This window comes from Shewanella sp. Koi 1 (genome assembly GCF_052907445.1).
The window spans coordinates 2,476,060-2,533,730 of record NZ_JBREJM010000001.1; the positions used below are offsets into that span (position 1 = coordinate 2,476,060).

Sequence of the window (57,671 nt, forward strand, 5' to 3'; positions counted from 1 at the left end):
AGGCACGGTTGCCGTAGTGACTTTTTCCACCACTACCATTTTAGGGGAGATTTTGATGTCGGGTTCTTGGCAGCCACTCACAGAGAGACAGAGCAAAACACCACTCAGACAAAGGGGAAATGAGCTTAAGCGTGGAACAAAAAAACGAGCAGTAACAGATGGTTGAGGCATATGCGAATCCCGCACTCTAAAGACAGTGGAACCACTCGCATAGGCAAAGTGGTCTGAACAATTTTAGTCGGTTCTAGGTAACGTCCTGTGACCAATGCAAAACCAGTGTAAGACAAACGGGATAAAATTGAAATTTTAAAATCAATAAGTTCAATGATTTGTGACGGGAATGCTAAAGCGAGAATTTAAAGGCGTTTACAAGGAAAGCACTCGCCCCAAGCGAGCGAATACGCTTGGGGCGAATGAATAAAGGTTTACAGCTTGACGGAGTTTGCGGCACTGTACGCCGCTTCGAAGGCATCGGTAAACTCGCTGATAGGCAGAATATCCTCGCGGCAGCGGCGGTTACGCCCGAGCAATGAGGACTCCACAAACAAATCGAACCAAGCCGTTAATGCCTTACCATTGGCCTCCTCGCCCATTGCCGCCAGCGCCAGCGAGGCAACTTCCGCTGTACCTAATTGAAAGTCATGGCTGCCCTTACGTAAGGCATAGGTGGCTAGAGTGTCGGGGTCGAAGGACAGCATAGGCAAGCCCTGCAGATAGGTACTCTTGCGAAACATCTTAATCGCCTCACGCCAGCTACCATCGAGCATGATAAGCAAAGGTCGTTTCCCCTGGCTAAGACTGGCCATGGGCACCTCAGTCAATACGGTTTGCCCTTGGTCGGCATATTGCGCCGGAAAGACTAAAAAGGGTTGATAGTCGTTTGAAGTCAATAGCGTCAACAACTCTGGGGCGGGTTCAGTACGCGACCAGAGAAAGGCATGGGTATCAGGGATAAGATCGGCAATTAAGCGGCCGCTGTTAGTGGGCTTTAACACCTCATCGTTATACATCAGAAGTAGAAAACTTACATGAGTCGTCAACTGTTTACGCAGCGAGCAAGTACAAAATTGCTCGCCCAATAGACACAAATGACAGCGAATGAGTTTTTTACCGCGGGCGCCAAAAGGTTTAGTCGATATGGATTTACGGTATTCATATAAGCGATGTACAGCGTGGGGAGCTAGAGCCATGGCAGCCAATTCTCAATCTATTTCGGTCGAACGGGTTATTAACGGTGGTACTCAGTGCACACCAGCTTTACGTTGCATAAGTGCAATCTGTATAAGTGCATACCTGCACGCGGTGGCGCAGTGTATCCTTTGGCCGAGGAAGGTGCAATTAGCCTTATTGAAAAGCGCTATTTCCTACGCTTATGAAAAATTAAAGCCTTATCGCGCTACCCACATTAGAACAGCCTGCAACATCAACCCACCTCGTCTGTAACGCTTTAGCACCTTAGTCTTCACCGCTTGCTAAACTGTGGCTCAAACTTCAGCGGCTTGGGCTAAATCTAATAGTCAGTAGGGGTTGTCTTATGCTAAACCTTTCATCTCTCTCTGTTTTTAAACGTTACGATTAAACAGAGCCTATTTTTCATTTGCACTCTTTTGAATCCCAGCATTGTAGCCCATTGTCATTGAAGGAATTGTATGCCCTTTTCACCTCCGAGAATCGCAAAAAATATGCGCAGCACATCAGGCTCATTGGGAGTAAACCATTTTGCTCCACTCAGTTTAATACTGCTCACAGCGATGCCATTGATGGTCCATGCAGCACCGACTGAGCAAGACGCGACACAGGTAAAAGCGCAGGCCATTCAATCCCTCGTCGATTCGGCGATCAATCCCTTAATGACAGAGTATGGGATCCCAGGTGCAATTGTTGGGATCAGCCTAAATGGGCAAACGTATTTCTTCCCCTATGGTGTCAGCTCCAAGACCAGCAAGCAGAAAGTCAGTACAAACACATTGTTTGAGATAGGTTCTATCAGTAAAACCTTTACCGCGACACTCGCAACCTATGCTCAAATTGAAGGCAAGCTCACTCTCACGGATAAGGTGAGCGAGTATGTGCCCGAATTAAGGGGCAGTGCCTTTGACCAGATTAATCTTATCAATCTCGCGACCCATACAGCGGGCGATTTGCCCATGCAAGTGCCAGACAATATCACCAACAATGCCGAACTAATGGATTACTTTAAAACTTGGCAACCCGCTTACGGGGCAGGCACCCATCGTAATTATGCCAATCCCAGCATTGGGTTACTGGGCTTGATTACCGCAAAACAGTTAGGCAAAAGCTTTGCCGACGCCATGGAACACAGTCTATTTCCGCAACTTGGGTTAAACCACAGTTATATCGAAGTACCAGCTAACAGCATGGCCGATTACGCCCAAGGTTATAATAAACAAGACCAGCCCGTGCGCCTCAATCCTGGCGTGTTAGCCGATGAGGCCTATGGGATAAAAACAACTGCGGTGGATTTGCTACGTTTTGCTGAAATCAACATGCAGCAGCACGCGATTGCTCCTGCATTGCAACAGGCTATCGATGCCACACATGTCGGCTACTTTGATGTGGGTATGATGACCCAAGCACTGATTTGGGAAGATTATCCCTATCCAATTGCACTCGATAAGCTGCTTGCGGGACATACTCAAGAAGTGGTGTTTGGCAGCGTGCCAGTGCGCGCTATGATGCCACCTCTAGCACCACAAGCTGCTCAATGGGTGAATAAGACAGGCTCAACAGGTGGTTTTGCCGCCTATGTGGCTTATATTCCGGCAAAGAAACTGGCCATGGTGTTACTCAGCAATAAAAATTACCCCGTGCCACCACGCGTGACTGCGGGCTATCAAATACTCACAGGCTTAGAAACCCTGTCGAACTAAAACACTGTCGAACTAAGTCACCATCTAACCGTTTATTCCTGCCTAAATCCGGCAATCATCTTTGTGCTTTGGATGGAGAGCAAGCACGCTCTTCGTCCGTACGCTTTAAGCATCAAATATCTTGTTAATAAAATACGGCCAATCATTAACTTAGCCTCCGCCCGACGATCAATTATTAAACCTGATTAACAGCATAAACACTAAGTGTAAACTCAGTTTTACAGCCATAAAACGATAGAAAAACTTATGGGTAAGATTAAAAAATATTCCTGTAAATCAATATGATTGCCACTTGAACTGAATTGTTTTGGGGGTAAGATGCGCGCCATCGTTCAACTCTGCTTTTTTAATGGAATTATGATGTCAGACGATGCACCGTCTTTAATCTCACAAAAAGCGCCTACACCCGCCGCAGGAAGCGCCACACAGTTACTCTTTATGCTAGTATTTATGGTGGCCTGTGGGCAGATGGCACAAACTATTTTTGTCCCCGCACTCCCCCTTATCGCCCAAGGCTTAGCCGTGGATGCCAGCCAATTGCAGGCGGTCATGGCTTGCTATCTGCTCGCCTACGGCCTATGTCAGTTTATCTATGGCCCATTATCCGACCGCGTTGGGCGTAAAATGCCGCTGCTCATTGGTATTGGTATTTTTATCCTTGGCGCGTTTATGGCGGCAGAGGCCACAAGTTTTAGCCAACTGATTTTCGCAAGCCTACTACAGGGGCTGGGTACCGCGAGTGCGGGCGCGCTGTGCCGCAGTATTCCGAGGGATCAATACTTTGGCGATAACCTAGTTAGATTTAACAGTTATGTATCTATGGCCGTGGTGTTTTTGCCTTTAGTGGCGCCCTTTTTAGGCAGCTTTGCCTCCGCTTACTGGGGCTGGCAGGCCGTGTATTGGGTACTGTTTGGATTTGGCAGTTTGGTTTGGCTACTCCTTTGCTTTGGCTTTAGAGAATCCTTACCCAAGGATAAGCGAGAACAACAACCCATATTGGCATCCTATCGACATGTACTGCGCCACCGCAGTTTTCGGGCCTATTTGCTTTCGCTTATCGCGACCTTTGCAGGCATTGCCGCCTTCGAAGCCATTGCAGGCGTACTCTATGGCCAATATTTGCAGCTCTCGCCGTTTATGGTGAGCTGTTATTTTGTCGCGCCCATCCCTGGATATTTACTCGGCGCCCTTATAGCAGGTAGACAAAAACAGGCGCAACGTACGGTTTTGCAAGGCGTTGCACTCCTAGGCGCCGGCGCACTGTTTATGTTGATCCCCGGTATTTTTCAACTGGTCGTGGGTTGGAGTTTATTGATAGGCTCAATGTTGTTTTTCAGTGGCGCTGGCATGTTATTTCCGACATTAACCTCGGCCGCGCTAGAGCCGTTTCCACGCCAAGCCGGTATTGCGGGCGCCCTACTCGGTGGCTTACAAAATTTCGGCGCGGGACTCGCTGCCTTAACCATGTCGCTCGTACCAATGGGCGGCCAGTTAAGCATTGGTTTGCTGAGTGCGCTGATGGTGCTATTAGTGATTGTCGCCTTGCATTATGAAAGGGATCAAAACGATACCCACCACACCCTGTTACCGCAAAATCCATAATTGGCAAGACCCCCAATAAAAAGCCCACATTCGTGGGCTTTTTATTGGGGCGATTAGAGAATGCGTCTGAGCAGGAAATCTGCTTTTAGCCTTCTAATACGATTCATAATCTTCTTCACTGGGGCGGGATAGCTTTGTAAGGTATCCACTTGACTGTAGTGATACAGTCTTTGCGTGTGTTCGAGGATATGGCTTTGTTCGGCCTCGAATTGGGCCTTCCAGCTACCGCTTTCATCGTGAATGAGTAACCCATTCTCTAAATCCAGCGCCCATGCTCTTGGGTTTAAGTTTGAGCCCGTGATCAAATGCTTACGACCATCGGCGCTGATCCCCTTGAGGTGATAGCTATTGATACCGTGTTTCCACAGGTGAATATTAAGCTGGCCATTATCGATTGCCCATTGCTGACGCTTAGCAAATTTACGCAGCGATTGCTCATACAGATACGGCAAGGCCCCTATGGTAGAGAAATCCTGCTCGGGCGGAATGTAAAAGTCATTCGCCGTTTTATCCCCTACGACTATGTCGATTCGTTTGCCTTTACGCAGGTGCTTAGCCAAGGCACGCACCAGAATATAGGGAGGATTAAAATAAGGCGTGCAGATAAACAGCCTATCTTTCGACTCTTCCACCATGGCAATCACGGCTTTATTCAGCAGGTTATGTTTGCGGCCTAATCCCAGTAAAGGGGTGACACGGTTGCCACTGCGGGTCGCGTTAAACTCGTACTGTGCCTGTGATAATCGCAGTTTGAAGCTGCGCACATCGGTTTTAGGTGGCAAGACTTCTTGCTGCGCATCTTGAGTGAGTGAGGCAACGGCAGGATCGGCAATAATGTAGCGCTGGATCATAGTGCGCATACTGCGCGCTAACTCGGCCGACTCAATTACATGGTAACGGTCAAAACGGTATTTATCGTTTTGCTGCAGATAAATGTTATTCAGGCTGGCACCGCTGTAAATCACAGCATCATCAATCACGAAGCCCTTAAGGTGCAATACGCCCATAAACTCACGGGATTTGACCGGCACGCCCATAATGTCGATAGGATGCTCTGCCTCGGCCATGACCTTGCGGTACATCAGATAGTTACCGCTGTCGCCCTTGTGACCAATCAAGCCGCGTCTAGCACGGTGAAAATCGACCAAAATCTTGATATCTAACGCGGGGTTATTCGCCTTAGCCGTCATCAGGGCCTGTAAAATTTCGCGCCCCGCCTCATCGTCTTCAAGATAGAGTGCGGCGATATAAATGCTGTCCTTGGCATTTTCGATACGGCTAAGCAATTCTGCCTTAAATCGGCATGGCGTAAGCAACCACGTTAAAGCCTCGGGTTGAACGGCTATTCCACCAAGCTTATCTAGCAAGGCATCCTCCTTTAAACATGCTGACCACCCCGATAGGAAGCGCTTGGGGTCAGTGACAAAAACATCACAGCAATTTGGGTTAATTCTGGATAGGCTTCTGTCACTGCCAGCCTGATCGTTTGTTCTACTTTAAGATGGATATCAGGGTCGACTGGAAACCAAAGCAATTCGATTTGGACAAAGCGTTGATCAATTCTGCCATTACGGTAGCTGATGCTTGGGATCCAATCTAATGTAAAACTCTCTGCATTACCTTTACATATAGCCGCCAAAGACTGCAGTAATGTTTGGCTAAGCTCTGCAACAACTGCCTGTGGCAAGCCGCGCATACTAATATGAGGCATGGTTTTAGTGGTTACCTGAGATCCTAAAATCGTAAGGGGTAGAAATTACCGACTTCACTGCAACTCGGCAAGACTTTTCGGCGAAAAGCACGCGGGATAACGCCTATTTTGCTGGTAATTTGACCTGAAACGACGCATTCCACACCAGCAGGACTAAAATGCAGCAATTTAGCCCACAAACGGCAGGCTTCTATGCCTGCATTCACGGCTAACTAAATGCTTTTTCAGTTTTTCCTTTAAACCTTTTGTCCATGATGGCTAATCGACGCTAGGTAGACCATAAGCAAAATGGTGTGTGAGTCACAAAACAGGGCTTCAGCAACAGGCAAGCGTGCCTGTGATCGTTGTTTTAGCGTAAACTAAAACATCTTAAGTCCCTATTGCCTAACACCATGAACAAAAAAATCCTACTGACCCTCGCCCTCACCTTAGCCTTAGCTTGGGGCATATTTCATTTTAAAGCGCAGCTCGGCTTACTCATTTTACCGCTTTTTATCGGATTGGTTTTATTTGTCACCCTAAGGCTGTATCGTCTAATGGAAAAAGACGATGGCAGCAATGACCGCTAATGGTAAAAAGGACATTCAGGACACCTATGACGCACTCGATAAACAAGGATAAGTTGCAGGTATCATTCACTCGCCCCAAACTTAAGGGGTTACTCTTAGGCAGCATGTTAAGTATTCTGCTGCCAACTCAAGCGATTGCAGCAATTCATCCGCTGGATGAGTCGACATTTGCCAAGCAAATCGCCGACATTGCCCCGCGTCATTCGCAAGTCGCTTTGCTGGCCCGAGATTTAAGTACTAATACCCTGTTATACAGCCAGCAAGCCGATACCTTATTTATCCCCGCCAGCACGCAAAAAGTGCTGACCGCCGTGACCGCAATGGCCAGCCTTGGCCCAGATTTTCGCTATGTCACTGAACTGTGGAGTGATGCGCCCATTCGCCAGGGTCATATTGCGGGCAGTGTTTATCTGCGTTTTAGCGGCGATCCAACGTTGACTCAGGACGATCTTAAGGCCTTGTTTGCCCATCTACAAAAGCAAGGCATAACAAGCATTGAGGGACATCTCTATCTTATCGGGGATAAACAAGAGCAATTACAAGCACCTGGTTGGGTGTGGGATGACCTAGGTATTTGCTTTGCCGCGCCGGTGTCGAGTTACATCATCAATCAAAACTGCGTTTATGGACAGTTTGCGCCAAGCTCAGCCAAGCATGCATCTGAGGTCAAATTAAGGGCATCCAGTTTTGGGGTAAAAGTCAGTAGCGACGCCATATTCTCCCCCAAAGCAGGCCATGATTTTTGCCAGCTCGATTTAGTACGCCTTGGCCAGAATCAATATCATCTACGGGGCTGCTATCCCGGCAGTGAAGCGATACCACTGGCGATTGCCATTAGCGATCCCGAAAAATTTGCCATGGACACCCTAGCAGCGACGCTCAAGGGTGAAATGTCACTTTCGGGTAAAGTGAAGATAGGCAACACCATCCCTTCGAAGGCGAAACTGATTGCCAGCCATAGCAGCGCACCTTTGCCTGAGCTGTTAAAAACCATGCTGCTAAAGTCGGATAACCTCATCGCCGACAGTTTGTTTAAGCGCGTGGGGCAAAATTATTACAAAGCCCAAGGCAGCTTTACCCATGGTGCTGCGGCGATGCGCCATATACTGACAGAGCTTGGGATTGATTTAACCAACGCCAATATTGTCGATGGTTCAGGGCTTTCTCGCTATAACCTGTTGAGCGCAAAACAATTAGCCGATGTACTGGCGCTCATTTACCAAGATGCACGCTTTCACAGCCTCATTGACAGTTTGCCCGAGGCCGGTGTCAGCGGCACACTGCAATATCGCTTGGGATATACTAAACCGCCCTTAAAACATCTAGTGTTTGCCAAGACAGGCTCGATGCAAGGCGTTGCCAATTTAGCTGGCTTTATGCGTTTAGCGCAGCAGCGGGATATTCTCTTTGTGGTGCTCGAGAATGGCATTAGTCCTGAAACCAAAAAGCAACGTAAACCCGCCTTTAGCGCCGACTTTTTAACTCGGCTGCTGAGTGCTGTCGAAACTCAGACCAGCCAAGCAACGACCACAGAGCTGAGCACCGTTAAGTTAAGTGATTAATATCCAATAAGGTGCATAGCAATATGAGAAATATTTAAAAGAAAAAGCACTGAATATCAGTGCTTTTTTATTAGGTTAATGCGAACGTTTAACGCGATTAAGCTGGTTAGAACAGCTCTGCAGGCATCGCCATAGTGCTGGTATCTCCCGCGCGCACTTGTGCTAAGTGATAGTCAGCTTTAGGCAGCAATTTGTCGAAATAGAATTTAGCGAGATAGGATTTTTGCTCGGCAAACTGTTTATCTTCAGCCCCCACAGCTTTATCCAACATGGCTAACCAATAAAACCCATAGAGAGTGAAGCCGAAGGCATCCAAAAAGTCGACCGCACTGGCGTTAATGAGCGCTGGTTGAGTCAGCTTTTGTTCATTAATGGATTCGGCAACATTGACTAAGGCATCCAAACGGGCACAAACGGCGGAAACTTTCACCGCATCGACCTGAGTAAACTCACGCATTTGCGCCTTTAACTCGGCCACAAACTCCTTAAGGGTCGCAAGATTATCGCCAGTGACTTTTCGGCCGAGGAAGTCGATCGCCTGAATACCGTTAGTGCCTTCGTAAATCTGCGCAATACGAGTATCACGTACTAACTGCTCAATCCCGGTTTCACGAATATAGCCATGACCACCAAACACTTGCTGCGCCATGATAGTGGCATCTAAACCGCGGTCGGTTAAAAATGCTTTCGCGACTGGTGTTAACAAGCCCACATAACGAGCAGCCTTGGCTTTAACCTCATCCTCGGCATATTTTGCTAAATCGAGTTGTTTACCGGTAAACACTGAGAGTGCGCGCCCCGCTTCTGTCATCGCACGGATAGTCAACAGCATACGACGCACGTCACCATGTACAATGATAGGATCGGAATCGCTGCCCGTAGGTGAGCCGCCAGCGGCAACGCCTTGGTTCCGCTCTTTGGCATAATCGGCGGCCATTTGATAAGCGGCCTGCGCACTGCCAAGCCCTTGAATACCGATGGCTAAACGCTCGTAGTTCATCATAGTGAACATACACACTAAACCGCGATTTGGCTCACCAATCAGGTAACCCTTGGCTTCATCAAAGTTCATCACACAGGTAGCAGAGCCCTTAAGCCCCATTTTATGTTCGATGGAACCCACGCTCACGCCGTTCGCCTGGCCTAAACTGCCATCGGCATTAACAGTGGTTTTAGGCACGAGGAACAGTGAAATACCTTTGCTTTCAGGAAGCTTTGCCAGCACTAAGTGAATGACGTTCTCGGTCAAATCATGATCGCCACCCGTGATAAAGATTTTGCTGCCACTAATGGCATAACTGCCGTCATCCTGTGGGATAGCACGGGTACGGATATTACGTAGATCTGAGCCTGCCTGAGGTTCAGTCATATCCATGGCACCTGCCCATTCACCGCTGTAAAGTTTCGGCAAATAGGTTTCTTTAATCTCTTCACTGCCGTGGGCATTAATACACAGTGCCGCCCCCGCCGTGAGTGAACCATACAGAGTAAATGCATTACAGGCGCTGTAAGCCATTTCATCGACTAACACACCCAGCATTTTCGGCATGCCCATACCACCAAACTCGGGTTCACCACACAGGCCCACCCAGCCGCCTTGGGAATATTGATCGTAAACGGCTTTATAACCATCGGGCGTAATCACTCGATTATCCTGATGGAGAACGCCTTGCTCATCGCCAGCACGGTTAAGCGGATGGATTAATTCAGCACTGATTTTCGCGGCTTCTTCGAGAATCGCGCCGGCCGTATCCATATCGACCATTTCAGCAATATCAGGGAGTTGTGCCCAAGTATTTGGCGCATCAAAAACCTGTTCCAATAAGAAACGCATATCCGCTAACGGAGCTTGGTAAGGATTCATGGGTAGACTCTTAAACGTAGGATTTAAACAGTTGTTTTAATTTATACCAGTTCAATACAGAAAACAATCTCATTACAAATTCACCTTGTAACTCAGAACCAGTAAAACCGTTAATGTGAAATACGGGCAATAAAAAACCCTTAAGTTGCCTTAAGGGTTTTAGTGTAGCCAGAGATAAGCGATGCGTCGTCGGCTTAGCTCACGATTAACGCATTGATTACCACATTAAATCGTCCGGGATCGCATAATCAGCATAGGGGTCATCTTCGACCTCTACCGCCTTCCCTTCATCCTGTTGCCATAGATAACCGCACCATTGTGGCACCAAGAGATTAACGCGCTCAGCCAATTTATGGGGGACTAGGTAGCTCTTATCCTCATATCGAACAATCCCTAACAGTCCTTTAAGCAGTTCCGATTGGATTTTCTCATCGATATAGACTGAATAGATTTTATTATCGAGGGTATAGTTAAACTTGACCTCGGCATGGCTTGGGAACTTAATCGCAAATTGCGTAAATTCACTCACTAAGCCACGCACTTGCCCACGGGCTGTCGCTTCGGCAAAGCGCTGCTCGTTCAATGCTTTATCTTTTTCAGCTTGGAGTCGTTTTTGCTCGGCGATCTCGTGTTTCAATGCACTCGAACCATCATCTACCCGCGCCTTTTTATCGCGACGTTTTTGCGTCTTCACATCACGCACTTTTTGTTTACTGGCAAGGCCAGCCTTAAGCAGCTGCTCTTGTAATGCATTCGCCATGGATTTTCACCCGATTTCTCTATCAAATAAATAAGTTACAACGCTTAACTAATTGTTATCACTGCTGCGCTTTAGTCGCCAACTCGCCTAATGCGGTCATTGCAATGCTCGCACCGCCAAGTGACCAGCCACCATCGACGGGTAACACAACCCCTGTGATGTACGAGGCATACTCTGATCCTAAAAACATCGCGGCATTAGCAATATCCTGCCCTTCGCCATTACGTTTTAACGGTACAGACTGTGCAACTTGCTGTTGCAGCGCTGCGCTCGGCGCTAAACGGTTAAATCCTTCAGTGCCTGCGATTGGGCCTGGAATAATGGAGTTTATTCGTATCCCTTCACAACCCCATTCTATCGCCAATGTCCGAGTGAGCATGTCTACACCCGCTTTAGCCGCGCACACATGGGCTTGCATTGGCATGGCTATCGATGCCTGGGGTGCCGAGATTTGAATAATATTCCCTTGGGGGCGACGCAGTAAAGGATAAGCCGTCTTTAGCACTTGAAAACTGCCTAGCAGATCAATGTCCATCACGGCTTTAAAGCCATTAGCAGAGAGTTTTGCCGCTGTAGCCGGAAAGTTACCTGCCGCGCCACTTACTAACACATCGATAAAGCCAAATTCGGAGGCGATAGTATCAAAGCCCTGCTCGACCGCAGCCAAATCCCTGACATCAAAACTCACTCCAAGATGAATACCATCTGGATTTGATTGCTTTAGCTGCAACACGGCGGCATCAATCTTGTCTTGGCTGCGACTCGCCACCGCCACATTCGCGCCAGCCTGCGCAAACGCATTGGCTATCGCGAGGTTAATTCCACTCGTACCACCGACAACGACAACATTCTTACCTTGATAATTAAACATCGTAGTATTCAGCATGGGCATTCTCCGTGAACGGTCAAATTAACGCGCGAATAAGTACTTAAGCTGCAATAGCTTTCATCATTTCTCTCAAGCGAGAGATTGATGAATCGCCTGAAGTGCAGCCAGAGGATCGGCGGCCTTAGTGATTGGTCGACCAATCACTAAATAATCAGAACCAGCTGCAAGCGCCTGCGGTGGCGTCATCACCCGGTGTTGATCACCCACGTCGCTGCCCACTGGGCGGATCCCCGGGGTGATAAGTTTAAAATCTTGACCTAAGAGTGATTTAAGTACGCTTGCCTCTTGAGCCGAACAGACAACACCATCAAGGCCCGCCTGTTTGGTGAGTTTCGCTAGACGTTGCACATGCTCAAATGCAGGAACATCAATGCCGATGAGTTTTAAATCTTCATCACTCATTGAAGTAAGGACTGTCACTGCGATTAGCATAGGAGCATCATTACCATAGGGCAGCAACGCTTTTTTCGCCGCCTCCATCATGGCCAAGCCACCGCTGGCATGCACGTTTGTCATCCACACGCCCAGTTCTGCCGCGGCCGCGACTGCTTTGGCAACCGTATTAGGAATATCGTGAAACTTTAAGTCGAGGAAAAGATCGAAACCACGGGCGTGAATATCTTTCACCAATTGTGGGCCAAACAGGGTAAACATTTCTTTGCCCACTTTGAGGCGGCACATGTTGGGATCGAGTTGATCTATCAGTTGTAAGGCGTGGTTTTTATTATCGTAATCAAGCGCTACGAGGATAGGTTTGGTCGTCATCATCTCTCCAACTGGGTTACACTAACAAGGTATTTCTAAAGGTTATTCACCGTCTAAACCACGGATCCGTTTAATGGTGCCCCATTTTTTACAGGAGGGGCAATGCCAATACAGGGTGTGGGATGGGAAACCGCATTCTTTACAGCGATAACTTGGACGGAATTTAATTTGCTGTTCAACAAGTTGCTCAAGCATAGTCAAACTTTGTTTGGCTTGCCCTTCTTCTGCTTGACGCAAGTGCATCTGCATTAAGTGCTGAAATCCCTTCATGGTGGGATGGCGATACAGGGCATCTAACACCATGTTTTCAGCCGCTTTTATCTCATCGAGACTAATCATATGTTGAGCAAGCGCTACCACCACCGAGGCGCCCGCCCCTTCGGCCATCGCACCCGCTAATAATTCTTGATAACCCTCTTTATCTTGGGTATCACGATATACTTGTTTCGCCGTGGGTAAGGCATCGGCGAAGAGTTCTATGTCGGCCTTTTTCAGTGCCATCAGCATAGATTTGCACTGGTTGTAATCCTTGGCGTCGAGAAATTTTTTGGCGAGCGTGAGTAAAGCTCGGCCGCACTTAGGATCTTGTTTTAATGCCTGTTGTAATAGCTTGATCTTGTCAGCATCATCACTGGTTTCGTCAGCAAGCTGACAATAAAAATGGGCGATAATCGGTTTAAGCACCTGCTGACGCTTGCGACTTAAACGTTTGGTGATATCGATGGCCTTTTGCCATTCCTTAATGACTTGATAAATGGCAATCAGCTGCGTCTCAGACTCTTCGCTATGGTCATCTTGACTCACTAAGTTCAGGAAAATTTCTTCCGCGCGGTCGTAAAATCCTGCGGCAAGGTAATCTTTACCCAGTTCCATCATTGCGATATCACGCTGCTCATTGGTGAGCGTTGGGCGTGCAATTAAGTTTTGATGGATACGAATGGAGCGGTCAACTTCACCGCGTTTGCGAAATAGCGAACCGAGGGAAAGATGGGTATCGATGGTTTCATCGTCCACATCGAGCATACTGATAAACAAGTCGACCGCTTTGTCTGACTCGTTCGATAACAGGAAATTCAAGCCGGTGAAATAATCACGGCTTAATTGTTTACGCTGGTTACTCTGGTTTTGCCTTATGCTCCGCCGCCCCATATACCAACCGTAACCGGCAGCAATAGGAAGCAACAGGAAGAGGATCTCAAGCATATTAGGCGTCTACACCTTGAGGAGTTTTAGCGGTTTGGACCGTTAATTTCTTTCTGGTCGCCGCTAAAGCCAATTTCAGTTTGACAATATAATAGCTGGCCACGAGCCAACTCAACATAAAGCCTGCAAAGAAAACCACGGCTAATACTACGGGTAAACGGTACTCACCCTGAGCCACAAAGTAGCTGATCGTCACTACTTGTTCATTACGCGCACCAAAAATCAATGCCACGATAAATAACAGTGCCACAAGGACTGTCGCTACAAAAGATTTCACGTCGCACTCCCTTAAACGCCTTTCAATTTTCTGATTATCCAAGAAATTTACTGAGCTGACCAGCTTTGCCTTGCATTAGATATAAAAAAGCCCCCTTACGGAGGCTTTTTGTAATGCGGTCAATTATACATTAACTGCGTCAACGCGTTCGCGCAGTTCTTTGCCTGGCTTAAAGTGCGGGACGTATTTGCCTTCCAATTCAACTGATGAACCAGTCTTTGGATTACGGCCAGTACGCGGTGCACGATAATGAAGCGAGAAACTACCAAAGCCACGGATCTCAATACGATCACCGCTTTCTAATGTTGTTGCCATTTGCTCCAACATCTCTTTGATTGCGCCTTCAACCTCTTTCGCCGACAGCTGCGACTGCCTGGTGGCGAGTTTTTCGATCAGTTCGGATTTTGTCATCCTAGCTATCCCCTATTATCAAGCCAAACACAGTCACCTAATGGGGAGAAAAACTCCCCATACAACAGGCGATTATTTGCGAGCTGCTTTAAACGCTTCAGCCATTGCATTACTAATAACAGCGTCTTCTTGTTTATTCAAGGTCGCCATTACTTCTTTTTCTTCAGCTTCGTCTTTCGCTTTGATTGACAGGCTGATAGAACGGTTCTTACGGTCAACACCCATGAACTTAGCTTCGATAGCGTCACCTACTGAGTAAACAGTAGATGCATCTTCGATGCGCTCACGGCTGATGTCAGCTACACGGATGTAACCTTCAACAGTGTCAGCTAGTTCAACAGTCACACCTTTAGCATCAACAGCAGAAACAGTACCGTTTACGATAGTACCTTTCTTCTTGTCAGCTAAGTAAGCGTTGAATGGATCGTCTTCAGTTTGCTTAACACCTAAGCTGATGCGCTCGCGCTCTGGGTCAACAGACAGAACCACTGCGTGGATTTCGTCGCCTTTCTTGTACTCAGATACTGCGTCTTCGCCAGTGCCGTTCCAAGAAATGTCAGACAGGTGAACTAAACCATCGATACCGCCGTCAAGACCGATAAAGATACCGAAGTCAGTGATTGACTTGATCTTACCAGAAACCTTGTCGCCTTTGTTGTAACGAGTTGCGAAGTCATCCCATGGGTTGGTCTTACATTGCTTCAGACCTAGAGAAATACGACGACGCTCTTCATCGATGTCCAGAACCAGAACTTCAACTTCGTCACCTAAGTTAACTACTTTAGATGGGTGAATGTTCTTGTTAGTCCAATCCATTTCAGAAACGTGAACTAAGCCTTCAACGCCTTCTTCGATTTCAACGAAACAGCCGTAGTCAGTCAGGTTAGTTACGCGACCAGTTAACTTAGTGTTTTCTGGGTAGCGCTTGCTGATTTCTAACCATGGATCTTCGCCAAGTTGTTTCAGACCTAGAGACACACGAGTGCGCTCACGATCGTACTTCAGAACTTTAACGTTGATTTCGTCACCAACGTTTACGATTTCAGATGGGTGTTTAACGCGTTTCCATGCCATATCAGTGATATGTAACAGACCGTCAACGCCACCTAAATCTACGAATGCACCGTAGTCAGTCAGGTTCTTAACGATACCTTTAACTGCTTGACCTTCTTGCAGGTTTTCTAACAGTGCATCACGCTCTGCGCTGCTTTCTGATTCGATAACTGCACGACGAGAAACAACTACGTTGTTACGCTTCTGGTCTAGTTTGATAACTTTGAATTCTAATTCTTTGTACTCTAAGTGAGCGGTGTCGCGAACTGGGCGCACGTCAACTAGAGAACCTGGTAAGAAGGCACGGATACCGTTTAATTCAACAGTGAAACCGCCTTTCACTTTACCATTGATGATACCGATTACAGTTTCAGCATCTTCGTAAGCTTTTTCCAGAACGATCCAAGCTTCGTGACGTTTCGCTTTTTCGCGAGACAGTTGAGTCTCACCGAAGCCGTCTTCAACAGAGTCAAGAGCTACGTCAACTTCATCACCAACAGCGATTTCTAAAACGCCTTGAGCGTTTTTGAATTGTTCAGCTGGGATTGGGCTTTCAGACTTCAGACCTGCATCAACCAGAACCATACCGTTTTCGATAGCAACTACAGTACCACGAACGATAGAGCCTGGACGGAATTCCAGAGTTTGAAGGGATTGTTCAAATAGATCAGCAAAAGATTCAGTCATGTTTAGGTTACTTTAATGTAATAAACCACAGTCAATCCTAGACGTGGAGTCAGTCAAATTATCCGTATCATCCTTAATACGAATACCTATCCAAACAATAACTTAGTTAGTGTTGGATAATTTTTGGTTGATGTAGTTGAGCGCAAGCTCAAGTACTTCATCAATACCTTTATCGCTAGTATCGATAACGAGCGCATCCTCGGCAGGGACCAAAGGGGCCACAGGACGATTCATATCGCGGTCGTCACGCTCGATAATTTCAGCTAAAAGGCGCTCGATATTAACATCGAAGCCCTTGTCCTGCAACTGATTATAGCGTCTTTGAGCCCGCTCCTCTGCAGAAGCAGTTAAATATAATTTAGCCGATGCCGTTGGGAAAACAACCGTGCCCATGTCGCGGCCATCGGCGATTAATCCGGGTGCCGTTCTAAAGGCACGTTGACGACGTAATAAGGCTTCCCGCACACGGGGAAATGCCGCCACTTTAGAAGCCGCATTTGAGCATTCTTGAGTACGTATCGCAGTAGTGACGTCTTCACCTTCTAAGATCACTTGAACTGGATCTTTCTCATTGCCGGTTAAAAACTTCACATCAAGGTGCGCAGCAAGGAGTGTGATGGATTCTTCATTTTCCAGTTCTACATCGTGGTGAATTGCAGCTAACGCAAGCACTCGGTAAATAGCACCACTATCAAGTAGTTGCCATCCGAGATGCTTAGCCAATAATTGGCTAATTGTCCCTTTACCAGCACCACTTGGGCCGTCGATTGTGACTACAGGAGCCCGTTCAGACATACATTCCTCCGCAAAAAATAATCATCATCCGTGAGTTCTTAACTAGAGCCCCGAAAATGAGCGCGCCGCATTGTACAATACTATACAAATAAAATCCGTGGATTTTTTATGAAGTTTAGAAGCCGCTCAAATGCGGCTTCATCATCTTGATATGACCCAAAGTCAGTCTGTTACAGGAAGCGGTTAGGCTTTGAGACTGGCAAATTGGGCAAAATAGTCTGGGAAGGTTTTCGAGGTACAATCGGGATCATTGATGGTGATCCCGCAATCGGCAAAAGCCATCATGGAGAAGCACATCGCCATGCGATGATCGTTATAAGTGTCAATCTCTGCGGTATTGAGAACAGCTGGCGGGGTGATTTGAATATAATCGTGGCCCTCTTCCACTAACGCGCCCACTTTACGTAGCTCTGTTGCCATCGCCGCTAATCGGTCGGTCTCTTTAATGCGCCAGTTATAGATGTTGCGTATAGTGGTCGTGCCCTTAGCAAACAAAGCCGCAGTGGCAATGGTCATCGCCGCATCGGGGATATGATTCATGTCTAAATCAACCGCGGTTAACGGTGCGCCACGGGAAATAATGTAATCATCGCCCCACTCAATATCGGCACCCATTTTTTCCAGCACATCGGCAAATTTCACATCGCCCTGAATGCTTAAACGGCCAACACCCGTGACTTTCACCTCACCGCCTTTAATGGCTCCCGCCGCTAAAAAGTAAGATGCAGAAGAGGCATCCCCTTCCACTAACACTTTACCCGGAGACACATACTGCTGCCCGGCTGGGATTTCAAAGCGGGCATAGTCATGGTTAATCACCTGAACGCCAAACTGCGCCATCAGGGCTAAGGTAATATCGATATAGGGCTTTGAAACCAGTTCACCTTTGACATGAATATTCACACTGCCCTTCGCGAGGGGCGCAACCATTAACAGCGCGGTTAAGAACTGGCTAGACAGATCGCCAGCAATTTCCACATCGCCACCGTTAAGACCGGTTGCATTGATGGTCAGTGGTGGAAATCCTTCATTCTTAAGGTACACAATATTCGCGCCCAATTGTTTTAAGGCATCGACCAAGTCACCAATGGGACGCTCTTCCATGCGCGGCTCGCCGGTTAAGGTAAATTCGCCGCGGCCTAAGGTGAGCGCAGCGCACAATGGACGCATCGCCGTGCCCGCATTGCCTAAAAACAGCGTTTGCGCGGTATCTGATGAAATCACGCCGCCTAAGCCAGTCAGTTCACAGACAGTATTATTTTGCGATAAGCGGTATTCGACGCCCAACTGCTTTAAAGACGCCAACATATGACGAATATCATCGGAGTCGAGCAAATTGGTTAGCGTGGTGGTGCCTTTGGCTAAGGTCGCTAATAATAACGCGCGGTTAGAAATGCTTTTTGAGCCCGGAATATTGATCTCACCGCGGACTTGCACAACAGGTTCAAGACGTAATTGCTTCATGAATAAATCTTCTTTCTCTTAGGGCGTAACCATCAACGGTACGCTGATTGAAAATAGGTAAATGGCAACCTCACGCTACATGGCGTCAAGTTAAGATTACAAATTAAAGGAGATTGGGGACCTTGTTGGTGCTTCGTCGTTATAAAATTACCGATAGTGACGCAGGATTCAACCGTTTTTTACTAAAAAACGGCTTTTTAAACCGGAAAATTACTCAAGTCAGTCTAAAAATAACAAAAATACAAAATATCAGCGGTTAAATTGTGATCTAAAGCGTTTTTTGGCAGGCTTTTTTGCCAGATTAATTGGCCATAGTTCACAGTTTTTGCTTTAAATTTTTCATCTATCCACGCTATTCTAGGTTTCAAACGATAAATCACGCATATTCTTTGCAATTCATGTTGTCGCAATATAACCAAAAAGGTAGATGGAGCCATGTTTAACTCACTCGTCGCAATGCCTGCGGATCCTATCCTCGGCCTATTAACCCAGTACCGCGAAGACTCACATCCTCAAAAAGTCGACTTAGGTGTGGGCGTATATAAGGATCCCGCTGGAAACACTCCCATCCTTAATTGCGTGAAAAAAGCCGAAAAATTCCGTTTAGACACTGAAACCACCAAAGTGTATATCGGCCCAACCGGTTCACCTCAGTTTAATACCCTGATAACAGAATTAGCCTTTGGCAGTGATCACAGCGCGATTATCACCAACCGCATTCGTACTGTTTCTACTCCTGGTGGTACGGGCGCCCTGCGCGTAGCCGGAGATTTTATTAAGCGCTGCAATCCTAATGCGGTGCTCTGGGTAAGCGATCCCACCTGGGCGAACCACACTGGCTTGTTTGAAGCGGCAGGTATCACCGTTAAAACCTACCCTTACTATGATTACGACACTAAATCATTAAAGTTTGATGAGATGCTCAGCGCGCTTGCTCAAGTTGGCCCGAACGATGTGGTGCTGTTCCACGCCTGTTGCCATAACCCGAGCGGGATGGATTTAACCACTGAGCAATGGGATAAAGTGGTTGCCCTCACCAAGGAGCAAGGTTTTACCCCGCTTATCGACATGGCTTACCAAGGTTTTGGTGATGGTGTCGATATCGATGCCTATGGTGTGCGTAAAATGGCCGCAGCTGTCGATAATATGATCCTGTGTAGCTCTTGCTCGAAAAACTTCGGTCTGTACCGTGAGCGTATCGGTTCTTGCTCTGTGGTTGCAAAGGATGCGAACACAGCAAACATCGCGCACTCTGTACTGCTTTACGTGGTTCGCTGTCTGTACTCCATGCCGCCAGCCCACGGCGCGGCGATTGTTGAAACCATTCTCGGTTCAGCAGAGTTAAAGCAAGAGTGGTTAGATGAGCTCAAAGTGATGCGCGACCGCATCAACGGTAACCGCGCGATTTTAGTGGAAAAACTCAAGGCCAATGGCGTTGAGCGCGACTTTAGCTTTATCGCTCGCCAAAAAGGCATGTTCTCTTTCCTAGGTGTTAATCCTGAGCAAGTGGCACGTCTGCAGAAAGAATTCAGCATTTATATGGTGGGTTCTAGCCGCATTAGCATTGCAGGCATTAGCGAAGACAATGTGGATTACTTAGCCAAGTCGATTGCCAAAGTACTGTAACGAGACTGTTGGGATGAAGCGCCTAAGTTGGCCTAAGTTCCCTAGCCTTCTTCTAGTTATTGCTTAGCCCGCTTTGACATAAGTGCCTGCTTTCATATCAACCTAAAGCTTTATGCAACCAATAAAAAAACGAATGCCTAGGCATTCGTTTTTTTGTTCTCGCTTTACGCGGTTAAAACTGACTTTAAATGGCACATATCAGTCAGCTAATTAAGCAAGTAAGGTAAGCGCCATTCACTAAGCTTAACTATGCTTTGCCGCAAATTCGTTCATAAAGCTCACCAGTGCGGCTACGCCTTCTAGTGGCATCGCATTGTAAAGACTTGCACGCATACCACCGACTATTCGGTGCCCTTTTAAGGCTACTAGGCCCGCCGCCTCAGCCTCTTTTAAGAAGGCGCCATCAAGGGACTCATCCGCCAGTTGGAAAGTCACGTTCATTTGTGAGCGGTTTGCCGCGACGACACCATTTTTATAGAAAGGATTGGCATCGATACAGGCATACAGCATTTGCGCTTTTTGCTGATTGATTTTCGCGATACTGGCCACACCACCTAAGGATTTGAGCCAAGCAAACACTTCAGCCGCTAAGTACCATGCAAAGGTCGGTGGCGTATTGAACATGGAGTCATGCTCAACCGCTAAACGGTAATCCATAATGGATGATTGGGTTAAACTCGGCAGTTTCAACATATCATCACGCACGATCACAATAGATAAGCCCGAAGGACCAATATTCTTTTGCGCACCGGCATAGATTAAGCCGTAACGGCTAACATCGATTTCGCGAGACATGATGGTAGATGATAAGTCGGCGACAATCGGCCATGGACTGTCTAACTCATCAAAAATTTCGATACCATCAACTGTCTCATTTGGGCAGTAGTGCACATAACGGTAATCGGCATCAATCTTATGGAGTTCAGGAAGCACTACTGCATTGAGTCCATTATGTTTTTCAACAATGTTAAGACTATCAATTTGCGCGTCGCCCGCCAGCTTTTGTGCTTCGACCAATGCCGCAGAAGACCATTGACCACTGACTAAATACAGGGCTCGGCCTTGGTTACCTAGAAAATTATTCACAACGGCAGAGAACTGACCGCGACCACCGCCGTGCATAAACAGCACATGATAGTTCTGTGGAATGTGCATCAGCTCGCGTAAATCCGCCTCAGCTTGCTTGGTCAGCGCGATAAATTCTTTACCTCTGTGGCTGACTTCCATCACGGAGACACCTAGCCCATTCCAATCGAGTAATTCCTGTTGTGCTTTTTTCATTACCGCTGCGGGTAACATTGCAGGACCTGCACAGAAATTATAAATCGCGCTCACTGCCACTCTCCTTATTTACAAACCATGATATTAGAATTCATAAAATAAAACGTTGCCATGAAAAAAACGAGCGTCCAATTGGACGCTCGTTTTCATACTCTCGAATTAGTCTTCGTCTTGCTCGTCGTCAAGCTCTTCGTCTTCGTCTAATTCTTCATCCAGCCCATCCTCTAAAGGCTCTTCTTGAACAGAGTCACCTTCAGCGACAACTGGGACGATTGGCATACCGTTTTCATCCAGCTCGACTTCATCTTCGTCGCCTTGGATCTCATCGATACGTTGCAGACCAACCACTTTCTCATCACTTGCGGTACGGATAATGGTCACACCTTGGGTGTTCCGGCCGATGATAGACACACCGTTCGCTGGCGTACGCACTAAGGTACCTTTGTCGCTGATCAGCATGATTTCGTCATTACCGCCAACTTGTACCGCGCCAACCACTGCACCGTTACGCTCGCTCACCTTGATCGATACCACACCTTTGGTCGCGCGGCTCTTCGATGGATATTCAGACAGTTCCGTACGTTTACCGTAACCGTTTTCGGTCACGGTTAAGATAGCGCCATCGCCCTTAGGTACGATGAGAGACACCACTTTTTGACCTTCTTCAAGCTTGATACCGCGAACACCCGTCGCGCCGCGACCCATTGGACGCACGCCCTTGAAGTTGATCTGTGGGTTACCCTCTTCGTCCAGCACTGGGTTGCCATTTTCATCGAGAACAGCCACTTCTTCGCCTTCTTTAAAGCGAACCACTTTACCTTCGTTCGAGAACAACATGATCTCATCATCACCATTGGTGATATCGACACCGATCAGTTGGTCACCGTCTTTGAGGTTAACAGCGATAATGCCGTTAGCACGTGGGTTGCTGTAAGCTGTCAGCGCAGTCTTCTTCACGGTACCGTTAGAGGTCGCCATGATAATGTACTTATCTTCGGCGTATTCACGCACCGGCAGAATCGCCGTAATGCGTTCGCCATCGGCCAGCGGCAGCAAGTTAACAATCGGACGACCTCGGGAAGTGCGGCTCGCCAGAGGTAACTGATAGACCTTGAGCCAGTACATTTTACCGAAGTCAGAGAAGCACAGAATCGTATCGTGGGTGTTCGCAACCAGCAGTTTTTCAACGAAATCTTCGTCTTTCACCTTAGTGGCGGCTTTACCCTTACCACCACGGCGCTGGGCTTGGTAATCGCTAAGCGGTTGGTACTTGGCGTAACCTAAGTGTGACAGAGTCACAACTACGTCTTCTTCGTTGATTAAGTCTTCAAGACTCATATCAATTTCATTGGCGTTGATGACAGTGCGGCGCGCATCACCGTATTCAGCAAGAATTTCTTCCAGCTCTTCTTTGATCACTTCCATCAAACGCTCAGGGCTGCGCAGAATAAACAACAGACCCGCGATGAACTCAAGCAGCTCTTCGTATTCGGCGATGATCTTATCGTGCTCAAGACCGGTTAAACGGTGTAAGCGCAGCTCTAGAATCGCCTGAGCCTGTTGCTCAGTCAGATAATATAAGCCGTCACGGATACCATATTCTGGTTCTAACCATTCAGGACGCGCCGCATCATCACCCGCTTTTTCAAGCATGCCCTGTACATGACCGAGCGCCCAGCCCTGCTCAACCAGTTTGACTTTAGCGTCAGCTGGGGTTGGCGAGGCTTTGATCAACGCAATAATCGGGTCGATGTTGGCCAGCGCGACCGCTAATGCCTCAAGAATATGGGCACGTTCGCGCGCTTTACGCAGTTCGAATACGGTACGGCGAGTCACCACTTCACGGCGGTGCAGGATAAAGCATTCGAGCATTTCTTTTAAGTTGAACAACTTAGGCTGACCATTGGTCAAAGCCACCATGTTGATACCAAAAGAACATTGCATTTGTGTCTGGGCATAGAGGTTGTTCAGGACAACTTCGCCCACTTCGCCACGCTTGATTTCGATAACGATGCGCATACCGTCTTTGTCAGACTCATCGCGCAGACCGCTAATGCCTTCAATCTTCTTATCTTTAACTAGCTCAGCGATTTTCTCGATGAGTTTCGCCTTGTTCACCTGATAAGGAATTTCGGTGACGATAATACGTTCACGGCCGTTATCTTCGGTTTCGACGTCAGCCAGTGCGCGCATAACGGCGCGGCCGCGGCCCGTCTTATACGCATCGATAATGCCCTTACGGCCATTGATGATCGCCGCCGTTGGGAAATCAGGGCCAGGAATATATTCCATGAGCTGTTCAATCGACAGCGCAGGATCGGCGATCAGCGCTAAACAGCCTTTAACCACTTCAGTTAAGTTGTGTGGTGGGATGTTCGTCGCCATACCCACCGCAATACCCGATGAACCGTTAATCAACAGGTTAGGTACGCGTGTCGGTAATACCGCAGGAATTTGTTCTGTGCCGTCGTAGTTTGGCACATAGTCAACGGTTTCTTTTTCAAGATCGGCGAGGAGCTGGTGCGCTAACTTATCCATCCGGATTTCGGTATAACGCATTGCCGCGGCAGAGTCACCGTCAACCGAACCGAAGTTTCCTTGACCGTCGACTAAGGTGTAACGCAGTGAGAAAGGCTGAGCCATACGCACGATAGTGTCGTATACCGCCAAGTCACCATGGGGGTGATATTTACCGATCACGTCACCGACCACACGGGCAGACTTTTTGTACGGCTTGTTCCAATCGTTCTTCAATTCACTCATGGCAAACAGCACGCGGCGATGTACAGGCTTAAGGCCATCACGCACGTCTGGTAATGCACGTCCTACGATGACGCTCATGGCGTAATCAAGGTACGAATTCTTTAGTTCGTCTTCGATATTAATTGGCGAAATAGATGATGCCAGATCAGTCATAAACTGCTCGTTCCCCTGAAAATTAGCCGACAACGCATAATCCGTATCATTGAGCGGCTCAAAAACGTGATTTGGCATTCTAACACAGTTATTTAATGTCGCCAGACCTATCCTGCGCGAATTGAGAAGGATGTGGCTTAATAGATGAAAACACTGTCAATTTGCACTTTCTAAACCCGATAAAATCGGTTGTTAATGGCGAAATTGAGTCCAAGACTTGATTAATATCCGAGCAGAAAAACCGCTCCGCTTCACAAAGTGTTTAAGAATTAATGATAATTGCTGAAATTTCACTCAACCACAAAGACTTAGAATCAGCCAATACTGTGTTTATCCACCATTGTCGTTATAATAGCCGCACTATTCAGCCGCTTTAGGTAATCGCATGCAACAGAATACCAACGTAGACCCACAGGAAATCGCAAAGTTTGAACGTATGGCCGAAACCTGGTGGGATCTCAATGGCGAGTTTAAACCGCTGCATCTATTAAATCCCCTTCGCTTAAACTATATCGATCAGACCGCTGGCGGGATTTTTGGTAAAAAAGTGCTCGACGTCGGCTGTGGCGGTGGCATTTTATCCGAAAGCATGGCGCGCATCGGTGCAGTGGTTGATGGTCTTGATATGGGTGAAGAACCGTTAGAAGTTGCACGCTTGCATGCGCTGGAAACCGGTGTGAGCATCAATTACGTGAAAAACACCGCCGAGGCTCATAGGGAAGATCACCGCGAATACTATGATGTGGTGACCTGCATGGAGATGCTCGAACACGTACCCAATCCCCAATCAGTGATCCAAGCCTGCTGCGATATGGTAAAACCCGGTGGTTTTGTGTTTTTTTCCACGATTAATCGCAATGTTAAATCCTTTGTCGAAACCATTATCGGTGCTGAATATCTACTGAAGATGTTACCGATTGGCACTCATGATCATAATAAGTTTATTAAACCTTCTGAATTGATTGAGTTAGTCGATAACACCGACCTCATCTGCAAAGACGCCCTTGGGATCACTTATAACCCGTTAACAGGGATTTTTAAGTACACATCTAAGGTCGATGTAAACTATATGATTGCAACGCAAAAGGCAGATTAAGATGAGTTTAGCTGAGGTTAAAGGGGTCTTATTCGACCTTGATGGTACCCTTGCCGATACCGCGCCGGATCTGGTTCAGGCCCTTAACCTCAGTTTGTCTGATGTCGGTATCCTGGCAAAACCCTTTGCAGACATGCGTAGCGCCGCCTCCCATGGCAGCTTTGCCTTAGTCGATGCGGCCATTCCTGGTGCAGATGAGGTGCTACGCACCCAAGTCCAGCAAGGACTCCTTGCCCACTATCAAAGGATCAATGGCGACCATTGCCAATTGTTTGAAGGTATTTCCCCACTGCTTGACTGGCTCGAGTTATGCCGCGTGCCATTTGGAGTCATCACCAATAAACCTGCCCGTTTTACTCGTCCCCTGTTACATAAGCTTAAGCTCAGCTCGCGTATGCCAGTGATGATCAGCGGCGATTCGACCCGTTACCCTAAGCCCCATACTGCACCTATGCTATTGGGCGCGCAGCAGCTGCAGTGCCAGCCACAGCACATCCTCTACTTAGGTGATGCCGAGCGAGATTTACTCGCGGCCCAAGCGGCGGGCATGCTCGGCGGTGTGGCGTTGTGGGGATATTTAGGTGAGGCCGATACGCCCGATGCATGGCCTGCCTATGCGCAGTTTAACTCACCATCGAGTTTGCATTCGGCCTTAAGCCAAGCATTGGCCAAATAGCGGTAACGGATTGACCAAGGTTAACGGCCCAACCGAATCCCATTAACGGCGAAATTATGCGCCCTTCGCTGGTAATGCAATTTAGGTTAAGGGTCAATCCTTGCGATCGCGATCGCTGCTTATTTTAGCGATCGATCACACAGTGAAATTTGCACAAAAAAACGTCATCAATGTCGCACGCTAATCTCAATTTGAGCTTCAGGGTTAGTCATCACTAACGCTTTTCTTTATCCTCAAGATATCCACAAGATACCCCCTGAATTGAGACTTGCAAATAGCGTCAAACCTCACTATCTTGTATCTCAGATTATTTAAAACACCATATCTTGTGTATAGGTAGCAATCAGACACACTAGAAGTTCCCCGTTAAATCGACTATCTCCTGCATAGTCAGCAGTATTAAGGGTTTTCAGGTTGATTGTTTTACAAGGAAACGTACGGTGACTTAGTTCACCTGAACAGATATCAGAACCAAGGCCTCTCTTCAATGAATAGCAATATGACAGTCACAAAACGCTGTGGTGCACGTGAGACAATCGATCTCGACAAAATACACCGCGTAATTACTTGGGCAGCCAAGGGATTAAAAAACGTTTCTGTTTCTGAAGTTGAACTTCGCACGCATTTACAGTTTTTCGACGGGATCCCAACCGAAGCTATCCACGAAACGATCATCAAATCTGCGGCGGATTTAATTTCCCCAGAATCACCGGATTATCAGTTTCTGGCTGCGCGCTTAGCCGTATTCCATTTACGTAAGAAGGCCTTTGGTCAGTTCGAGCCGCCAAAGTTATACGACCATGTGACTAAACTGGTTGAGCTTGGCAAGTATGATATGCATATTCTGCAGGATTACACCCGCGAAGAACTCGATATCATGGATAGCTATATCGACCATTGGCGCGATATGAACTTCTCCTACGCGGCGGTAAAACAGCTCGAAGGTAAGTATCTGGTACAAAACCGTGTGACCCACGAGATCTATGAGAGCGCCCAGTTCCTCTATATTCTGGTTGCAGCCTGCTTGTTTGCCCGTTATCCAAAAGAAACGCGCCTGCAATACGTGAAAGATTTTTACGACGCGGTATCGACCTTTAAGATTTCTCTGCCCACGCCAATCATGGCGGGTGTACGTACGCCAACACGTCAATTCAGTTCATGCGTTCTGATTGAATGTGGCGACAGCTTAGATTCTATCAACGCGACCGCCTCTTCTATCGTGAAGTATGTCAGCCAACGCGCAGGTATCGGTATCAACGCCGGTCGTATCCGTGCATTAGGTAGCCCAATCCGTGGCGGCGAAGCCTTCCACACCGGTTGCTTACCTTTCTACAAGTATTTCCAAACGGCGGTGAAGTCTTGCTCGCAAGGCGGCGTTCGTGGTGGTGCTGCGACCCTCTTCTACCCTATTTGGCACTTAGAAGTGGAATCCCTGCTGGTACTGAAAAACAACCGCGGTGTTGAAGATAACCGTATTCGCCACTTAGACTACGGCGTGCAGCTCAACAAACTGATGTATCAACGTCTGATCAAAGGCGAAAACATCAGCCTGTTCAGCCCATCAGACGTGCCAGGTCTTTACGATGCCTTCTTCGAAGATCAAGACGAATTCGAACGTCTGTACCTGCAATATGAGCAAGACAGCAGCATTCGTAAAAAGACATTGAAAGCGGTCGAACTGTTCTCATTGATGATGCAAGAACGTGCTTCAACGGGCCGTATCTACATCCAAAACGTTGACCACTGTAATACCCACAGTCCGTTCGACTCGAAAGTCGCTCCGATCAGACAATCTAACCTTTGTCTTGAAATCGCGTTGCCGACCAAGCCATTGAACAACATTGACGATCCAAACGGTGAAATCGCGCTGTGTACACTGTCAGCATTAAACTTAGGTGCGATCAAAAACTTAGCCGAGCTTGAGCCATTGGCCGATTTAGCGGTACGTGCACTGGATAACCTATTGGATTACCAAGATTATCCAATCAAAGCGGCTGAAATTTCATCGATGAACCGTCGTACCTTAGGTATTGGTGTTATCAACTTCGCTAACTACTTAGCGAAGAATGGCATGAAGTACTCCGATGGTAGCGCGAACAACCTGACTCACAAGACCTTTGAAGCGATTCAATTCTATCTGCTCAAGGCGTCAATGAATCTGGCAAAAGAGCAAGGTGCGTGCCCATTATTTAATGAGACCACTTACGCCCAAGGTATTTTACCTATCGATACCTACAAACGTGATTTAGATAAGATTTGCAGCGAGCCATTGCATTTAGACTGGGAAACACTGCGCCAAGATATCAAACAGCACGGTTTACGTAACTCGACCCTGTCTGCGCTGATGCCGTCTGAAACGTCATCACAGATCTCAAACGCGACTAACGGTATCGAACCTCCACGCGGTTTGATCAGTGTGAAAGCCAGTAAGGATGGCCAGTTAAAGCAAGTGGTGCCTGATTTTGATGAACTGAAATACAACTACGAACTGCTATGGCAAATGCCAAGCAACGAAGGTTACTTACAGCTCGTGGGTATCATGCAAAAATTCGTTGACCAAGCAATTTCGGCCAACACTAACTATGACCCAACGCGTTTCGAAGGCCGTAAGGTTCCGATGCAGACTCTGCTGAAAGACTTACTCAATGCCTATAAGTTAGGTGTAAAAACGCTGTACTACCATAACACTCGCGATGGTGCATCGGATCAACACGATGACATTACCAACATAGAGAAAGAAGATGACGGCTGTGCTGGCGGCGCCTGCAAAATCTAATCTTCAATGTTAACGGTTGCGGGATCCCTTTGGGATCCCGACTTATTGGAATACTCGTACCATGACCTACTCTACTTTTTGCCAAACACCCAACGATGCTACCCGTGAACCTATGTTCTTCGGACAATCGGTTAACGTCGCTCGTTATGACCAACAAAAATATGAAGTGTTTGAAAAACTGATTGAAAAGCAGTTGTCTTTCTTCTGGCGCCCAGAAGAAGTTGACGTGAGCCGCGATAAAATCGACTACAACTCACTGCCAGATCATGAAAAGCATATTTTTATTTCGAACCTGAAATACCAAACGCTGCTCGACTCTATCCAAGGCCGCTCACCTAACGTGGCATTTCTGCCCTTAGTGTCGCTGCCCGAATTAGAAACTTGGATTGAGACTTGGTCTTTTTCCGAGACCATCCACTCGCGCTCATACACTCACATTATTCGCAATATCGTGAACGATCCTTCAGTGATTTTTGACGATATCGTGGTGAATCAAGAGATCCTGCGCCGCGCGACTGACATTGCTGAATATTACGATCACTTGATCAAGCTGACCCAGGTTTACCACCTGTTAGGCGAAGGCACCCATGTGATCGATGGCGAGCCGATTGAAGTCAACACTCGCACGCTAAAGAAAGCGTTGTACCTGTGCATGATGTCAGTTAACGCCCTCGAAGCGATTCGCTTCTACGTCAGTTTTGCCTGCTCATTCGCATTTGCTGAGCGTAAGCTCATGGAAGGTAACGCGAAAATTATTCGTCTTATCGCCCGTGACGAAGCCCTGCACTTAAACAGCACCCAGCATATCTTAACCATTATGCAGAGCGGCAAGGATGATCCTGAGATGGCCGAAATTGCTGCGGAATGCCAACAGGAAGCCTATAACCTGTTCCTCAAGGCCGCCGAGCAAGAAAAAGAATGGGCAAAATACCTGTTCAAAGACGGCTCGATGATCGGTCTCAACGAGCAGATCCTCTGTCAATACGTTGAGTACATCACTAACCAACGGATGAAGTCAGTTAACCTGCCACTGCCCTATGCCGAGCAGTCTAACCCACTGCCTTGGATGAAGAACTGGTTAGAGAGTGATGCCGTGCAAGTGGCGCCGCAGGAAGTCGAAGTGTCATCTTATCTTGTCGGTCAAATCGATTCGGCCGTCGACAGTGATGAATTCCTCGATTTCGATCTCTAACGGGATTTGATTGCTTATGGCTAAATCGAACCTGCTGTTAAACAACCCCTTTGCTAAGGCGCCCATTGTGCGCCTTCAAGGGCAACCTGTGCTGCTATTTACCGAGCAGCACAATTCGTTGTTGCAAGCACTCGAAGCAAAAAAAGTGACCATTTTCTCTGAGTGCCGCAGTGGTTTTTGCGGCGCTTGCAAAACCCGTATTATTAGCGGCAGCGTCAGCTATTTAACCGAGCCTTTGGCCGAGCTTAATGCCGACGAATGCCTGCCCTGCTGCTGTATTCCTATCGAAGATTTAGAACTCGATTTATCCCCCGAAGGTGCTGCTGTGGTGACCTATGCTTGCTATTACACGCACACTCAGCCTCACACGTCTATATCACGTCAACCGTCCAACTTAAAATCAGTATCTTTGCCAATAGCACAAACATTAGAAAAATAAAAATTCTGTACGCGTCTCGCCCCGAACAGAACTAATTTCGATATTCCTTACCACCTCCACTGCAATGATTCGCAAGTGAGAGCGAAATTTGGTGAAAAATAAAACTCTTCAGCTCAGTTATCACTCTAACAGTGACAAGCATCACATAAATATCTTGATATAAGATCACCGTTCCGTAAAATGCCGTCCGCAACCATATTGCCCACAAATTTGCAGCTTTTAAAAACTAAAAAGAAACATTTTATGGGCATAATAATTACAACAATCCTAAGGCAAATAATGTTTAAGAAAACATCAATTGCCCTCATCACTATGGCGCTTTTTGGCTGTGGCGATAACGGCGAAAAAAACGACACTGTAACCCCAAATAATACCGCTCCAGTATTCACAGCTGCAGCAATTGAATCAACCAATGGCATTGCCGCAAACTTAGATATTACTACTTTGGTATCTGACGTTGACGGCGACGACTTAACCATCGCCTCACTAGGCTCCCCCACACATGGCTCAGTTGCATTTACTGGCATGGTCATCACCTATACCCCCGATGAAGACTTCGCAGGTACAGACAGCTTCACCGCAACCATCACTGACGGTAAGGCTGAAACAACGGCCACAATTACCGTTTCAGCTTTTAAAGCATTGACGATTAAAGGTAAGGTTGTTGACGAACCTGTACCAAATGCAGCGGTAAGCGTAACATTAAACGGCCAAACATTTACCGCGACTGCCGATGAAAATGGTGACTACACCATTGAGGTTAAAACCACTGACACAACCAAGTTAGTTAAAGTAGAAGCCACTGGTGATGCTAACGACACCACTGGCATCAAACTAATCAGCTTATTGGGCGCAACCAGCAGCCTTATCACCAAGGCTGGTGATGACGGCATTCTGGGCGATAATGTAGAAGATTCAACCAATGTCACTAACGTCACTTCTGCTCGCTACATTCTGGCCACAGAAGCCAACAACGGGGTTGAAATCACTACTGATGCAGAACTGGTTCAAGCAGAAAAATCTATCGATGCCACACAGTTGATTGAAATTGCAGCTGTAATCAAAGTCATCTTAGACAACCCCAATTACGCGCTTCCAGAAGGGTTCGCGAATGTTATCGACTTCGTCAGCAACAGCCAAGCATATAACACATTCGTTGATGAAGTGACCGCTGCCAACCCTGACGACAACGTTTTAACTCAGACTATCACCAGCATCCAGCAAGATCCTGAGTTAACACAAGGATTTACTGTTAACACGCTTTCGAGTAACTACATATTAGCAACTGCTGCAGCCCCTGGTTTCCTGTCTCGTGGCGGCGACTTAATGGAGTTAAATGCTGACGCTACGGGTCGTTTCACTAACGATTATGAACAGCAAAACTTCAAATGGAGCTTGAACAATAACGAATTAGCTATCACCTTTGATAATCCGTTAAGCTCGTTTGGCTATTATTCAGCTTATGAAGTGCTACCTGCAGCACTGGCAGATCAATTCGTAGCTGAGTATGGTACTCAGCAAATTGGTGGAACAACTCAAGTTACGAGCAAAACATACTCGCGCTTAATCCACGGTAAGCAAATTGATACAGTTTCTGTAACGACAACACATCGCATTATTCTTGATACTTTCTACGTCAATGGCGTAAAAATCACGCCGAATGATGTTGTTGAAACATCAACGACACAAGAGCTGATGCGTAACATGGAAGCCATCACTCCACTTGCTATCACTGTGGAAGACTTAACCGAAACATGGGCTGCACCAACCTACTACCAAAGCGCTTATGGCTTTACATACAATGGCGACCTACTTCAGTTTAATCCTGACGGTACAGGCAACGCCGTTCTAAGTGATAGAGCGTTCAATTGGGTGCTAGACAACAACACAGTTACCGTAGCATTTGCAGATAAAACAAACCTAACTGTTCAAAAAATTGACGCCGAAGGTGAATTAAGCGCACTGTCGTTAAAAACCTACGATCCAAATAACAACCTCATCGCATTTAGCTATAACTTCGGCACATGGCATGATGACGTAAATAGCAACCTAACTGCTGAAAAAATCACCAATAAAGACAATCATCTTTGGGCAACATTCGTTAATGGATGGATGAAAAGCTACTGGTCTAACGGAAGTTTCGACTTCATGAAAGGCTCAGCGTTTGGTTTTGATTTCAACGCTGATGGCACTGCTCAAACCTACAACTATTTCTACACCGACAGTGAAGAAACCGTTATAGACAAGACACTCTTAGACGGTAACTGGATAGCTGGTTCAGAAGAAAACGATCACTTATTCACCTTTACTCGTTGCTGGTCAGCAAGTAACTGTCAAACGAGAGAGTGGTTAGGACTTCAAGTCACAGATAACCAATTAATCGTTATGGAACGCGCACTAAACGCTAATGGTACGGTTGCTATTCCTGCACGTTTAAATATCTATCGTGATTGGGAAAAACTGCCAGAAAACGCTTCGGCAACAACTGCCGCTCGTCAATCATTCGTCCGTAAATAACGTAAAACGTACGATATGAAAATATCTTAGGGCAAACCTTAATCACCTAAGTATTTTTCAACAAATGATGTATGAGTGTTGTTATTCAAACGGTCCTAATATCTGGGACCGTTTTTTTGAGAAAATGCCATCTTTCGATAATAAGTAGTTGAGTTCAAATAAGTGCAACTTATTTTTAATACAAAAAACTACAATCGCATGGCAAGCTCAGCACCTTGACGAATGGCACGTTTTGCATCGAGCTCGGCGGCCACATCGACACCGCCAATCAAGTGCACAGGAATGCCCGTTGCTTTCATCTCATCGACTAAGGTGCGGTTAGATTCTTGTCCGGCGCAGAGGATAACATTATCCACGGCCAACACTTCGGTTTGCTCGCCAACGCGGATATGTAGGCCCGCATCGTTAAACTTGTCATAGCTGACGCCGGTTTTCATCTTCACATCATGCTGTTTTAGCACTAAACGGTGGATCCAGCCGGTGGTTTTACCTAAGCCTTGACCCATCTTAGAGGTCTTACGTTGTAACAGATAGACTTGTCTATGATCGCTATTATCGACTTCAGGCTCGGCTAACCCACCCGCATGCTGATATTGCTTGTCTATACCCCACTGCTTTAACCATTTTTCAGGATTGAGGGTGCTCGACTCAGATTCGCAGAGGTAATGCGCCATATCAAAGCCGATACCGCCGGCACCAATGAGGGCCACTTTGTCGCCAATCGAGGCTTGGCCCGTCAGTACCTGTTGATAATCCACCACCTTGGGACTATCAAAACCTGGCAAGCTTAACTCGCGCGGTACCACGCCGGAGGCGATAACGATTTCATCAAACGTTTCAGTTTCCAGTACCTTAGCATCTAAACGGGTATTTAAGCGCAAATCAATTTTATGCAGTTTGATTTGATTGAGGAAATAACGAATTGTCTCGTTAAACTCTTCTTTTCCGGGGATTTTACGTGCCAGATTAAACTGTCCACCCACCTCGGATTTGGCCTCAAAGAGCACCACTTCATGGCCGCGCATCGCCGCATACACAGAGAATGCCATCCCAGCGGGGCCTGCGCCCATCACTGCGATACGCTTCTTGTTATGGGTAGGTAAGAAGTTAATTTCGGTCTCATAACAGGCACGGGGGTTGACCAAGCAGGTGGCACGTTTCAGAGAGAAAGTATGGTCCAAGCAGGCCTGATTACAGCCGATACAGGTATTGATAAGCTCTGGTGTGTTAGCCGCCGCTTTATTCACAAATTCAGGATCGGCCAAAAACGGCCGCGCCATTGACACCATATCCGCTTGACCAGAGGCAATGATTTGCTCGCCAATCTCTGGCGTATTGATACGGTTTGTGGCAATCAGAGGCACTGAAACCGATTTTTTAAGCTTTTCTGTCACCCAAGCAAAGGCGCCGCGGGGCACGCTGGTCGCAATGGTTGGCACACGGGCCTCATGCCAGCCAATCCCAGTATTGATAATCGACACCCCCGCATGCTCGAGCCACTTAGCCAGTTGCACGACTTCATCCCAAGTAGAGCCGTTATCGACTAAGTCGAGCATGGATAAGCGGAAGATGATGATAAAGTCTTTGCCCACTTTGGCGCGAATCGCATTCACAATCTCTATCGGGAATTGCGCGCGTTTTTCAAAACTGCCGCCCCATTCATCGTTACGCGTATTGGTTCGCGAACTGATAAATTGGTTAATCAAATACCCCTCAGAGCCCATCACTTCAACGCCATCGTATCCCGCTCTTTTCGCTAAAGCGGCTGAACTGGCGTAATCCTTAATGGTGGCGCGGACTTGGCGGCTCGACATGGCCGAAGGGGTAAAGGGAGTGATAGGCGACTTGATTTTACTCGGCGCCTGCGAAAAAGGATGGTAACCATAGCGCCCCGCATGCAGGATTTGCATACAGATCTTACCGCCAGCCTCGTGCACCGCTTGAGTCACAATGCGGTGTTTACCTACTTGCCAGGGGAAACTCAGCTGACACGCATGGGGAGTCAAGCGACCACGTAGGTTGGGTGAGATACCGCCGGTGACAATTAAACCGACGCCGCCTAACGCGCGCTCTTTATAAAACGCTGCCAGTTTCTCAAATCCGCCCTTTTCTTCTTCTAAACCCGTGTGCATGGAGCCCATTAACACACGATTTTTGAGCTGGGTGAAACCCAGATCTAAGGGTTCTAATAAATGGGGAAACGACATTCAAACATCCTTTTTAAACAAGTGATTTAAATGAGCATACCTTGAGTCAAATGTAAGCTCAACTGTTGCTAGGGGGTTAAAAGTTAAAATCCTTTACAATTGTGTTTAGCCAGTGAAGGGATTTTCAGTTAGCATTGGCACATTCGATAAGCAAAGGAGTGGCTAATGTCCGCTAACCCATCGTTTTTCAAGAGAATATGTTTATTTATATGGAACACCCTTAACGGGATCCGTAAATTCATACTCAACCTGATTTTTTTTGGCTTCCTCGCCATCATCCTCATTACCATTGGCAGCAGTGAAGATATTCAGGTCGAAGATAACTCAGCATTGGTGCTTAATCTGGCGGGTTCGATTGTCGATCAAAAACAGCAGGTCGATCCGATTGAAGCCGCACTTAAACAAGGCAATAATGGCAGTAGCGATGGCGAAATCCTGCTGGCAGATATTATCTATGTGATTGATAACGCGACGCACGATAACAGGATCAGCACCATAGTCTTAGATTTGGCCGAGCTGAAACGCGCAGGCATCAGCAAATTAGAATCCATTGGCGATGCCCTAAATCGTTTCAAAGAAAGCGGAAAAAAGGTGGTGGCAATTGGAAACAACTACGAGCAAAACCAATACTTTCTTGCCAGCTTTGCCGATACCATTTACCTCAATCCCCAAGGCAGCGTCTCCCTCGATGGCTTAAGTATGTATAACCAATACTTCAAGTCTGCCCTTGAGAAGCTCAAAATAAAGGCACACATTTTCCGCGTCGGCACCTTTAAATCCGCAGTAGAACCATACATGCGTGACGATATGTCGGATGCGGCCAAAGAAGCCAGTAGCGCCCTACTCGCCGATGTATGGCAGAGTTACACTCAAACTGTGGCACAAAATCGCCAAATCGATGCCAATACCTTAGTGCTCGACTCGGCAAATTACCTCGCGCAACTCGATAAGGCCGAAGGTGACTCCGCCACTATGGCCATCAATATGAAATGGGTCGATACCCTAGCGACCGATGAAGAGTTCCGTAAAGTCATGCTCGATACCGTGGGTAAAGAGAAGTCGGGTGACAGCTTTAAACAAGTCAGCTTCTACGACTATTTAACCTTAGTGACACCTCTGCCAAGCTTCGTTGAACAAGACAGTGTCGGCATTATCGTTGCTAGCGGCACTATTTTAAATGGCAGCCAACCCGCCGGCCAAATCGGTGGCGATAGCACGGCAGAATTATTACGTAAGGCGCGATTTGATAAGCATATCAAAGCGCTCGTTCTTCGAGTCGACAGCCCTGGTGGTAGCGCCTTTGCTTCGGAGCAAATCCGCCAAGAAATACTTGCCCTCAAAGCGGCGGGTAAACCTGTGGTGGTGAGTATGGGTAGCCTTGCGGCGTCCGGTGGCTATTGGATTTCGGCCAGCGCCGATTATATCTTCGCAACCCCAACCACGCTGACGGGCTCTATCGGGATCTTTGGGATGATCACTACTTTCGAAGATTCACTCGCCAGCTTAGGTATCCATACCGATGGCGTATCCACCTCAGAATGGGCTGGTTTGTCTGTGACTCGCACCCTCTCGCCACAAATCGAATCGGTTATCCAGCGCCATATCGAGCGTGGCTACTTAGACTTTATCTCACTGGTCGCTAAGGAACGTAAAATGACCTTAGAGCAGGTGGATAGCATCGCCCAAGGCCGTGTATGGAGTGGTAAAAAAGCCCTAGAGTTAGGTTTAGTGGATGAGCTTGGCGATATCGACCAAGCAGTCGCCAAAGCCGCTAAACTTGCGGATTTAAGCCTGTTCGATACCCGTGTGATTGAGCAAGAGCTCACGCCTGAGCAGCGTTTTGTACAGCAAATGTTTGCCTCAGTTTCGGCCTACTTACCCGCGTCTCTCAGCCATTCAACACTGCTTGAGCAAATGCTGGCGCAATGGACGGGCAGCTTAAAGACCATCGCGGCCTTTAACGATCCTAACCATGTGTATGTGTATTGTGACAGCTGTGCTATCAACTAACGCAGACTCAAGATGAAAGACACAAAAGCCCGATACTTCGGGCTTTTTTATTGGGTTTATGCCTGCAAAATCGTATAATTAGCTCACTTGCAGCTAAGATAACGACAAGAATGACTAAACGCTCCATTTACGTCGCCTATACGGGCGGCACCATAGGCATGCAAAAAACCGCGAATGGTTTTGCTCCGGTGGCAGGCTTTTTGACCCAATGCGTCCAATCCATGCCCGAGTTCTACCATGACGAAATGCCTGAGTTTGTGATCCACGAGTACTGCCCGCTCATCGACTCATCAAACATGGCTCCGACCGACTGGCAAATGATCGCCGATGATATCAAGGCCAATTACGATAAGTACGATGGCTTTGTGATCCTCCACGGCACAGATACCATGGCCTACACCGCATCGGCCCTATCCTTTATGCTTCAAGGCCTGTCAAAGCCTGTTATTGTCACTGGCTCACAAATTCCTTTGGCACAGCTGAGATCCGACGGTCAAACCAACCTGCTCAACTCTTTGTATATCGCCGCTAATTATCCAGTGGCGGAAGTGTGTTTATTCTTTAATAACAAACTATTCCGTGGCAATCGCTCCACCAAAGCCCACGCCGATGGCTTTGATGCCTTTGCCTCGCCAAACTTCCCCTTACTGCTTGAAGCGGGGATCAAAATTAATCTGCGTGCAGGTAAAATTGCCACCCCAAGCGATAAACCGTTAGAAGTCGCTAATATCAGCCCGCAGCCCGTCGGTGTGGTGACTCTCTATCCTGGCATTTCGACGCTAATTTTTAAGAACATTCTGCAGCAACCCGTTAAGGCGCTCATTTTACTGACCTTTGGCGTGGGCAATGCACCGCAAGATAAAGCATTACTCGATACTCTAAAGCAAGCGGATGAACGTGGAATTGTGTTGGTAAACCTAACTCAATGTTTCCAAGGCAAAGTGAATATGGGCGGTTACGCTACGGGCAATGCCCTCGCCAAAGCGGGGGTGATCAGTGGTGCAGACATGACCATTGAGGCTGCACTGGCTAAGTTGCATTATCTGCTATCAAAAAACCTAAAGCCGAGCGAAATTAAAACGGCCATGTTGCAAAACTTGGTTGGTGAGCTCAGCCCCGACTAAATATCGCAACGCTGCGCATGAAAAAGCCCACATTCGTGGGCTTTTTGTTGTTTAAGCATCAATGTCTGTTATTACAGTTCGTCAGCTTTAAACTCGGCAATCGACTCGCCACGGAATTGTTTCTTCAACTCCGCCTTCGACAGCTCATTTAATTTTCCACCGGCAGCTATGGTGAAATGCTCCGTTTGATCTAAGCGGCGCGCCTGATAGAGCATCACCACTTGAAGAGTCGATTCACGCTGGGCTTCAGTCAATACAGTGCCATCTTCCCATTTGCCTAATTCAGCGGCGCTACGCAGCCTTTCATAGACTTCTTCGGGCATTTGGTCGATTACTTGATTAATGTCGGTCATACACTCTTTCGCTTATGTAATACGATTCTAACGCGGGTAATTAAATAGCCCACAAAACCAAAGACAAAACAGATGGCGCCAATGGTCGCGCGTAAGCCTTCGGCGGGCTCTCCGCCCCAAAACCAAATCACCACCCCCGCAATAAACAGCGTCATGGCGACAAAGCTTTGGTTCATTAAGCTGCTGGATTTTTGGATATGACTGATCCGAGCGAGCGAGCTATTGTCACCATTGGTTTTTGCCTCACAATGCGGGCAAGCTGGCGCTTTGCTCGACATCCGTTTACGGCAGATTGGACATTCGATTAATGCCATAGTCGCACCTATCTTAACTTATCAACCACGGCGAGCATGGCAATCAATGACGCTTCGCCTAAATAAATACTGCGCTCTGGTGACCAACCCACAAATGGATCCTGCAGATTGTTGTTGTCTTTAAAAGGCATTTCTAAGGTGTTTGATAAGCAATCGAAAGTTTGCGCTACCCAATTAGAGGCCACGGTCAAGTTGGCTTGACCAGGTTCGTCTTTAGCGTAACCAAACTCGGTTTGGAAATCGGCACTGGCTAAGGTTAATGCCTGACTAAAGTCAGCTTGCAGCTGTGCCAATCGCTCATTGTAAGCTGGCACACCCTCACAACCCGCGAGGAATACATAGGGCAGACCTTCATCACCATGGACATCGTAAAATAAATCTACGCCCGTTTGCTGCATCTTATGCACTACATGGTAGACCTCAGGGCTTCTTTCTAAGCTCGGGGTTTGCCATTCACGGTTAAGGTTAACCCCAATCGCATTGGTACGCAGATGACCTCTTACGCTGCCATCCGGGTTCATGTTAGGCACAATGTAAAAATTTGCTTTATCGAGCAACGCTTTTGCCGTTGGACAATCATTATCCAGCAAACGATTCACTAAGCCTTCGACTAACCATTCCGCCATGGTTTCACCGGGATGTTGCCTTGCGGTGATCCAAATATTGCGTTTATCAGGATTGCCATCGCCCACTTTCATCAGGGTGATATCACGGCCATCTAAGGTCAGGCCTAAATGCTCAAGATTAACATCGGGATGCAATTGTGCGTTGCTGAGCAGATCTAAATGACGCTCATAGCTGTAGGGCGCAAAGTATGCGATTTGAATCGCATCACAATCAAGCGCTAACTGAATGCTCAGTTTGCCGTCGATATATTGGGTTGGCACACGGAACCAATGTTGGCGATCGTAACTAGCGACCGCATGATAATCTTGCCAGCCCTTAGGATAGGAAGCAGTGCCCGCATTGATGATATTCAAGGTGTATTGATTACCCACCTCACCTTCGAATCGGAAGTTGAACCATTGATAAAACTCACCGCCCGCATCGGGACGGATTGCCAGTTGAATATCGTCTTTATTATCAAGATTAATGACTTGGATATTTCCGCCATCAAAATTGGCACTGATCCGCATAATGATTCCTACTTGGTTATTCATGTGAGGGTAATGATGTTAAATGCACATCTACTTTAATGCCCGTTAGAATAAACCAAATCCGTGTCAGGGGAAAATGAAAGCGACTAAAATTGCCTAAGAAGCCAGCAGTCGCGCTGTAATTCATCAGTGCCAAGTTTGTTAGCCTTTCACTACACATCAAGCGGAAAAACTGTATCCTTGGCCACGGACCGTGTTGATTAATGTCCGCGGTAAACGGGTATTTGCCAGTTTGCGCCGCGTGTTACTGATATGCATATCTAAATTACGGTCGAATCGGCCTAAGTCCTTCTGCAACACCGATTTTTGCAATTCCTGCTTAGTGATCACTTGCCCTTTACGTTCGAACAGATATTTAAACAGCCTAAACTCGGTTTGCGTCAGTTCCACGGCATTTTTACCTATGGTGATCCTATAGGCGGCTTCATCGAATTTGACTGGCTGAGCAGTCGCCTGCTCAATTGCCATTTGCGCCATGGGACGGGGAGTCAATCGCCGCTCTAGAGCATGCAAACGCACTAGCAACTCTTTAATGCTAAAAGGTTTAGTTAGAAAATCATCCGCACCAAGCTCATAACTTCTGATCCTATCTTCCTCGTTGTCACGGGCAGATAGCATCATTATCGGCGTCATACACTCTCTCGCCTCTAATAGCGAAAAACCATCCATTTGTGGCATCACCAGATCGAGCATAATAATGTCGGGCATAAAGCTGCGGATCCGTTTCAGCCCTTCAATGCCATTTACGGCACATTCAACCTCATGTCCCTGTGTTTTCAGCGCCTCAGTTAACCAAACTCTGAATAATGGATCATCATCGACTAACAGTATTTTACTCATCCCTAAACACCAAACGAGAATCAATATCATTTATGTTACCATAACTAAAAATATGTCTCTAGCATTAGAAGATGATTAAAAATCAGTTTTAGCTTAATTGTGATCAAGTTGGCAGCAATAGATAACCACTTGTAACCTTTTGCACCAAAACAAAAAAGCGCCCGAAGGCGCTTTTTTAGGGTGAGTTCTAGTTAATATTAGAACTTAACAGTTACACCACCGTAAATAGTACGGCCGATAGTATCGTAAACTTCTGGAACAGTACCGCCATCACTACCGTTAGATACGGTCAATGGTTTTTCATCGGTAAAGTTCTTCACGCCTAAGCTTACAGTTGCCATATCATTGATATGGTAAGTACCAGAAATGTTGTGATACAGGATATCACCCACTTTGTTACCTTCGCTCAGGTCACGCATGTCGCCGATATAACGGTTGAAGTACATTACGCTCCAATCGTCTTGACCAGCAGAGATGCTGAAGTTGTTACGTACGCGAGCATATGCACCGAAGTTACCATCGATGGTGCCAGTATAGTTTTCACCATCCTGCTCAAACTTCACTAAGTAAGTGGTATCGTTAACGACTTTCCAATCTAAGCCAATTAACTCGAAGTTGTAGGCTAAGTTGAAGTCGATACCGCTAGTGTCTTGTGAACCTACGTTAGTTAACGCGTTGGTTAAGTTATCCAAATCGCCATTAGGGCCGATATTGAAAGTTTCACAAGCTGTTTGGTCACCAGCATAACAAGCATCTAAACCAGCTTGAGTATCCATACGCGCAATGGCGTTGTCTACTTTGAAGCGCCAGTAGTCAAGTGTCACTGACATACCATCGAGGTAGCTTGGTGAGTACACTAAACCAGCAGTGTAAGACTCTGACTCTTCAGGTTTCAAATCTGGATCTGAAGTACGGTTTACTAAGATTTGTGGATCTTGAGCGTTACCCCATGGATCATCTAAGTAGTCGTATGAACCAGAGTTACCACCATATAGCTCAGCTACGCTTGGAGCACGGAAACCTGTTGCAGCTACGGTACGAACCATCAGCTCGTCAGTGGCATTGTAAGTTAAACCGATTTTCCAAGTAGTTGCTTTACCGAAAGTTGAGTAATCGTCTAAGCGCAGAGCAAATTCACCCGTTAGTTTTTCGGTGAATGGTACGCTAACTTCTTGGAAGATAGAGATAACGTTGTAGTTACCATCAGTTGGATCTTGTTGAGCAGAAGTACTCTCACCTGCGATAACCACTTCGTCTGGCGTGTAGAAACCACTTTCACGACGGTATTCAGCACCGATAGCGAAACCTACCGCACCAGCGCTCAGGTCGAATAACTCACCGTTCAGACCAGCAGACAGTGTTTGTTGCTCGTTACCGCCTTTCGCTTCTTCTGTGTAGCTAATGTCATTGATCATTTGCTGAGTTAATGGTGCACCACTGAACCATGCATCTGGACTTGCATAGATTGAGGTTGCCATATCAGAAGCATTAATTGAGTTTTCTACAGCAGTTTTAGCTTGGTTTTTACCGTAGGTGTAAGTGACATCCCAGTTCATACCAGTATGTACATCTAAAGTACCCGCTAAACCACCAGATAAGCGCCAAGTGTCAGTATCTTGAGTATAGATACGTGGACCTACGTCATTGGTACGGCGACGGTAGTTTACTAAACCTTTGTCGTCAGCTTTGATGCCAGCAGCAGTCATTGCGCTGTCTAAAGTGACACAAGGCTCACCAGCTGGCACATGTGGGTCACCACATACGTTCAGCATAATGTCTGCAGGTTGGGCGGCCATTTGCTGATTAGAACGACGGTTAGTGTAGATAGCGTCAGCAGTTAATACCACATCGTTACCTAACTCTTGAGTCATGTTTGCGAACAAACTACGACGCTCGCTTGGCGTTTGGTAGTAGCTATCTTGTGTAAAGTCATAGCCATAAGTACGGTCAACCCAGTTGCCGTTAGCGTCTTGAACTTTACCACCTAACGAACCTGTTGGGATGAATGAACTTGCACCTGGCTCAGTCCAGCTACGGTCACCTTGGATCACACCACGACGATCTGAGTAAGCTGCACCAAAAGTGTAGTTACCACCATCGGTGTTAAAGCCATACAGTGCACTCACATCACCGTTTTGACCGTCACCTTTATCGGTACCGCTGCCGTTGAAGTCTAATTGGAAACCATCGAAATCTTTCTTAGTGATGATGTTCACTACACCGGCAATCGCATCAGAACCGTATACCGCTGAAGCGCCGTCTTTCAGGATTTCAACGCGAGCGATCATAGCAACTGGGATAGAGTTTAAATCCACAGCACTGTCAGCACCTGAACCAGAGTTCACCATGCGACGGCCGTTTAATAGCACGAGAGTACGTTGCGAGCCCATACCACGTAAGTCAACTTGTGCAACACCGTCAGCACCGTTGTTTGTGGTTGAACCAATCGCAGCACCTGCCATTGAAGTTTGAACTTGTAGCATTTGGTCTACAGAGGTAAAGCCTTCGGCTTTGATTGCAGCAGCATCAATAACGGTAACAGGAGAAGCTGTTTCCATATCTTGACGTTGAATACGTGAACCCGTGACTTCAATACGCTCAACTTTTGCAGTTTCTTCAGCTGCAAATGCGCTTGATGCTACAAAGGTACCAGCAGCAATTGAGCTAACGACAGCTAAATTAATAGCCGACGCAACTTTGGTTCTTTTGATCATGAATGAATGCTCCCTAGATCTTACTATTATTTTTATGCTTACAGCTTGTACAACAATTTGCTGTACGACTGTTGCGCTTGATACTGAGGATTCACTTTCATTCAGTCAATATTCATTTTTTTAACCTTAAAAACTATTTTGTTTATTATTTCACCCCTTATTGTAAAATATTTGTTTAATTACAACCTTGAATGCTAATTCACTTCTATTTACAGCATTAAAAACCGTATAACCCAGTAATTAACAGCGATTAAAACTGTTAAAAAAATAACATTTAATAAACATGTGACAACCCCAGAAGTGTGATATGTGTCACACTTTTTCAGTGAGCAACTATCTGACGCACAGAATAATGTGTCGATTAATTATGAAGAAATATGCATATTGGTAATCATTGCAACAGAAGGAATCGTGTAAAAATCAGGGATTTCACAGCGCACACTGATACAAAATGAATAAATTGTGATTTTTATGCACCGCAAGTGTGCAATACACACAAATGCAACAATTCATCGCCAATTTGGAACAAGCATAAATATGAGGTGCTTTAGGATGAGATAAGGGTTAAAAAGCGGAAATAAACAGCATCTACGGAATAAGAAAGCGTTGAACCACCCTACTCTGAATGCTGTTTTTATAAACAATACAAATGTCATTTCGAGTTGTTTCAACTCAACATATAAATACATTTGTTTTATTATTGTTAATTCATTAGATTAAACATTATTTATAAACAAAATAAGATTATTATTTAACCGAATAAACTTAAATAAAAACAGCACTCCAATGACTAGTCTGCGTCATAGTCAATTAAGTGAAACCGCCATTCATTAAATAATATTCATCTTGATGATTTAGATGTGGTTCGTTCTAGCGACAAAGTTATCTGGTGACAAAAAGGACAATAATAAAATCGGTAAAAACAAAAAGCGGCCAAGGCCGCTTTTTGTTAACAAGGTCATCCTTCTTGGATGTTACTCTGGTTTTATCATGCCAAAATGCAGATAGGCTCGGGTTGTGGCAATGCGACCGCGTGGCGTTCTTTGGATAAAGCCTTGTTGGATAAGGAAAGGCTCCAATACATCTTCAATGGTTTCACGCTCCTCACCAATAGCCGCCGCGAGGTTATCAAGCCCTACAGGGCCTCCCATAAACTTATCGATAATGGCAAGCAGCAGTTTTCGATCCATATAATCGAAACCTTCGCCATCGACATCGAGCAAATCAAGCGCTTGCTCCGCGACTTTTTGCGTTACAGCGCCGTCGTGTTTCACTTCCGCATAATCCCGCACTCGGCGCAGTAAACGATTTGCGATCCTCGGTGTTCCCCGTGAGCGTTTGGCAATTTCGGAAGCCCCTTCACTATCAATGGCCAATCCCATCACCTGCGCCGAACGGGTCACAATGGTGCTTAAATCTTTAACATTATAAAACTCGAGCCGAAGTGGAATGCCAAAACGTGCCCTTAGCGGAGAGGTTAACGCCCCTGCCCGCGTGGTCGCCCCCACTAAGGTAAAAGGCGGTAGGTCCAACTTAATTGAGCGTGCAGCAGGCCCCTCACCAATCATAATATCCAGCTGATAGTCTTCCATCGCAGGATACAGAATTTCTTCGACGACAGGACTTAAGCGGTGAATTTCATCGATAAAAAGCACATCCCCCGCCTCAAGATTGGTGAGCAGCGCCGCCAAGTCACCGGCTTTCTCGAGCACTGGCCCCGACGTCGATTTGATATTCACCCCCATTTCATTAGCCACGATCATGGCTAAGGTGGTTTTACCTAACCCCGGTGGGCCGTAGATCAACATATGGTCTAAGGCTTCTTCGCGATTCTTTGCCGCTTGAATAAACACTTTTAATTGGGCACGCGTATCATCCTGCCCAGTATATTCATCGAGCAATTTAGGGCGCATGGCCCTGTCGATAACATCATCTTGACCTTGCAGCTGCGGCTGGATCAGTCTGTCTGCTTCAATCATTTACCTATTCCTGTTACCCGCATCGACATACGGCACTTGCTATTTTGGTGCAGTTGCAACCTAACTGGCTGCAAAAATCGCGTACCGCAATATAACACTTGCCTCAATGAAAACCATGCCATTAGAGCATCGATTTTAACGCGGCCTTAATCAAGGTCTCACTGTCCATGCCTTCTTTATAGGCGGCAGAAACGGCTTTACTCGCCTGTGGAGGTTTATAGCCGAGGGAGATCAAGGCTGAAATCGCATCCTCTTCGGCACTATTGACCGTCGGAGCCGGTGAATAGTTAGATTGCAGCACGAACTCACGCTCAGAGCCTACGGATGCCTCCATCAAGCTCTTCAATTTATCGCGCATCTCAACCAATAAACGTTCGGCAGTCTTTTTACCAACACCGGGTAATTTCACCAGCGTCACTATATCATCACGTTCGACACAGCCCACAAACTCGCTGGCGGTCATGCCAGAAAGAATGGTTAACGCCAGTTTAGGGCCAACGCCGTTGGCCTTGATGAGTAATCGAAACAGTGATCGCTCTTGTTTAGTGATAAAGCCGTAAAGCAACTGGGCATCTTCACGCACCACAAAATGGGTATACACTGTGGTCGGTTGATTGACCTCGGGAAGCTCATAAAAGCTGGTGAGGGGCATCTGTAACTCGTACCCTACGCCATTGACATCAATCAACACCTCTGGCGCTTGCTTTTCAATTAACACGCCACGTAAACGACCTATCATCTGTACCGTCCATATGTTCTTGTTGTCGCTCGGCCGCTTAAGGCGACCAAACTTTGATTGGTGTGATAATGACATACCGCAACGCCGAGCGCATCCGCAGCGTCGGCCTGTGGCGCCGCAGGCAACTTAAGCAATTGCTGGATCATATGTTGAACCTGTTCTTTCTTGGCTCGCCCCGTTCCGACCACCGCATTCTTAATTTGGGTGGCACTGTATTCGGCAACGGGTAAGTTGGCCACTGTCGCAGCTACGATGGCCGCACCACGGGCTTGACCCAATTTCAAGGCCGAGTCGGCATTCTTGGCGAGAAACACTCGCTCAATCGCAAATTCATCGGGTTGGTATTGGCGAATAATTTCACTGATCCCATCAAAGATTTGCTTGAGTCTTAATGGTAAATCCTCGCCCGAGGTGCGAATGCAGCCACTGCCCAAATAAAGTTGCTGACGCCCTTGGCATTGGATAACGCCGTAACCTGTGATCCGAGAACCTGGGTCAACCCCTAAAATAATCGCCATGCTATCCCTAATGTCTGTACTCGAATTAATTCAACCTAGATAACGGCGATTGTAAACCGAGCAACAGCGCAAAAAACATCAATAAATCAAAGGTAAATCTAAGGTGACCCAATAAGCAATATGCGGTGTCTAAACGCTGGTTCAAAGCTCAGTGTTAAGCGCTTGCTCTATGTAAGAACCGCTCTATGTAAGAACCGCTCTATGCAAGAACCAAGCTCTGGCGAGCTCAGTTCCGGCCACCTACTAAGATAAAAATCAAATGACAGCTTAGGCTTACCCTAAACTTTCCATAATCTCATCGGAGATTTCGGCATTATGATACACCTCTTGCACATCATCGTGCTCTTCGAGGGTATCGATAAGACGCATAAACTTTTCCGCCGTCTCGGCATCTAACTCCGCTTTGGTCGAGGCTATCATCGCGATTTCGGCGTTATCACTGACAAATCCCGCCGCATCGAGGGCATCTTTCACCCCATAAAACTCGGTCGGTTCGGTAAATACGTCAATTGCACCATCATCGTAACTCACCACATCTTCGGCGCCCGCTTCTAGCGCCGCGTCCATCAGGGCGTCTTCATCAGTACCCGGCGCATAGGACAACACGCCGCGCTTAGTGAACAAATAGGCAACCGAACCATCGGTCCCTAAATTCCCACCCGATTTACTAAAGGCATTACGCACGCCGCTCACGGTACGGTTACGGTTATCTGTCATGGTCTCGACCATCACAGCGGTGCCGCCAGGGCCATAGCCTTCGTAAATAATGGTTTCGAGTTGCTGACCTTCAAGCTCACCGGCGCCACGTTTAATTGCGCGCTCAATGGTGTCGCGGGTCATGTTGCCGCCAAGCGCTTTATCGATAGCGATACGCAGACGCGGGTTTGAATCGGGATCCGAGCCACCCTCACGGGCAGAAACCGTTAACTCGCGGATAAATTTGGTAAAGAGTTTACCGCGTTTGGCATCTTGCGCTGCTTTGCGGTGTTTAATGTTGGCCCACTTACTATGACCTGCCATGGGAGTTCTCCTCTACACATAGCCATTGCACATCTTATCAATAGCCTAAGGTAACCTTGACGGCGCCTCTTGCAAGGTTCCTATAACCAATGTTCCTTTACACAAAGATTGACGGCAAATTCAGTGACGTCGATAACGCAGATATTGATAAGAAATGAAATGACGGGGTAAAAATAGACCGAGGCTTGCGCCTCGGTACTCGACAATCACTAAAGATTAGTCTTCAGTCTTCGCGGCTTTCACCACGGAAATACCTAGTTCAGCTAATTGTTGTGGGTTAGCAAAACCTGGGGCATTGGTTAACGGACACGCAGCAGTGGTGGTTTTCGGGAAAGCCATCACATCACGGATTGAGCTTGCGCCCGTCATCAGCATGATAATACGGTCTAAACCGAATGCCAGACCCGCATGTGGTGGCGTACCGTAGCGCAGTGCTTCGAGTAGGAAGCCGAATTTCTCTTTCGCTTCTTCATCGGTAATGCCAAGAATACGGAATACCGCAGATTGCATCTCTTGGTTGTGGATACGAACTGAACCACCGCCTAATTCACAGCCGTTTAATACCATGTCGTAGGCATCTGACACACGGTTAGCCGGATTGGCTTCCAGCTCTTGTGGTGTCACGCCGCGTGGCGCAGTAAACGGATGGTGAACCGCGTGGAAGCTGCCGTTGATCTTCTCAAACATTGGGAAGTCAACCACCCACAGTGGACGCCATTGACCTTCGAGCAGATTAAAGTCTTCACCGGCTTTAAGACGCAGTGCGCCCATAGATTCAGCAACCACAGTCGCGTTATCGGCACCAAACAGGATGATATCGCCAGTTTGTGCGCCAGTGCGGCTGATGATTTCGTTCACAATGCCTTCGTTCAAGAACTTCAGCACAGGTGATTGAATACCTTCTAACCCTTGAGTCAGGTCGTTTAGCTTCATCCACGCTAAACCTTTAGCACCGTAAATACCGACGAACTTAGTGTAATCATCGATTTGCTTACGGGATAAGCTCGCGCCACCTGGAATACGCAGCGCCGCAACACGGCCTTCTTCGTCATTAGCTGGGCCTGAGAATACCGCAAACTCCACTTCTTTGAGTAAGTCAGCCACGTCAACCAGTTCTAATGGGTTACGTAAATCTGGCTTATCTGAACCGAAACGACGCATGGCTTCGTTATAGGTCATACGTGGGAATTCGCCTAAATCGACGTTCAGCATCTCAAGGAACAGACCACGCATCATCTCTTCAGTCTTAGCCATCACCTGCTCAGACGTCATAAATGAGGTTTCGATATCGATTTGAGTAAATTCTGGCTGACGGTCAGCACGTAAGTCTTCGTCACGGAAGCATTTTACGATTTGATAGTAACGGTCAAAGCCTGACATCATCAGTAACTGTTTAAACAGCTGTGGTGATTGTGGCAGCGCGAAGAATTGACCTTTGTAAGTGCGGCTTGGCACTAAATAGTCACGTGCACCTTCTGGCGTTGCCTTAGTCAGGATAGGCGTTTCGATATCTAAGAAGCCGTTTGAGTCGAGGAAACGACGCACAGCACTGGTCACTTTCGCGCGGAACATTAAGCGCTGCGCCATTTCTGGGCGACGTAAATCTAAATAACGGTACTTTAGACGCTGCTCTTCACTGTTGTTTTGATAGTTATCTAAGCTCAGCGGCAGCGGCTCAGAACTGTTGATGATCGTCAGTTCTTTACCTAATACTTCAATTTCGCCGGTCTTCATTTGCGCGTTGACTTGGCTATCTGGACGGGCACGAACCACGCCTTTTACCTGCACACAAAACTCGGCGCGCAGCGTACTGGCCACATTGAACACCTCAGGTAAATCTGGATCGTAAACCACTTGGACCAGACCTTCTCTGTCTCTTAAATCTAAAAAGACCACGCCACCCAAATCACGGCTACGATTAACCCAACCTACCAAGGTAACTTCTTGTCCAACGTGAGACTTATTGACGTCTCCACAATAATGACTGCGCATCTAACTCTATCCTTTATCCGGAAACCGGTGCTTTGGAAATAATCAAAACGAGATAAAAGCGGCATTATAGTCAAATAATGCCGATTACCAAAGTACTTCACTTTTAGGCGGTGAAGTATCAAACAGTTTTACGCCCTTGACTAGAGGCGAACGCACTATCTGCGTATAAGCGTTCAAAAAACCATCAAGCTAGGCGGTAGCAACGGCCCCCCGCCGTTTTGGCTTGATACATCAGTTGGTCGGCTTTCTTCATTAACTCGATGGCCGTATCGCCATCGCGGGGATAAATGACCACGCCAATACTGATAGCCACCTCAACGGTCACCCCTTCTATGCTAAAAGGTGACGATAACGAGTGCAGAATATTATCAGCAACTTGGGTCGCGGCATCGAGATCTTGCACACGATTTAGCAGGATCACAAATTCATCGCCGCCGAATCTTGCCACTGTATCAGAATTGCGAATGGCTTTGGTCAATAATCCCGCCACTTTTAATAGCAGTGCATCCCCCACTGGATGACCGTATTGATCGTTAATTTGTTTAAAGCCATCTAAATCGATAAACAACAAGGCGAAATGGCCATGATCCCGCCGATGGGCAAGTAAGGCCTGTGACAATCTATCATCCAACAGTGCCCTATTAGGCAACTGGGTTAAGGCATCGTGACTAGCAACATGCTGCAAACGCTTTTCTGCGGCAATTCGGCGGGTGATCTCAAGATTCAAACGACGATTAACGACTAAAACCGCCACCATCACGCCAGATAACACTAACGCCCCGAGTAATAAATAACGGATCCATTGCAGATATTGACTGTTATCCGTCGTCAAAGAAAAACTCACCCAATGGGAATAGATTTGTTGCTGCGTATGTTGATCGATTTGCGCCAACACGCGATTGATTAAGGGAACCAACGGTGCATACAGCGGATTGAGTCCAAAGTGGCTGTGCTGATCGGCTAAGTCACTGAGGAGTGACATTTTCAGCAACGGATATTGGCCCGCTTTTAGCTCAGAGGCCAGCGTCACGACTTTATCGATAAACACATCCGCATGGCCATCGTTGACCGCCGAGAGTCCCGACTGGGTATCAGGCACCAGCACCAGTTTGAGCGAGGGCTGCAAGGCCATCAGTTGCGCCACCAGATGATACCCCTCCACCACCGCAACCCTTTGCCCCGCCAATTGCGCCAGATTAAATACCGAGACTTGCTCAAGCTGTGATACTAAACCCCACGGCGATGGCCAGTAGGGATCGCTAAAGGTTAAAAATTGCTGGCGCTCGGCGGTTTGAGCAATACTGCCCGCCAGTGCAATCTCGCCTGAACGCAAGGCGCCAATCAGCGAGTGCCAATCGTCAAAGGCGACGGGCTGAATATTAATCCGCAGTTGCTCGGCTAACAGCTGGCTGACATCGCTGTTAATCCCTGCAAACTGGCCTTGCTCATCGCTAAACTCCATTGGCGGCCACTGTTTCAAGTAACCGAGTTTAAGTTCACCGAGTTGCGAGAGGTAATCTTGCTCACTGCTTGAGAGTTGAACGCCGTGTAATCCCTTCTGGTTAAAAATGCGATCCTTAGGATTTAGCATCCATTTCTGCTCTACTTCGGCAAATTCCTGCATGCTAATACTGCGAAAACCATTAGCAATGCGCTGGGTTAAGCCGGGATCGTCACTTCGGGTCAGTACATACACATCGGTCGGAAACTCAAGCTCAGGATATTGATGAAATTCGGACCAAGCCTTATTTTGCAATAAATAGTGGGAAGTCCATGCACCCGCGGCAACAAAGCCAGCAATCTCGCCCGAGCGCGCCCCCGCCACCATGCTGTCCATATTTTCGTAATAACGCAGCGTGACATCGGGCAACGCTTTACGCAGCGCAACAAGATAAGGCGCTGTCGGCACAACACCGATACGTTTGCCTTTTAAACTCTGTAAATCGGTCAGTTGTTGCTGATATAAGAACAGCCGACTCTTCACCGTATAGAGTTGCCATGCGCGAGTTAAGCCGGTTTTCAATTCGTCACTTTCAGGGTAACCAATATGCGCATCGGCTAAGCCTTGGCGTACATCATTGACACTGGCATTCATGTCGCCCGAGATAAAATCCACATTAATACCGGTCTTAGCCGACCATAGTTGCCAGAGATCCACATAAAATCCATGGGGCAAGCCATCGACGCCTAAATCGACAAAGGGCTCAACGCCTAGCTGCATCGCTACCACAAGACCCGCTTTTTGCCCGTGATAGCCTAACCAGCGGCGCTCGGTTTGTTGCACAAAACGTGCATCGAGTGAATGAAACCCCTGATTAATCTTCTCAACTAAAGCTTGATTACCTTTCATCACCGCGGGGACAAACTGCATGGCCTTGATTGGAATACGCGCACTGATGGGAAAACTGCCCGCAATTGCTTGGCTTGATGCGGGATCGCGCAGATAGCCATCTAGTCCTGCAAAGACGACCGTTTCGCCCGCTGCAACACCCTCCAGTAATTTTTCACGGCTTTCATAATATTTGAAGACTAAATTCGGCTCGATACGGCGAAGCTCAGCCTCATGGGATGAGCCACTCACAATCCCGATTTGGTAAGGAATAAGTTCCTTAATGGACTTTTTACCCTGCAAGGATTTATGCAGGTAAAGATAGGTACTGACATCGGCGATAGGCTCCGCGAAATCAAATAATTGCTCACGTTCGGGCGTCTGGCCCATGCCGATATGCACTTGGGCTTTGCCCTGCTGCAACTGCTGCAATGACTCATTCCAGTGGCGCGCCACAAACACTAATGGTGTATTGGTACGCTTGCCCCATTCCTTCCACAGATCCACTAATAAACCCGTGGCTTCGCCGTCGTTGTCGACAAACTGATAGGGAAAGCTGTCTTCCCCCATCACCACAATCAGTGACTCAGTCTGTCCTTGACTGGCGTTAACTGCGTTGTTGATGAATATGCAACACAGGATCACGATAAGCTGGAGCACTAACTTCAACTGGGGTCCCTAGTACTTGATGTACAATGTAAATACTTTGTTATTGATGCATATTAGACAGAAATTTCGAGCAAATTACTAGCCGAGACTTGCTGCTAGTCAACGGGATTCGTTAAAATGCATGGCTGAATTTTCGAGATCTTCCCAGATGAACGCTTCCCAAGATACTATCTACGCTCAAGCGAGCGAACACATTAGCGATTTCCAGTTTGATAATCGTGTCGCGGGTGTCTTCAGTGACATGATCCGCCGCTCGGTGCCTGGCTATACGCAAATTATCAATACTATTGGCGATTTTGCGGATCGTTTCGTCAAGCCTAATACCCAAGTCTATGATTTAGGTTGCTCTTTAGGCGCAGCCACTTTAAGTATTCGCCGTCAAATCCAGGGCCGCGATTGTCGCATTATCGCCGTGGACAATAGCGAATCCATGGTGACGCGCTGCCAAGAAAACCTCAATGCCTATGTGAGTGATACCGAGGTTGAGCTGATCTGCGGCGATATTCGCGATATTCACATCGAAAACGCTTCTTTAGTCGTGCTTAACTTTACCCTGCAATTTTTACCGCCAGAGGACAGAGAAGCGCTGATCGCGAAGATTTATCACGGCTTGAATCCCGGCGGTCTGTTAGTGCTGTCGGAAAAAATTCGCTTCGATGATGCGCCGATCCAAAGTGTGCTCGAAGAGCTGCACTTAGACTTTAAACGCGCCAATGGCTACAGCGAGCTCGAAATCAGTCAAAAGCGCAGCGCGCTCGAAAACGTGATGAAGCCCGATACCTTAACTCTCCACCAGCAACGTTTGACTCGCCAAGGGTTTAGCCACTTTAGCTTGTGGTTCCAATGTTTTAATTTCTCTTCCATGGTGGCCATCAAGTGATCAGTTTCAGCTCCTTTTACCAACAAATTGCCGATTCCAATTTGCAGCATTGGCTCGAGACTTTGCCAGCCATTCTCGGCAAATGGCAAAGAGAACATAAACACGGCAACTTACCCAAGTGGGAAAAAGTGCTCAATAAGCTGCACTATCCTGCCCCAGATCAGGTTGATTTTGTCAGCAGTGTCACCGTCGGCACTGGCGAGCAACTCACGCCCGGCGAAAAGGAAAAGCTTGAGAACCTACTGCGCCTGTTTATGCCTTGGCGCAAAGGCCCATTTCATATCCACGGCATTCATATCGATACCGAATGGCGCAGCGATTGGAAGTGGGATCGCGTGAGCCCGCATATTTCTCCTTTGCAAAACCGCACAGTGCTCGATGTCGGCTGTGGCAGCGGTTATCACATGTGGCGCATGCTTGGCGCGGGCGCAAAACGCGTGGTGGGCATCGACCCTTCACCGTTGTTTTTATGCCAATTTGAAGCCGTTAAGCGCCTGAGCGGTGAAAATCATCCCGTGCACTTATTGCCGCTAGGCATTGAAGAGCTGCCACCACTGGATGCATTCGATACGGTTTTCTCCATGGGCGTCTTGTATCACAGACGTTCGCCAATTGATCACTTGTTACAATTACGTGATCAGTTACGTATGGGTGGGGAATTAGTGTTAGAGACTTTAGTAATAGATGGTGATGAAAACGCCGTACTCGTCCCTCAAGATAGATATGGGAAAATGAATAATGTATGGTTTATTCCATCCGTCGCGGCCCTGATGCTCTGGCTAAAGAAGTGTGATTTCACAGACATACGTTGTGTCGACACCGATGTCACCGCCCTAGCCGAACAGCGCCGAACCGATTGGATGCCGAATGAGTCACTGGTTGAATATCTTGACCCTAACGATATCACTAAGACTATCGAGGGTTACCCCGCGCCGAAACGCGCAACGATTATTGCGGTGAAAAATCAACCCAATCAAGATTTGACCTAACGAGTTAACTCCAGTGGCCTAATACGCTTATGCCTAGGTAAACCCTAGGCATAAAACCCGTTTTAACGCCAATAGGAAGTACTATGCTAAAGCAGTTGATCGCTATCGCCGTTGCCAGCAGCTTAATGGGATGCGCAGCGACAGAACCGACCGCCCACGCCCCCAAACCACTCGATACCGATACCTTTAATACCCGTCTTAATCAGCAGCAAGATCAATTAGTGGCTGCGATTAATCAGCAATGCCAGCCTGCGGATTTAACCTCGCTTGCGACACTCAACAGCCAAGTCGAGCAGCTCAGTCTGCAAATCAATCATTTAAATCAAGCGGCGAAAAACCTCACCGCGCAAAAGCAAGCCGCGGTGGTGACGCCAGCGCCGAGCCAATGCCCCAAATCCGCCCTTGGGGATAAGTTTTTACTCGGTGAAATCGAAAATGTGTTTATCGATGAACTCAATGCCAGTTTTGCCACCCGCATTGATACGGGCGCAGAATCTTCCTCCATCGATGCCCGTAATATCACCCTGTTTGAGCGCGATGGCGCCCAATGGGTGCGCTTCGATGTGTATACCCAAGGGGAAAAACAGCCCGCGACAAATTTCGAATCTAAGGTCGTACGTTTTGTACGGATCAAGCAGGACGCGAATGAAAAGGACGATCGCCGCCCCGTGATCCACGCGCACCTTAAGATTGGCCAATATTCCGCAGAAACTGATCTTAACCTCACCGACCGTAGTCACCTCGACTATCCCTTATTGCTCGGCCGTAAATTTATCAAAGATATCGCCGTAGTCGATGTCGGCCAGCGCTATGTGCACGGTAAAGCTAAACAGCCCAAAGCCACACCCAAACAACCCGATCCTGAACAACCTAAAGCAGAGTCAGCTATCGTCTCCAGCGGCAAAAAATAATAACCGCTTGAGCTTATTGGTCTGTCAGCTTGAGCCAAAGCAGCTCAATCTGACGCAGCCTGACGTAGCTAATACCCGTCACGCGTGGATCTAACGCGTGACGTCGAGTTCCAACCGCCAATGCCTGGGGTAATCCCACGCTTTTCGACCATTGGCGCAACATGGGAAACACGTATGCATTCACGTAAACCTTTTTACATTTTGGTGGCATTACTATTTATTGTCGGTTTAAGCGCCAGCATCTACCGCGGCGTTAAGCATCAGGTGCCTTTTCTCCCCGGCGAGCAAGTGCAAAGCTGGGCGGTTGACGCCAAAATCAGCTTCGATGGTACAGGGGATGCGGCCGAAGTGTCCTTCTCTTTACCACAGGATCCCGCCTATGAAGTCTTGGTCGAGAACGCCAGCTCCCCAGGCTTTGGGCTGTCACTGAGTGATGATAAGGACGCGCGCCGTGCCAATTGGTCGATTCGCGAGGCCTATGGCAGCCAAGATCTCTATTATAAAGTGACCCTAGTGCCGACGGGTGTGACCCAAATCCACAGCGACGATATCCCAAGTCAACCAGAGCCTTACCTCTGGCCCGCAACCGAGAAGACAGCCGCAGAACAAGTGATAAGCGAAACCTGGGCGCGCAGCGCATCGAATCTATCCTTCGCCCAGCAATTGATGAATGCGATCACGGCCACTAAGCGCAGCCAAAATATGGAGCTGCTACTGTCGAGCCAAACCGCGACGCAAGTGTTTTTGCATATGCTGCAAACCAAGGGCATTCCCGCCCGTGAAGTCAGCGGACTCTACCTTGAAGATCAGCGCCGCCGTCAATCCCTGTCACCCTTTGTGGAAGTGTTCCATAACGGTGAGTGGGTGTTATTCGATTTAGTTAAAGGCAAGCAAGGCCGACCAGAGAACTTACTGCTGTGGGAACGTTCGGGCCATTCCGTGCTCGATGTGATGGGGGGCGTGAACTCGCAGGTGCATTTCTCGATGTTGCAAGATACTCGCTCGGCATTAGCGACATCCATCGATATGATGATGAATAACAATGCCTTGGATTTTTCACTCTACCAATTACCGCTAGAAGAACAGAGTCTATTCAAGGGCATTTTATTGATCCCTATCGGGGTACTGATGGTGGTGTTTTTACGGGTGATCATTGGGGTGAAAACCTCGGGCACCTTTATGCCAGTCCTTATCGCCCTCGCCTTTATTCAAACCAGTTTAGTCACGGGCTTAGTCGGCTTCTTACTGATCGTAGCCTGCGGCCTAATGATCCGCTCCTACTTATCCCAATTAAATCTGTTACTGATCTCGCGAATATCGGCGGTGATCATCGTCGTTATCGGCATTATCGGGGTCTTTACCTTGCTCTCCTATAAGTTCGGTTTAAGCGAAGGACTGACGATTACCTTCTTCCCGATGATTATTTTGGCGTGGACCATCGAACGTATGTCTATCCTGTGGGAAGAAGAAGGCCCGAAAGAAGTGATAGTGCAAGGCGGTGGTAGCCTAATGGTCGCCACCCTCGCCTACTTAGCCATGAGCGCCAGTTGGGTACAACACTGGGTATTTAACTTCCTTGGGATCCATTTAGTGATCTTGGCCTTAGTCCTATTAATGGGCCAATACACAGGTTATCGCCTACTGGAACTCAAACGCTTTAAACCACTCGCGGGAGATGCCTAATGAATATTGCTTGGCCATGGGAGCTTCGCGCGCGCGGCGTGCTCAATATGAATAAGCGCAATATCGATTACATTGGTCGCTATAATCCGCGTAAATTTTATAAACGAGTGGACGATAAGCTGCTGACTAAACAGTTGGCATTGGCCAATGATATTGCCGTGCCCGATTTAATCGCCGTTGTGCGCGAGCAGCACGAAATCGTGCATATTCCCGAGCGCGTT

Annotated in this window: 47 protein-coding genes (2 of these 47 only partly in view); 18 read left to right on the forward strand and 29 right to left on the reverse strand. The window is 47.4% G+C overall.

Translation table 11 applies throughout. The features are described 5' to 3' along the window. Both ACUZ8J_RS10920 and ACUZ8J_RS10925 read right to left on the reverse strand, forming a co-directional pair. Nucleotides 1–171 carry the 5' portion of an efflux RND transporter periplasmic adaptor subunit gene (locus ACUZ8J_RS10920; protein WP_446693834.1) on the reverse strand. It extends 1,086 nt beyond the left edge of the window, so the window shows 171 of its 1,257 coding nt (coding positions 1–171); the start codon lies at nt 169–171; its stop codon lies beyond the left edge, outside the window. A 254-nt stretch (nt 172–425) separates the two neighbouring features. Beyond that, nucleotides 426–1,190 (reverse strand): tRNA-uridine aminocarboxypropyltransferase, encoded by a 765-nt coding sequence (locus ACUZ8J_RS10925; RefSeq protein WP_446693835.1) that lies wholly within the window; start codon nt 1,188–1,190, stop codon nt 426–428. 561 nt (nt 1,191–1,751) lie between these two features. Between ACUZ8J_RS10925 and ampC the strand changes: the two genes are divergently transcribed. Beyond that, complete coding sequence (ampC, locus tag ACUZ8J_RS10930; RefSeq protein ID WP_446693836.1) at nt 1,752–2,891, forward strand: class C beta-lactamase; 1,140 nt, start codon at nt 1,752–1,754, stop codon at nt 2,889–2,891. Between the two features lie 357 nt (nt 2,892–3,248). Further along, nucleotides 3,249–4,493, forward strand: a complete 1,245-nt coding sequence (emrD, locus tag ACUZ8J_RS10935; RefSeq protein ID WP_446694930.1) for a multidrug efflux MFS transporter EmrD — start codon at nt 3,249–3,251, stop codon at nt 4,491–4,493. Between the two features lie 53 nt (nt 4,494–4,546). Here emrD and pssA read toward each other — a convergent pair whose 3' ends face one another. Together pssA and ACUZ8J_RS10945 are read right to left on the reverse strand one after the other, a co-directional pair. Beyond that, nucleotides 4,547–5,860, reverse strand: coding sequence for a CDP-diacylglycerol--serine O-phosphatidyltransferase (gene pssA / locus ACUZ8J_RS10940; RefSeq protein WP_342190752.1), 1,314 nt, complete (start codon nt 5,858–5,860; stop codon nt 4,547–4,549). Nucleotides 5,861–5,871: 11 nt separating this feature from the next. Next, nucleotides 5,872–6,204 (reverse strand): DUF1904 domain-containing protein, encoded by a 333-nt coding sequence (locus ACUZ8J_RS10945; protein WP_011622704.1) that lies wholly within the window; start codon nt 6,202–6,204, stop codon nt 5,872–5,874. 392 nt (nt 6,205–6,596) lie between these two features. Here ACUZ8J_RS10945 and ACUZ8J_RS10950 point away from each other — a divergent pair, with 392 nt between their 5' ends. Together ACUZ8J_RS10950 and dacB are read left to right on the forward strand one after the other, a co-directional pair. After that, nucleotides 6,597–6,773: a hypothetical protein gene (locus ACUZ8J_RS10950; protein WP_011622703.1), complete on the forward strand. Its 177-nt coding sequence runs from the start codon at nt 6,597–6,599 to the stop codon at nt 6,771–6,773. Nucleotides 6,774–6,799: 26 nt separating this feature from the next. Next, nucleotides 6,800–8,335, forward strand: coding sequence for a D-alanyl-D-alanine carboxypeptidase/D-alanyl-D-alanine endopeptidase (dacB, locus tag ACUZ8J_RS10955; RefSeq protein ID WP_446693837.1), 1,536 nt, complete (start codon nt 6,800–6,802; stop codon nt 8,333–8,335). Between the two features lie 106 nt (nt 8,336–8,441). Here dacB and ACUZ8J_RS10960 read toward each other — a convergent pair whose 3' ends face one another. The 10 genes from ACUZ8J_RS10960 to aroA all read right to left on the reverse strand — a co-directional run bounded on the left by ACUZ8J_RS10960 (nt 8,442) and on the right by aroA (nt 18,503). After that, nucleotides 8,442–10,199, reverse strand: coding sequence for an acyl-CoA dehydrogenase family protein (locus ACUZ8J_RS10960; RefSeq protein ID WP_086903960.1), 1,758 nt, complete (start codon nt 10,197–10,199; stop codon nt 8,442–8,444). A 217-nt stretch (nt 10,200–10,416) separates the two neighbouring features. Continuing rightward, nucleotides 10,417–10,959 carry a DUF2058 domain-containing protein gene (locus tag ACUZ8J_RS10965; RefSeq protein WP_446693838.1) on the reverse strand — a complete coding sequence of 181 codons (543 nt, stop codon included), beginning with the start codon at nt 10,957–10,959 and terminating at the stop codon, nt 10,417–10,419. A 58-nt stretch (nt 10,960–11,017) separates the two neighbouring features. Continuing rightward, nucleotides 11,018–11,845, reverse strand: a complete 828-nt coding sequence (locus tag ACUZ8J_RS10970; protein ID WP_089067831.1) for an SDR family oxidoreductase — start codon at nt 11,843–11,845, stop codon at nt 11,018–11,020. A gap of 72 nt (nt 11,846–11,917) precedes the next feature. Then, complete coding sequence (gene pyrF, locus ACUZ8J_RS10975; RefSeq protein ID WP_446693839.1) at nt 11,918–12,613, reverse strand: orotidine-5'-phosphate decarboxylase; 696 nt, start codon at nt 12,611–12,613, stop codon at nt 11,918–11,920. A 42-nt stretch (nt 12,614–12,655) separates the two neighbouring features. Continuing rightward, nucleotides 12,656–13,816 carry a lipopolysaccharide assembly protein LapB gene (lapB, locus tag ACUZ8J_RS10980; RefSeq protein ID WP_023267046.1) on the reverse strand — a complete coding sequence of 387 codons (1,161 nt, stop codon included), beginning with the start codon at nt 13,814–13,816 and terminating at the stop codon, nt 12,656–12,658. Between the two features lies 1 nt (nt 13,817). Further along, nucleotides 13,818–14,093, reverse strand: a complete 276-nt coding sequence (locus ACUZ8J_RS10985) for a LapA family protein (protein WP_011626213.1) — start codon at nt 14,091–14,093, stop codon at nt 13,818–13,820. Between the two features lie 123 nt (nt 14,094–14,216). Then, nucleotides 14,217–14,504: an integration host factor subunit beta gene (gene ihfB / locus ACUZ8J_RS10990; protein WP_011072380.1), complete on the reverse strand. Its 288-nt coding sequence runs from the start codon at nt 14,502–14,504 to the stop codon at nt 14,217–14,219. Between the two features lie 72 nt (nt 14,505–14,576). After that, entirely contained in the window at nt 14,577–16,244 is a 1,668-nt protein-coding gene (rpsA, locus tag ACUZ8J_RS10995) for a 30S ribosomal protein S1 (RefSeq protein ID WP_011622695.1), read from the reverse strand. A gap of 102 nt (nt 16,245–16,346) precedes the next feature. After that, the gene (cmk, locus tag ACUZ8J_RS11000) at nt 16,347–17,039 is read right to left on the reverse strand and encodes a (d)CMP kinase (RefSeq protein WP_011622694.1); all 693 of its coding nucleotides are present in this window, start codon (nt 17,037–17,039) and stop codon (nt 16,347–16,349) included. A 183-nt stretch (nt 17,040–17,222) separates the two neighbouring features. Continuing rightward, nucleotides 17,223–18,503, reverse strand: coding sequence for a 3-phosphoshikimate 1-carboxyvinyltransferase (gene aroA / locus ACUZ8J_RS11005; RefSeq protein WP_446693840.1), 1,281 nt, complete (start codon nt 18,501–18,503; stop codon nt 17,223–17,225). 435 nt (nt 18,504–18,938) lie between these two features. Here aroA and ACUZ8J_RS11010 point away from each other — a divergent pair, with 435 nt between their 5' ends. Continuing rightward, nucleotides 18,939–20,129, forward strand: coding sequence for an amino acid aminotransferase (locus ACUZ8J_RS11010; RefSeq protein WP_446693841.1), 1,191 nt, complete (start codon nt 18,939–18,941; stop codon nt 20,127–20,129). Nucleotides 20,130–20,372: 243 nt separating this feature from the next. On the opposite strand, the gene serC is transcribed toward ACUZ8J_RS11010, so the two are convergent. Both serC and gyrA read right to left on the reverse strand, forming a co-directional pair. Beyond that, nucleotides 20,373–21,464 (reverse strand): 3-phosphoserine/phosphohydroxythreonine transaminase, encoded by a 1,092-nt coding sequence (gene serC / locus ACUZ8J_RS11015; protein ID WP_446693842.1) that lies wholly within the window; start codon nt 21,462–21,464, stop codon nt 20,373–20,375. Nucleotides 21,465–21,569: 105 nt separating this feature from the next. Then, on the reverse strand, nt 21,570–24,326 hold the full coding sequence (gyrA, locus tag ACUZ8J_RS11020) for a DNA gyrase subunit A (protein ID WP_446694931.1): 2,757 nt from the start codon (nt 24,324–24,326) through the stop codon (nt 21,570–21,572). A gap of 385 nt (nt 24,327–24,711) precedes the next feature. Here gyrA and ubiG point away from each other — a divergent pair, with 385 nt between their 5' ends. From ubiG to ACUZ8J_RS11050, 6 genes are all read left to right on the forward strand, one after another. Further along, complete coding sequence (gene ubiG, locus ACUZ8J_RS11025; RefSeq protein WP_037418885.1) at nt 24,712–25,422, forward strand: bifunctional 2-polyprenyl-6-hydroxyphenol methylase/3-demethylubiquinol 3-O-methyltransferase UbiG; 711 nt, start codon at nt 24,712–24,714, stop codon at nt 25,420–25,422. Between the two features lies 1 nt (nt 25,423). After that, a complete protein-coding gene (locus ACUZ8J_RS11030) occupies nt 25,424–26,098 on the forward strand; it encodes an HAD family hydrolase (protein ID WP_446693843.1) in 675 nt (224 codons plus the stop codon). Between the two features lie 487 nt (nt 26,099–26,585). Further along, the gene (gene nrdA, locus ACUZ8J_RS11035; protein WP_220055479.1) at nt 26,586–28,874 is read left to right on the forward strand and encodes a class 1a ribonucleoside-diphosphate reductase subunit alpha; all 2,289 of its coding nucleotides are present in this window, start codon (nt 26,586–26,588) and stop codon (nt 28,872–28,874) included. A gap of 61 nt (nt 28,875–28,935) precedes the next feature. Next, nucleotides 28,936–30,066, forward strand: a complete 1,131-nt coding sequence (gene nrdB, locus ACUZ8J_RS11040) for a class Ia ribonucleoside-diphosphate reductase subunit beta (protein WP_446693844.1) — start codon at nt 28,936–28,938, stop codon at nt 30,064–30,066. A gap of 16 nt (nt 30,067–30,082) precedes the next feature. Then, a complete protein-coding gene (yfaE, locus tag ACUZ8J_RS11045; RefSeq protein WP_446693845.1) occupies nt 30,083–30,505 on the forward strand; it encodes a class I ribonucleotide reductase maintenance protein YfaE in 423 nt (140 codons plus the stop codon). A gap of 279 nt (nt 30,506–30,784) precedes the next feature. Beyond that, nucleotides 30,785–33,022 carry an Ig-like domain-containing protein gene (locus tag ACUZ8J_RS11050; protein ID WP_446693846.1) on the forward strand — a complete coding sequence of 746 codons (2,238 nt, stop codon included), beginning with the start codon at nt 30,785–30,787 and terminating at the stop codon, nt 33,020–33,022. A 188-nt stretch (nt 33,023–33,210) separates the two neighbouring features. Here ACUZ8J_RS11050 and ACUZ8J_RS11055 read toward each other — a convergent pair whose 3' ends face one another. Further along, nucleotides 33,211–35,229: an oxidoreductase gene (locus ACUZ8J_RS11055; protein WP_446693847.1), complete on the reverse strand. Its 2,019-nt coding sequence runs from the start codon at nt 35,227–35,229 to the stop codon at nt 33,211–33,213. A 165-nt stretch (nt 35,230–35,394) separates the two neighbouring features. On the opposite strand from ACUZ8J_RS11055, the gene sppA reads away from it, so the two are divergent. Further along, a complete protein-coding gene (sppA, locus tag ACUZ8J_RS11060; RefSeq protein ID WP_446693848.1) occupies nt 35,395–37,239 on the forward strand; it encodes a signal peptide peptidase SppA in 1,845 nt (614 codons plus the stop codon). Between the two features lie 110 nt (nt 37,240–37,349). Next, nucleotides 37,350–38,363 (forward strand): asparaginase, encoded by a 1,014-nt coding sequence (gene ansA, locus ACUZ8J_RS11065; RefSeq protein WP_446693849.1) that lies wholly within the window; start codon nt 37,350–37,352, stop codon nt 38,361–38,363. Nucleotides 38,364–38,434: 71 nt separating this feature from the next. Here ansA and ACUZ8J_RS11070 read toward each other — a convergent pair whose 3' ends face one another. The 11 genes from ACUZ8J_RS11070 to ACUZ8J_RS11120 all read right to left on the reverse strand — a co-directional run bounded on the left by ACUZ8J_RS11070 (nt 38,435) and on the right by ACUZ8J_RS11120 (nt 52,987). Next, nucleotides 38,435–38,716, reverse strand: a complete 282-nt coding sequence (locus ACUZ8J_RS11070; protein ID WP_011716957.1) for a YeaC family protein — start codon at nt 38,714–38,716, stop codon at nt 38,435–38,437. After that, complete coding sequence (locus tag ACUZ8J_RS11075) at nt 38,713–39,030, reverse strand: hypothetical protein (protein ID WP_039977219.1); 318 nt, start codon at nt 39,028–39,030, stop codon at nt 38,713–38,715. The genes ACUZ8J_RS11070 and ACUZ8J_RS11075 overlap by 4 nt, the downstream gene beginning before the upstream one ends. 8 nt (nt 39,031–39,038) lie before the next feature. Continuing rightward, entirely contained in the window at nt 39,039–40,166 is a 1,128-nt protein-coding gene (locus ACUZ8J_RS11080) for a M14 family metallopeptidase (protein ID WP_011716955.1), read from the reverse strand. A gap of 180 nt (nt 40,167–40,346) precedes the next feature. Then, nucleotides 40,347–41,027, reverse strand: a complete 681-nt coding sequence (locus tag ACUZ8J_RS11085; protein ID WP_446693850.1) for a response regulator transcription factor — start codon at nt 41,025–41,027, stop codon at nt 40,347–40,349. A 197-nt stretch (nt 41,028–41,224) separates the two neighbouring features. Next, nucleotides 41,225–43,741, reverse strand: a complete 2,517-nt coding sequence (locus ACUZ8J_RS11090) for a TonB-dependent receptor plug domain-containing protein (protein ID WP_446693851.1) — start codon at nt 43,739–43,741, stop codon at nt 41,225–41,227. Between the two features lie 974 nt (nt 43,742–44,715). Beyond that, nucleotides 44,716–45,720: a Holliday junction branch migration DNA helicase RuvB gene (gene ruvB / locus ACUZ8J_RS11095; RefSeq protein WP_109285964.1), complete on the reverse strand. Its 1,005-nt coding sequence runs from the start codon at nt 45,718–45,720 to the stop codon at nt 44,716–44,718. 121 nt (nt 45,721–45,841) lie between these two features. Then, nucleotides 45,842–46,459: a Holliday junction branch migration protein RuvA gene (gene ruvA / locus ACUZ8J_RS11100; RefSeq protein ID WP_011626232.1), complete on the reverse strand. Its 618-nt coding sequence runs from the start codon at nt 46,457–46,459 to the stop codon at nt 45,842–45,844. Then, nucleotides 46,456–46,977: a crossover junction endodeoxyribonuclease RuvC gene (gene ruvC / locus ACUZ8J_RS11105; protein ID WP_011622671.1), complete on the reverse strand. Its 522-nt coding sequence runs from the start codon at nt 46,975–46,977 to the stop codon at nt 46,456–46,458. The genes ruvA and ruvC overlap by 4 nt, the downstream gene beginning before the upstream one ends. 273 nt (nt 46,978–47,250) lie before the next feature. Beyond that, nucleotides 47,251–47,997, reverse strand: coding sequence for a YebC/PmpR family DNA-binding transcriptional regulator (locus ACUZ8J_RS11110; RefSeq protein ID WP_011622670.1), 747 nt, complete (start codon nt 47,995–47,997; stop codon nt 47,251–47,253). Between the two features lie 216 nt (nt 47,998–48,213). Beyond that, a complete protein-coding gene (aspS, locus tag ACUZ8J_RS11115) occupies nt 48,214–49,989 on the reverse strand; it encodes an aspartate--tRNA ligase (RefSeq protein ID WP_011716950.1) in 1,776 nt (591 codons plus the stop codon). 184 nt (nt 49,990–50,173) lie between these two features. Continuing rightward, nucleotides 50,174–52,987 carry a diguanylate cyclase domain-containing protein gene (locus ACUZ8J_RS11120; protein WP_446693852.1) on the reverse strand — a complete coding sequence of 938 codons (2,814 nt, stop codon included), beginning with the start codon at nt 52,985–52,987 and terminating at the stop codon, nt 50,174–50,176. Between the two features lie 148 nt (nt 52,988–53,135). On the opposite strand from ACUZ8J_RS11120, the gene cmoA reads away from it, so the two are divergent. From cmoA to ACUZ8J_RS11135, 3 genes are all read left to right on the forward strand, one after another. Beyond that, nucleotides 53,136–53,867 carry a carboxy-S-adenosyl-L-methionine synthase CmoA gene (gene cmoA / locus ACUZ8J_RS11125; protein WP_011622667.1) on the forward strand — a complete coding sequence of 244 codons (732 nt, stop codon included), beginning with the start codon at nt 53,136–53,138 and terminating at the stop codon, nt 53,865–53,867. Next, nucleotides 53,864–54,856, forward strand: a complete 993-nt coding sequence (gene cmoB / locus ACUZ8J_RS11130) for a tRNA 5-methoxyuridine(34)/uridine 5-oxyacetic acid(34) synthase CmoB (protein ID WP_088211180.1) — start codon at nt 53,864–53,866, stop codon at nt 54,854–54,856. Before cmoA ends, cmoB begins: the two co-directional genes overlap by 4 nt. A gap of 83 nt (nt 54,857–54,939) precedes the next feature. Further along, nucleotides 54,940–55,767 (forward strand): ATP-dependent zinc protease family protein, encoded by an 828-nt coding sequence (locus tag ACUZ8J_RS11135; protein WP_374919398.1) that lies wholly within the window; start codon nt 54,940–54,942, stop codon nt 55,765–55,767. A 13-nt stretch (nt 55,768–55,780) separates the two neighbouring features. Here ACUZ8J_RS11135 and ACUZ8J_RS11140 read toward each other — a convergent pair whose 3' ends face one another. Continuing rightward, nucleotides 55,781–55,930: a hypothetical protein gene (locus tag ACUZ8J_RS11140; protein WP_446693853.1), complete on the reverse strand. Its 150-nt coding sequence runs from the start codon at nt 55,928–55,930 to the stop codon at nt 55,781–55,783. Between the two features lie 11 nt (nt 55,931–55,941). On the opposite strand from ACUZ8J_RS11140, the gene ACUZ8J_RS11145 reads away from it, so the two are divergent. After that, nucleotides 55,942–57,450, forward strand: a complete 1,509-nt coding sequence (locus tag ACUZ8J_RS11145) for a UUP1 family membrane protein (protein ID WP_011626238.1) — start codon at nt 55,942–55,944, stop codon at nt 57,448–57,450. Further along, nucleotides 57,450–57,671, forward strand: the start of a protein-coding gene (locus ACUZ8J_RS11150) for an alpha-L-glutamate ligase-like protein (RefSeq protein WP_089067852.1). 723 nt of this gene lie beyond the right edge of the window; 222 of the gene's 945 nt are visible here — the first part of the coding sequence; it begins with the start codon at nt 57,450–57,452; its stop codon lies off the right edge, out of view. Before ACUZ8J_RS11145 ends, ACUZ8J_RS11150 begins: the two co-directional genes overlap by 1 nt.

Coding starts and splice junctions, on each gene's coding strand:
- ACUZ8J_RS11075 (WP_039977219.1), bottom strand. CDS start 39,030: ATGGCATTAATCGAATGTCCAATCTGCCGTAAACGGATGTCGAGCAAA.
- ACUZ8J_RS10965 (WP_446693838.1), bottom strand. CDS start 10,959: ATGGCGAATGCATTACAAGAGCAGCTGCTTAAGGCTGGCCTTGCCAGT.
- ACUZ8J_RS10950 (WP_011622703.1), top strand. CDS start 6,597: ATGAACAAAAAAATCCTACTGACCCTCGCCCTCACCTTAGCCTTAGCT.
- ansA (WP_446693849.1), top strand. CDS start 37,350: ATGACTAAACGCTCCATTTACGTCGCCTATACGGGCGGCACCATAGGC.
- ACUZ8J_RS10945 (WP_011622704.1), bottom strand. CDS start 6,204: ATGCCTCATATTAGTATGCGCGGCTTGCCACAGGCAGTTGTTGCAGAG.
- sppA (WP_446693848.1), top strand. CDS start 35,395: ATGTCCGCTAACCCATCGTTTTTCAAGAGAATATGTTTATTTATATGG.
- ACUZ8J_RS11030 (WP_446693843.1), top strand. CDS start 25,424: ATGAGTTTAGCTGAGGTTAAAGGGGTCTTATTCGACCTTGATGGTACC.
- emrD (WP_446694930.1), top strand. CDS start 3,249: ATGATGTCAGACGATGCACCGTCTTTAATCTCACAAAAAGCGCCTACA.
- ACUZ8J_RS11135 (WP_374919398.1), top strand. CDS start 54,940: ATGCTAAAGCAGTTGATCGCTATCGCCGTTGCCAGCAGCTTAATGGGA.
- dacB (WP_446693837.1), top strand. CDS start 6,800: ATGACGCACTCGATAAACAAGGATAAGTTGCAGGTATCATTCACTCGC.
- cmk (WP_011622694.1), bottom strand. CDS start 17,039: ATGTCTGAACGGGCTCCTGTAGTCACAATCGACGGCCCAAGTGGTGCT.
- ACUZ8J_RS10925 (WP_446693835.1), bottom strand. CDS start 1,190: ATGGCTCTAGCTCCCCACGCTGTACATCGCTTATATGAATACCGTAAA.
- ACUZ8J_RS11140 (WP_446693853.1), bottom strand. CDS start 55,930: ATGTTGCGCCAATGGTCGAAAAGCGTGGGATTACCCCAGGCATTGGCG.
- ACUZ8J_RS11090 (WP_446693851.1), bottom strand. CDS start 43,741: ATGATCAAAAGAACCAAAGTTGCGTCGGCTATTAATTTAGCTGTCGTT.
- ruvB (WP_109285964.1), bottom strand. CDS start 45,720: ATGATTGAAGCAGACAGACTGATCCAGCCGCAGCTGCAAGGTCAAGAT.
- rpsA (WP_011622695.1), bottom strand. CDS start 16,244: ATGACTGAATCTTTTGCTGATCTATTTGAACAATCCCTTCAAACTCTG.
- ruvC (WP_011622671.1), bottom strand. CDS start 46,977: ATGGCGATTATTTTAGGGGTTGACCCAGGTTCTCGGATCACAGGTTAC.
- ACUZ8J_RS11085 (WP_446693850.1), bottom strand. CDS start 41,027: ATGAGTAAAATACTGTTAGTCGATGATGATCCATTATTCAGAGTTTGG.
- ACUZ8J_RS10960 (WP_086903960.1), bottom strand. CDS start 10,199: ATGAATCCTTACCAAGCTCCGTTAGCGGATATGCGTTTCTTATTGGAA.
- ACUZ8J_RS11055 (WP_446693847.1), bottom strand. CDS start 35,229: ATGTCGTTTCCCCATTTATTAGAACCCTTAGATCTGGGTTTCACCCAG.
- ACUZ8J_RS11110 (WP_011622670.1), bottom strand. CDS start 47,997: ATGGCAGGTCATAGTAAGTGGGCCAACATTAAACACCGCAAAGCAGCG.
- ACUZ8J_RS11145 (WP_011626238.1), top strand. CDS start 55,942: ATGCATTCACGTAAACCTTTTTACATTTTGGTGGCATTACTATTTATT.
- ruvA (WP_011626232.1), bottom strand. CDS start 46,459: ATGATAGGTCGTTTACGTGGCGTGTTAATTGAAAAGCAAGCGCCAGAG.
- nrdB (WP_446693844.1), top strand. CDS start 28,936: ATGACCTACTCTACTTTTTGCCAAACACCCAACGATGCTACCCGTGAA.
- ACUZ8J_RS10970 (WP_089067831.1), bottom strand. CDS start 11,845: ATGCTGAATACTACGATGTTTAATTATCAAGGTAAGAATGTTGTCGTT.
- ACUZ8J_RS11010 (WP_446693841.1), top strand. CDS start 18,939: ATGTTTAACTCACTCGTCGCAATGCCTGCGGATCCTATCCTCGGCCTA.
- gyrA (WP_446694931.1), bottom strand. CDS start 24,326: ATGACTGATCTGGCATCATCTATTTCGCCAATTAATATCGAAGACGAA.
- pyrF (WP_446693839.1), bottom strand. CDS start 12,613: ATGACGACCAAACCTATCCTCGTAGCGCTTGATTACGATAATAAAAAC.
- yfaE (WP_446693845.1), top strand. CDS start 30,083: ATGGCTAAATCGAACCTGCTGTTAAACAACCCCTTTGCTAAGGCGCCC.
- aspS (WP_011716950.1), bottom strand. CDS start 49,989: ATGCGCAGTCATTATTGTGGAGACGTCAATAAGTCTCACGTTGGACAA.
- ACUZ8J_RS11050 (WP_446693846.1), top strand. CDS start 30,785: ATGTTTAAGAAAACATCAATTGCCCTCATCACTATGGCGCTTTTTGGC.
- aroA (WP_446693840.1), bottom strand. CDS start 18,503: ATGAAGCAATTACGTCTTGAACCTGTTGTGCAAGTCCGCGGTGAGATC.
- ACUZ8J_RS11080 (WP_011716955.1), bottom strand. CDS start 40,166: ATGCGGATCAGTGCCAATTTTGATGGCGGAAATATCCAAGTCATTAAT.
- ampC (WP_446693836.1), top strand. CDS start 1,752: ATGCCATTGATGGTCCATGCAGCACCGACTGAGCAAGACGCGACACAG.
- cmoA (WP_011622667.1), top strand. CDS start 53,136: ATGAACGCTTCCCAAGATACTATCTACGCTCAAGCGAGCGAACACATT.
- nrdA (WP_220055479.1), top strand. CDS start 26,586: ATGAATAGCAATATGACAGTCACAAAACGCTGTGGTGCACGTGAGACA.
- lapB (WP_023267046.1), bottom strand. CDS start 13,816: ATGCTTGAGATCCTCTTCCTGTTGCTTCCTATTGCTGCCGGTTACGGT.
- ACUZ8J_RS11070 (WP_011716957.1), bottom strand. CDS start 38,716: ATGACCGACATTAATCAAGTAATCGACCAAATGCCCGAAGAAGTCTAT.
- ubiG (WP_037418885.1), top strand. CDS start 24,712: ATGCAACAGAATACCAACGTAGACCCACAGGAAATCGCAAAGTTTGAA.
- ihfB (WP_011072380.1), bottom strand. CDS start 14,504: ATGACAAAATCCGAACTGATCGAAAAACTCGCCACCAGGCAGTCGCAG.